55 protein-coding genes and 1 other RNA gene (2 of these 56 running past the window's edge) are annotated in these 56093 nt (G+C 58.5%); 28 read left to right on the forward strand and 28 right to left on the reverse strand.

Going from position 1 to position 56093, the window contains the following annotated elements:
- Positions 1 to 342 carry the start of a fumarylacetoacetate hydrolase family protein gene (locus ABWQ00_RS02190; RefSeq protein WP_353237028.1) on the reverse strand. Its footprint begins 354 nt before the window's first position, so 342 of the gene's 696 nt are visible here — the first part of the coding sequence; it begins with the start codon at positions 340 to 342; the stop codon falls past the left edge of the window.
- Between the two features lie 153 nt (positions 343 to 495).
- On the opposite strand from ABWQ00_RS02190, the gene ABWQ00_RS02195 reads away from it, so the two are divergent.
- The gene (locus ABWQ00_RS02195) at positions 496 to 867 is read left to right on the forward strand and encodes a MarR family winged helix-turn-helix transcriptional regulator (protein ID WP_353237029.1); all 372 of its coding nucleotides are present in this window, start codon (positions 496 to 498) and stop codon (positions 865 to 867) included.
- An 8-nt stretch (positions 868 to 875) separates the two neighbouring features.
- Here ABWQ00_RS02195 and ABWQ00_RS02200 read toward each other — a convergent pair whose 3' ends face one another.
- Positions 876 to 1178: an antibiotic biosynthesis monooxygenase family protein gene (locus ABWQ00_RS02200; protein ID WP_353237030.1), complete on the reverse strand. Its 303-nt coding sequence runs from the start codon at positions 1176 to 1178 to the stop codon at positions 876 to 878.
- A 110-nt stretch (positions 1179 to 1288) separates the two neighbouring features.
- Between ABWQ00_RS02200 and ABWQ00_RS02205 the strand changes: the two genes are divergently transcribed.
- The 4 genes from ABWQ00_RS02205 to ABWQ00_RS02220 all read left to right on the forward strand — a co-directional run bounded on the left by ABWQ00_RS02205 (position 1289) and on the right by ABWQ00_RS02220 (position 5502).
- The gene (locus tag ABWQ00_RS02205; RefSeq protein ID WP_353237031.1) at positions 1289 to 1855 is read left to right on the forward strand and encodes an HD domain-containing protein; all 567 of its coding nucleotides are present in this window, start codon (positions 1289 to 1291) and stop codon (positions 1853 to 1855) included.
- A gap of 74 nt (positions 1856 to 1929) precedes the next feature.
- Positions 1930 to 2775, forward strand: coding sequence for a GNAT family N-acetyltransferase (locus tag ABWQ00_RS02210; protein WP_353237032.1), 846 nt, complete (start codon positions 1930 to 1932; stop codon positions 2773 to 2775).
- 175 nt (positions 2776 to 2950) lie between these two features.
- A complete protein-coding gene (ppk1, locus tag ABWQ00_RS02215; RefSeq protein WP_353237033.1) occupies positions 2951 to 5035 on the forward strand; it encodes a polyphosphate kinase 1 in 2085 nt (694 codons plus the stop codon).
- Between the two features lie 5 nt (positions 5036 to 5040).
- The gene (locus tag ABWQ00_RS02220; protein WP_353237034.1) at positions 5041 to 5502 is read left to right on the forward strand and encodes a SixA phosphatase family protein; all 462 of its coding nucleotides are present in this window, start codon (positions 5041 to 5043) and stop codon (positions 5500 to 5502) included.
- Between the two features lie 6 nt (positions 5503 to 5508).
- Here the strand turns inward: ABWQ00_RS02220 and ABWQ00_RS02225 are convergent, their stop codons facing one another.
- The 7 genes from ABWQ00_RS02225 to ABWQ00_RS02255 form a co-directional block, all read right to left on the reverse strand.
- Positions 5509 to 5874, reverse strand: coding sequence for a hypothetical protein (locus ABWQ00_RS02225; protein ID WP_353237035.1), 366 nt, complete (start codon positions 5872 to 5874; stop codon positions 5509 to 5511).
- A gap of 186 nt (positions 5875 to 6060) precedes the next feature.
- The gene (locus ABWQ00_RS02230) at positions 6061 to 7563 is read right to left on the reverse strand and encodes a Ppx/GppA phosphatase family protein (protein WP_353237036.1); all 1503 of its coding nucleotides are present in this window, start codon (positions 7561 to 7563) and stop codon (positions 6061 to 6063) included.
- 96 nt (positions 7564 to 7659) lie between these two features.
- Positions 7660 to 8697, reverse strand: a complete 1038-nt coding sequence (gene arsB / locus ABWQ00_RS02235; RefSeq protein ID WP_353237213.1) for an ACR3 family arsenite efflux transporter — start codon at positions 8695 to 8697, stop codon at positions 7660 to 7662.
- A gap of 63 nt (positions 8698 to 8760) precedes the next feature.
- Positions 8761 to 9255: an arsenate reductase ArsC gene (locus ABWQ00_RS02240; protein ID WP_353237214.1), complete on the reverse strand. Its 495-nt coding sequence runs from the start codon at positions 9253 to 9255 to the stop codon at positions 8761 to 8763.
- Between the two features lie 24 nt (positions 9256 to 9279).
- Entirely contained in the window at positions 9280 to 9612 is a 333-nt protein-coding gene (locus ABWQ00_RS02245) for an ArsR/SmtB family transcription factor (protein WP_353237215.1), read from the reverse strand.
- 23 nt (positions 9613 to 9635) lie between these two features.
- Positions 9636 to 10916, reverse strand: coding sequence for an organoarsenical effux MFS transporter ArsJ (arsJ, locus tag ABWQ00_RS02250; RefSeq protein WP_353237037.1), 1281 nt, complete (start codon positions 10914 to 10916; stop codon positions 9636 to 9638).
- 1 nt (position 10917) lies between these two features.
- Entirely contained in the window at positions 10918 to 11961 is a 1044-nt protein-coding gene (locus tag ABWQ00_RS02255; RefSeq protein WP_353237038.1) for an ArsJ-associated glyceraldehyde-3-phosphate dehydrogenase, read from the reverse strand.
- A 466-nt stretch (positions 11962 to 12427) separates the two neighbouring features.
- Here ABWQ00_RS02255 and ABWQ00_RS02260 point away from each other — a divergent pair, with 466 nt between their 5' ends.
- The 9 genes from ABWQ00_RS02260 (at position 12428) to ABWQ00_RS02300 (ending at position 21157) form a co-directional block, all read left to right on the forward strand.
- Positions 12428 to 13597: a PQQ-dependent sugar dehydrogenase gene (locus tag ABWQ00_RS02260; RefSeq protein WP_353237039.1), complete on the forward strand. Its 1170-nt coding sequence runs from the start codon at positions 12428 to 12430 to the stop codon at positions 13595 to 13597.
- A 211-nt stretch (positions 13598 to 13808) separates the two neighbouring features.
- The gene (gene pstS, locus ABWQ00_RS02265) at positions 13809 to 14831 is read left to right on the forward strand and encodes a phosphate ABC transporter substrate-binding protein PstS (RefSeq protein WP_353237040.1); all 1023 of its coding nucleotides are present in this window, start codon (positions 13809 to 13811) and stop codon (positions 14829 to 14831) included.
- A gap of 111 nt (positions 14832 to 14942) precedes the next feature.
- Entirely contained in the window at positions 14943 to 15929 is a 987-nt protein-coding gene (gene pstC / locus ABWQ00_RS02270; protein ID WP_353237041.1) for a phosphate ABC transporter permease subunit PstC, read from the forward strand.
- A 52-nt stretch (positions 15930 to 15981) separates the two neighbouring features.
- Complete coding sequence (pstA, locus tag ABWQ00_RS02275) at positions 15982 to 16839, forward strand: phosphate ABC transporter permease PstA (RefSeq protein WP_353237042.1); 858 nt, start codon at positions 15982 to 15984, stop codon at positions 16837 to 16839.
- A 20-nt stretch (positions 16840 to 16859) separates the two neighbouring features.
- On the forward strand, positions 16860 to 17639 hold the full coding sequence (gene pstB, locus ABWQ00_RS02280; protein WP_353237043.1) for a phosphate ABC transporter ATP-binding protein PstB: 780 nt from the start codon (positions 16860 to 16862) through the stop codon (positions 17637 to 17639).
- A gap of 13 nt (positions 17640 to 17652) precedes the next feature.
- Positions 17653 to 18351, forward strand: coding sequence for a phosphate signaling complex protein PhoU (phoU, locus tag ABWQ00_RS02285; protein ID WP_353237044.1), 699 nt, complete (start codon positions 17653 to 17655; stop codon positions 18349 to 18351).
- Positions 18348 to 19043, forward strand: coding sequence for a phosphate regulon transcriptional regulator PhoB (phoB, locus tag ABWQ00_RS02290; protein WP_353237045.1), 696 nt, complete (start codon positions 18348 to 18350; stop codon positions 19041 to 19043). The genes phoU and phoB overlap by 4 nt, the downstream gene beginning before the upstream one ends.
- 13 nt (positions 19044 to 19056) lie before the next feature.
- Positions 19057 to 20376, forward strand: coding sequence for a phosphate regulon sensor histidine kinase PhoR (phoR, locus tag ABWQ00_RS02295; protein WP_353237046.1), 1320 nt, complete (start codon positions 19057 to 19059; stop codon positions 20374 to 20376).
- Positions 20377 to 20476: 100 nt separating this feature from the next.
- Complete coding sequence (locus ABWQ00_RS02300) at positions 20477 to 21157, forward strand: HAD family hydrolase (RefSeq protein ID WP_353237047.1); 681 nt, start codon at positions 20477 to 20479, stop codon at positions 21155 to 21157.
- 45 nt (positions 21158 to 21202) lie between these two features.
- Here ABWQ00_RS02300 and ABWQ00_RS02305 read toward each other — a convergent pair whose 3' ends face one another.
- The 5 genes from ABWQ00_RS02305 to trxA form a co-directional block, all read right to left on the reverse strand.
- Positions 21203 to 22573: an MATE family efflux transporter gene (locus ABWQ00_RS02305; protein ID WP_353237048.1), complete on the reverse strand. Its 1371-nt coding sequence runs from the start codon at positions 22571 to 22573 to the stop codon at positions 21203 to 21205.
- A gap of 3 nt (positions 22574 to 22576) precedes the next feature.
- Positions 22577 to 24322 (reverse strand): hypothetical protein, encoded by a 1746-nt coding sequence (locus ABWQ00_RS02310; protein ID WP_353237049.1) that lies wholly within the window; start codon positions 24320 to 24322, stop codon positions 22577 to 22579.
- 153 nt (positions 24323 to 24475) lie between these two features.
- The gene (locus tag ABWQ00_RS02315; RefSeq protein ID WP_353237050.1) at positions 24476 to 24739 is read right to left on the reverse strand and encodes a type B 50S ribosomal protein L31; all 264 of its coding nucleotides are present in this window, start codon (positions 24737 to 24739) and stop codon (positions 24476 to 24478) included.
- Between the two features lie 85 nt (positions 24740 to 24824).
- A complete protein-coding gene (gene rho, locus ABWQ00_RS02320; protein ID WP_353237051.1) occupies positions 24825 to 26087 on the reverse strand; it encodes a transcription termination factor Rho in 1263 nt (420 codons plus the stop codon).
- A gap of 246 nt (positions 26088 to 26333) precedes the next feature.
- A complete protein-coding gene (trxA, locus tag ABWQ00_RS02325; RefSeq protein ID WP_353237052.1) occupies positions 26334 to 26666 on the reverse strand; it encodes a thioredoxin TrxA in 333 nt (110 codons plus the stop codon).
- A gap of 104 nt (positions 26667 to 26770) precedes the next feature.
- On the opposite strand from trxA, the gene ABWQ00_RS02330 reads away from it, so the two are divergent.
- A complete protein-coding gene (locus ABWQ00_RS02330; protein WP_353237053.1) occupies positions 26771 to 28081 on the forward strand; it encodes a BaiN/RdsA family NAD(P)/FAD-dependent oxidoreductase in 1311 nt (436 codons plus the stop codon).
- A gap of 85 nt (positions 28082 to 28166) precedes the next feature.
- Positions 28167 to 28463 (forward strand): hypothetical protein, encoded by a 297-nt coding sequence (locus ABWQ00_RS02335; RefSeq protein ID WP_353237054.1) that lies wholly within the window; start codon positions 28167 to 28169, stop codon positions 28461 to 28463.
- 91 nt (positions 28464 to 28554) lie between these two features.
- On the opposite strand, the gene ffs is transcribed toward ABWQ00_RS02335, so the two are convergent.
- An RNA gene (gene ffs / locus ABWQ00_RS02340) (signal recognition particle sRNA small type) lies at positions 28555 to 28651 on the reverse strand.
- 162 nt (positions 28652 to 28813) lie between these two features.
- On the opposite strand from ffs, the gene dnaX reads away from it, so the two are divergent.
- The 4 genes from dnaX to ABWQ00_RS02360 all read left to right on the forward strand — a co-directional run bounded on the left by dnaX (position 28814) and on the right by ABWQ00_RS02360 (position 32935).
- Positions 28814 to 30751 (forward strand): DNA polymerase III subunit gamma/tau, encoded by a 1938-nt coding sequence (gene dnaX, locus ABWQ00_RS02345; protein WP_353237055.1) that lies wholly within the window; start codon positions 28814 to 28816, stop codon positions 30749 to 30751.
- A gap of 39 nt (positions 30752 to 30790) precedes the next feature.
- Positions 30791 to 31114, forward strand: a complete 324-nt coding sequence (locus ABWQ00_RS02350; RefSeq protein WP_353237056.1) for a YbaB/EbfC family nucleoid-associated protein — start codon at positions 30791 to 30793, stop codon at positions 31112 to 31114.
- Between the two features lie 10 nt (positions 31115 to 31124).
- Positions 31125 to 31715, forward strand: coding sequence for a recombination mediator RecR (gene recR / locus ABWQ00_RS02355; protein ID WP_353237057.1), 591 nt, complete (start codon positions 31125 to 31127; stop codon positions 31713 to 31715).
- Positions 31716 to 31867: 152 nt separating this feature from the next.
- Positions 31868 to 32935, forward strand: coding sequence for an ABC transporter substrate-binding protein (locus tag ABWQ00_RS02360; RefSeq protein WP_353237058.1), 1068 nt, complete (start codon positions 31868 to 31870; stop codon positions 32933 to 32935).
- A gap of 24 nt (positions 32936 to 32959) precedes the next feature.
- Here ABWQ00_RS02360 and ABWQ00_RS02365 read toward each other — a convergent pair whose 3' ends face one another.
- Entirely contained in the window at positions 32960 to 34567 is a 1608-nt protein-coding gene (locus ABWQ00_RS02365) for a transglycosylase SLT domain-containing protein (protein WP_353237059.1), read from the reverse strand.
- A complete protein-coding gene (gloB, locus tag ABWQ00_RS02370) occupies positions 34564 to 35337 on the reverse strand; it encodes a hydroxyacylglutathione hydrolase (RefSeq protein ID WP_353237060.1) in 774 nt (257 codons plus the stop codon). The genes ABWQ00_RS02365 and gloB overlap by 4 nt, the downstream gene beginning before the upstream one ends.
- Between gloB and ABWQ00_RS02375 the strand changes: the two genes are divergently transcribed.
- From ABWQ00_RS02375 to ABWQ00_RS02390, 4 genes are all read left to right on the forward strand, one after another.
- Positions 35336 to 36157 carry a class I SAM-dependent methyltransferase gene (locus ABWQ00_RS02375; RefSeq protein ID WP_353237061.1) on the forward strand — a complete coding sequence of 274 codons (822 nt, stop codon included), beginning with the start codon at positions 35336 to 35338 and terminating at the stop codon, positions 36155 to 36157. The genes gloB and ABWQ00_RS02375 overlap by 2 nt on opposite strands.
- On the forward strand, positions 36144 to 36602 hold the full coding sequence (rnhA, locus tag ABWQ00_RS02380) for a ribonuclease HI (RefSeq protein WP_353237216.1): 459 nt from the start codon (positions 36144 to 36146) through the stop codon (positions 36600 to 36602). The genes ABWQ00_RS02375 and rnhA overlap by 14 nt, the downstream gene beginning before the upstream one ends.
- A 127-nt stretch (positions 36603 to 36729) precedes the next feature.
- Complete coding sequence (locus ABWQ00_RS02385; protein ID WP_353237062.1) at positions 36730 to 38169, forward strand: efflux RND transporter periplasmic adaptor subunit; 1440 nt, start codon at positions 36730 to 36732, stop codon at positions 38167 to 38169.
- Entirely contained in the window at positions 38156 to 41239 is a 3084-nt protein-coding gene (locus ABWQ00_RS02390; protein ID WP_353237063.1) for an efflux RND transporter permease subunit, read from the forward strand. Before ABWQ00_RS02385 ends, ABWQ00_RS02390 begins: the two co-directional genes overlap by 14 nt.
- Positions 41240 to 41324: 85 nt before the next feature.
- On the opposite strand, the gene moeA is transcribed toward ABWQ00_RS02390, so the two are convergent.
- The 5 genes from moeA to ABWQ00_RS02415 all read right to left on the reverse strand — a co-directional run bounded on the left by moeA (position 41325) and on the right by ABWQ00_RS02415 (position 48130).
- Positions 41325 to 42614: a molybdopterin molybdotransferase MoeA gene (gene moeA, locus ABWQ00_RS02395; RefSeq protein ID WP_353237064.1), complete on the reverse strand. Its 1290-nt coding sequence runs from the start codon at positions 42612 to 42614 to the stop codon at positions 41325 to 41327.
- 46 nt (positions 42615 to 42660) lie between these two features.
- Positions 42661 to 43284 (reverse strand): molybdenum cofactor guanylyltransferase MobA, encoded by a 624-nt coding sequence (gene mobA, locus ABWQ00_RS02400; RefSeq protein WP_353237065.1) that lies wholly within the window; start codon positions 43282 to 43284, stop codon positions 42661 to 42663.
- 5 nt (positions 43285 to 43289) lie between these two features.
- Entirely contained in the window at positions 43290 to 44432 is a 1143-nt protein-coding gene (moaA, locus tag ABWQ00_RS02405; protein WP_353237066.1) for a GTP 3',8-cyclase MoaA, read from the reverse strand.
- 75 nt (positions 44433 to 44507) lie between these two features.
- On the reverse strand, positions 44508 to 45941 hold the full coding sequence (locus ABWQ00_RS02410) for an aldehyde dehydrogenase family protein (protein WP_353237067.1): 1434 nt from the start codon (positions 45939 to 45941) through the stop codon (positions 44508 to 44510).
- 119 nt (positions 45942 to 46060) lie between these two features.
- Positions 46061 to 48130, reverse strand: coding sequence for a sodium-translocating pyrophosphatase (locus tag ABWQ00_RS02415; RefSeq protein WP_353237068.1), 2070 nt, complete (start codon positions 48128 to 48130; stop codon positions 46061 to 46063).
- A gap of 217 nt (positions 48131 to 48347) precedes the next feature.
- Here ABWQ00_RS02415 and ppa point away from each other — a divergent pair, with 217 nt between their 5' ends.
- The gene (ppa, locus tag ABWQ00_RS02420) at positions 48348 to 48884 is read left to right on the forward strand and encodes an inorganic diphosphatase (protein ID WP_353237069.1); all 537 of its coding nucleotides are present in this window, start codon (positions 48348 to 48350) and stop codon (positions 48882 to 48884) included.
- 96 nt (positions 48885 to 48980) lie between these two features.
- Here the strand turns inward: ppa and ABWQ00_RS02425 are convergent, their stop codons facing one another.
- Positions 48981 to 50168, reverse strand: a complete 1188-nt coding sequence (locus tag ABWQ00_RS02425; protein ID WP_353237070.1) for a GNAT family N-acetyltransferase — start codon at positions 50166 to 50168, stop codon at positions 48981 to 48983.
- A gap of 4 nt (positions 50169 to 50172) precedes the next feature.
- On the opposite strand from ABWQ00_RS02425, the gene ABWQ00_RS02430 reads away from it, so the two are divergent.
- Both ABWQ00_RS02430 and ABWQ00_RS02435 read left to right on the forward strand, forming a co-directional pair.
- Positions 50173 to 51846, forward strand: coding sequence for an NAD+ synthase (locus ABWQ00_RS02430; protein WP_353237071.1), 1674 nt, complete (start codon positions 50173 to 50175; stop codon positions 51844 to 51846).
- Between the two features lie 35 nt (positions 51847 to 51881).
- A complete protein-coding gene (locus tag ABWQ00_RS02435) occupies positions 51882 to 52220 on the forward strand; it encodes a P-II family nitrogen regulator (RefSeq protein WP_353237072.1) in 339 nt (112 codons plus the stop codon).
- Positions 52221 to 52306: 86 nt separating this feature from the next.
- On the opposite strand, the gene ABWQ00_RS02440 is transcribed toward ABWQ00_RS02435, so the two are convergent.
- The 5 genes from ABWQ00_RS02440 to ABWQ00_RS02460 all read right to left on the reverse strand — a co-directional run bounded on the left by ABWQ00_RS02440 (position 52307) and on the right by ABWQ00_RS02460 (position 55240).
- The gene (locus tag ABWQ00_RS02440; RefSeq protein ID WP_353237073.1) at positions 52307 to 52918 is read right to left on the reverse strand and encodes an LOG family protein; all 612 of its coding nucleotides are present in this window, start codon (positions 52916 to 52918) and stop codon (positions 52307 to 52309) included.
- 7 nt (positions 52919 to 52925) lie between these two features.
- Positions 52926 to 53465 (reverse strand): RDD family protein, encoded by a 540-nt coding sequence (locus tag ABWQ00_RS02445; RefSeq protein ID WP_353237074.1) that lies wholly within the window; start codon positions 53463 to 53465, stop codon positions 52926 to 52928.
- Entirely contained in the window at positions 53462 to 54007 is a 546-nt protein-coding gene (locus tag ABWQ00_RS02450) for a DUF3106 domain-containing protein (RefSeq protein WP_353237075.1), read from the reverse strand. Before ABWQ00_RS02450 ends, ABWQ00_RS02445 begins: the two co-directional genes overlap by 4 nt.
- 232 nt (positions 54008 to 54239) lie before the next feature.
- On the reverse strand, positions 54240 to 54677 hold the full coding sequence (locus tag ABWQ00_RS02455) for a DUF3619 family protein (RefSeq protein ID WP_353237076.1): 438 nt from the start codon (positions 54675 to 54677) through the stop codon (positions 54240 to 54242).
- Entirely contained in the window at positions 54674 to 55240 is a 567-nt protein-coding gene (locus tag ABWQ00_RS02460) for an RNA polymerase sigma factor (RefSeq protein WP_353237077.1), read from the reverse strand. Before ABWQ00_RS02460 ends, ABWQ00_RS02455 begins: the two co-directional genes overlap by 4 nt.
- 299 nt (positions 55241 to 55539) lie before the next feature.
- Here ABWQ00_RS02460 and ABWQ00_RS02465 point away from each other — a divergent pair, with 299 nt between their 5' ends.
- Positions 55540 to 56093: the beginning of an acetolactate synthase 3 catalytic subunit gene (locus tag ABWQ00_RS02465; RefSeq protein WP_353237078.1), read on the forward strand. 1219 nt of this gene lie beyond the right edge of the window; the window shows 554 of its 1773 coding nt (coding positions 1-554); its start codon is at positions 55540 to 55542; its stop codon lies off the right edge, out of view.

Consider the following 56093-nt stretch of genomic DNA (forward strand, 5'->3'; position numbering starts at 1 on the left):
CATGTCCAAGCCCACGGCGTAACCATAAATGTGCTGGATCGAATTGGCGGCCGAAATGTTGCGCCCGCCTTTGCCAATCGCCACCACCAGTTCAATCTCATGGTGCAGGTTCTGGGTCAGGCTCGGGTAGGGCATGGTGCCGGTCTGGCCTGCTTCAACCACCACCAGGCTGTCGGTGGGCTTGAGGAAAAAGAAGGGCGGCTCCCGACCGGTAAAGCCCATCTCTTTGGCGTGCTCTTCATAATTACGCCCAACACAGTAAATGCTGTGAACCGGAAAACGCTCTGGTTGGCCCAAAACAGGGACGGAAACAACAGGCGAGGGAGGGAACACAAAGCTCATGGCGTGCTTTCAATAAATGGAGATTTGATGTTAATCCGAACTTTAGAAACACAACAGGCCCCCAAGTCACCACGGTAACTTATGAACCCAGTCAAAAGTATTGATCTTCAGGCCACCCCCGGACATTTGATTCGTCGTGCCCAACAAATTGCAGTGTCCATATTCGCGGAACAGTTGAGCAGTGCAGACATCACACCGGTGCAGTTTGCGATCTTGAATGCCTTGCTGGGCAGCCCCGGCATCGACCAAGTGAGTTTGGCCAAGCGCGTGGCATTTGACCCGGCCACATCGGGATCTGTCATTGGACGCTTGGAGGCCAAAGGCTGGGTGGTGCGACAAGCCGACCCCAACGATCGGAGGCGAAAACTGTTGGTCGTCACCCCTGCCGGTGTGCAGGCACTGGGCCTGGTTCAGGCCGACGTGGCGCGCATTCAAGAAAAAATTTTGAGCCCGCTGACCCCACAAGAGCAAAGCCAGTTTGTGCAGCTTTTGTCGCGTTTGGTCCAAGGCCACCAAACGGACTGAGCGTGCACTCAAGAGGAGGCGTAGGTCAATTCAAAGTGCTCAACATGGGGCGGTGCCGCGAAGAATGGGCCGACGATGGCGCGCCATTCGGTGAAAAGGGCTGACTCGCGAAAGCCCACAGTGTGGTCTTCTAACTTGTCCCAGAAGATTTGCAGCACAAAGCGCTCGGGGTTTTCGATGCAACGGTTGACCTTGGCACCCCGGTAACCCTTGGCTTTGCAAGCCACGGTGCTCAGGCCCAGTTCGATGGCTTTTTCAAACGCGGCCTGTTGACCGGGATGGATGCGGAAATCTGCGAGTTCTAAGATCATGGATGCACCTCGATAAAAAACACACCTTACCGCAAGTCGATGGCATAAAACCCAGAATCATCCGGGCCATCTGTCATCCATTTGACATCTGAAAGACCCAGAATGCGCCGATGCATTTCAGCAGCGCACACATCATCGCTCTCTACCAACAGGCCTCTCACCGCATCCACTCGGGTGAACACGTGACCCATTTGGCCCACGCTTGGCAATGTGGCCGCTTGGCAGAAAAGTCGGGTGCCAGCTTGGAATTGCAGTTGGCCAGTTGGCTGCACGACATAGGCCACTTGTGGGCGCACCCTGGTGCTCCGGTGACCGATGCGGCTGTCAAGGGTCACGCTGCTTTGGGTTCAAAGCTTTTAGAGCCCTTATTTGGTTTGGCCGTTTCTGAGCCTGTGCGCTTGCACGTGTTGGCTAAACGGTACTTGGTCAGCACGCGTCCCAGCTACGCACGAAAACTGTCACCACAAAGCCTAAAAAGTTTGACCCATCAAGGCGGCCACTTGAGTGAAGACGAGTGTGCTGACTTTGAGCGACACGCATTTTTTGCCGAGGCCATTCAGCTCAGGGTGTGGGATGACTTGAGCCAAAAAGACGGTTGGTTTGAGATCACGATTCAAGATGCACTCGATCAGCTGGAGGGTTTGATGCAATCGGTAGCAGACCAATGTGTCACGTAACTTTCATGGTAAAGACATTGGATTGACACGTTCACCACGCACCATCAAGCCATTGATGACAAGGAGCGTGTGCCATGAAAGAACTGCCAAATCCCACTTTTGATTTGTTGCCGATCCATTTGCCCAGGGGGTCACTTCATCCGAGATCAAATCAAACCCAAACTGACTTCTTGCCTCGCCGCGTGCAAAGCACCATTGAGGTCAGCTGGGCAAAGCATCAAGACGAGGTTCGTGAAGCGCAGCGCTTGAGGTATTCGGTGTTCGCCACCGAGCTCGGTGCACGTCTGCCCAAGACCATCGAAGGCCACGACATCGACTTGTTCGACGACTATTGCGAGCACCTGTTGGTGCGCGATACGGCCACAGGCCAAGTGATTGGCACCTACCGGGTGTTGACCCCAGTCCAAGCCAAGCGGGCGGGCAGCACCTACAGCGACACCGAATTTGACCTGACCCGTTTGCGCGGCTTGCGCAACCGCATGGTCGAGTTGGGCCGCAGTTGCGTGCATGTCGACCACCGACATGGTGGGGTGATCATGGCCTTGTGGGGGGCTTTGTTTGAATTCATGGACCGCAACCGCTTGGACACCATGATCGGCTGTGCCAGCATCCCCATGCTGCACAACGGCGTGGTCAGTGGCGATGTGGCCGCCAGCATCTGGCACCAATTGCGACACACCCATTTGGCCGACATCCAGTTCCATGTGCGCCCGCGCTTGGCGCTGCCGGTTGAGCAACTGGACCACCACCTGTCGATCGAGCCGCCTGCCCTCATCAAGGGTTATCTGCGATTGGGTGCCAAAGTGATGGGCGCTCCGGCTTGGGATCCGGATTTCAACACCGCAGATTTGCCCATGATGATGCGGATTGCTGATTTGCCGGCACGCTACAAAAAACACTTTGCATCTGTTGCCCAATGAGGGAGCCAGCAGGCCCACACAGATCAACAAAGCTTGGCGCGGTTTGAACCGCTGCTTTTATTCAAAATTCACCAGTCACGATCACAATGTGTGAGTTGCCACACACTGCCTCACAGATTTGTCATCAAACTGACACGTTGAATTTTTAGAATATTTTGAAGTTCACGAGACAAACATGGCCAACTCCACCCAACTGCCCATCCCAGATGTGCTTCCCGCTGGTTTGCTTGACCGCGACTTGAGCATATTGGCCTTCAACGAGCGGGTGCTCGACTGGGCGCACCGACCCGAAGTGCCTGTTTTGGAGCGTTTGCGTTATTTGTGCATCGTGTCGTCCAACGTGGACGAATTTTTTGAAGTTCGGGCTGAGCCCCATGTCATGGGCTGCTTGCAAGACCTGAAGTCTGGCCCCTACACCCCCCAAAGCCTGCAAGAAATTGCCGACAAAACCAACGCCATGGTGGCCCGGCAATACGACTTGTACAACGACGATTTGTTGCCAGCCCTTGAGCGCAAGGGTTACCGCATCTTGTCGCACGGCGAGCGCAACGCCGAACAGCGCCAATGGGTGCGCAATTACTTTCACCGTGAAGTGCAGCCCTTGTTGGTGCCTGTGAGTCTGGACCCTGCGCACCCGTTTCCCCAGGTCGCCAACAAATCCTTGAACTTCATCGTTCAGTTGTCGGGCAAAGACGCTTTTGGTCGCTCCAACGAAATCGCCATTGTCAAGGTGCCCCGCGTTCTCTCGCGCTTGATTCCTTTGCCTGCAAACGTCTGTGGCAGCAGCACAGCCTATGTGTTGTTGTCCAGCGTGATCCGTGCGCATTTGTCGGAATTGTTTCCGGGGCGTGAGGTCGGACAGTTCTCTCAGTTCCGGGTCACACGCCACTCTGAATTGTCAGTCGACGAGGACGAAATAGCCAATTTGCGCATGGCGCTGCGACAAGGTCTGCAGCACCGCAACTACGGTCAAGCCGTCAGGCTCGAAGTGTCAGCCAGTTGCGCGCCGCGATTGACGGAGTTTTTGCGCAAAGAATTCCGTTTGCCCGAAGCCGCTGTTTTCCGCGTCAATGGTCCCGTCAATTTGGTTCGCTTGATGCAGCTGATTGATCTGGTCAATGCGCCCGAACTGCTGTTCCCCCCCTACAAAGCCAGCTTTCCGGCGCAACTGCCCCAGCATGGTTCGGTGTTCACACGGCTCAAACAGGGGGATGTGATGATCCATCAGCCCTTTGAGACTTTTGATGGGGTCTTGTCCTTTTTGAAAGAAGCCGTGCAAGACCCGAATGTCTTGGCCATCAAGCAAACCATCTACCGTGCAGGCAGCGACACGACCATGATGGATTTGCTGCGTGAAGCGGTGCGCAAAGGCAAAGAAGTCACTGCGGTGGTGGAGCTCAAAGCCCGCTTCGACGAAGAAGCCAACATCAATTGGGCCGAACAACTCGAGGCGATTGGGGCCCAGGTCGTCTATGGCATCGTCGGGCTCAAGACCCACGCCAAGATGCTCTTGGTCACCCGCCGAGAGGGCCGCACATTGCGCCGCTACGGTCATTTGTCCACCGGCAACTACAACCGGCGCACGGCAGCGCTGTACACCGACATCAGCTATTTGACGGCCGATGCCGCCATCACTGCCGACATGGACCAACTGTTTGGCCATTTGGCCAGCCAGAGTCGTTTGCCCAAAATGAAACGCCTGTTGGTGGCGCCCTTTCAGTTGCACGCCGACATGCTGTCACGCATCAAGGCCGTTGGGCAAGCCGCCGCCCGTGGCGCTTTTGCCCGCATCGTCATCAAGATGAATGCTTTGACCGATCTGCCTTTGATTGAGGCATTGTTGGAAGCGGGTCAAAAGGGCGCCAAGATTGACCTGATTGTGCGCGGAGCCTGCATGCTGCCTGCTGGGGTGGTGGGCATGAGCGAAAACATCCGGGTGCGCTCGGTGATCGGACGATTTTTGGAGCACTCGCGGGTGTTTTACTTTTGCGCCGACCAAGAAGAATCGCTTTACCTCTCCAGTGCCGACTGGATGAGCCGCAACATGACACGCCGCATCGAACTGGCTTGGCCGGTGCAAGACCAGGCATTGCGCCAGCGGATCATTGACGAATGCCTGATTGCCTACTTGCACGATGGGCGAGATGCTTGGGATCTGTCTTCAGACGGGCAATACCACCGGGTGGGTTTGACGGCCCCCGGCCCTGGCGCTCAGCAAGCCTTGATGCAGCGTTACAGCGCTGACCTGAATCCGAAGTGAGCGCCATGGACTTGATCATTTGGCGACATGCCGAGGCCCATGAAGCGGAGCCTGGCGAGGAGGACATGCTCAGGGCCTTGACACCGCGTGGCCGCAAGCAGGCCGATCGCATGTCGGTTTGGTTGGATGCGCAGTTGCCCCAGGGCACCCGGATTTTGAGCAGCCCCGCTGTCAGAGCCGAACAAACCGTGCAGGCCTTGAAGCGCAAGTACAAAGTGCGCGACGCCTTGTCACCCGGTGCCTCGGTGCAGGATATTCTGGAAACCTCGGGTTGGCCCGATGCCAAGTACCCCGTGCTGTTGGTAGGCCATCAGCCTGCTTTGGGCGGAGTCGTGGCGCAGCTGATGGGCATGCCCGAAGAGGCCTGCGCCATTCGCAAAGGTTCGGTGTGGTGGTTGCGCCACCGTCATCGCGACGGTCAGGGCCAGACCGTGCTGATGTCGGTGACTGGCCCCGAAATGCTTTAAAGCCGATCAGCCCTTGGCAGGTCTGCCGGTTTTGATGGTGGGCACGTTGCCCAGCGCTTTCTTGAAAGGCGCATCGGTCATCGTGCTCAGGGCTTGCAGGCCTGCACGGATCAACTCGCTCTTCTTCACTTCAACGCCCAGTGCCATGGCACGCTTTTTCATGTCGGCAATTTGCAGCAACTCGGTTTTAGGCAGGGTGAAACTGTCGCGCACCACTTTGACCTTTTTTTCCTTGGCGGGCTTGGCAGGCGCAGTGTTGGCTTTGGGCGTCACCGTTGGGGCTTGAGGGGTGACCGCTTTGCCAACAGGTGCAGTCGATGGGGCGGGGGACTTGGTGGCCGGCTTGGCCGGTGACTTGCGCGCAGCTTTCACGGCTTTGGGGGCCGCCGCAGGCTTGGTGGTTTAGGTGACAGGGCGCTTTTTTGCTGCCGCGTTCGAGGGGGTTTGTGCCATGGTGTACATGCCTTGAAATTAACGGTGTATACAGTTTATACCGTTAAAAATGGATTGACAAGCACACCGACCCTCAGGTTGACAGGGTCAAGTGTGATCCAACACTCAATCCAGGTGCACCCCAAAGGCCCAGTCGGTTTTTTGCCAAGCCGACTTTTCTTCGCGCAACAAATGCGCCGATTGAGGCCAGAGCTCTGCCCATTCGGCACTGATGTGAACTTGGGCCGTTCGGCGTGCGGCATTGCACTCAAATTGCAAGCCAGACAAATCAGGGTCGCGGCGCGCGTGGCAAAGAATCACCGCCAAGCGCAAGGCCATCAGTTGCTGCACAAAAGTGCTGTCTTCGAATTCCGATTCAAGTTTGCGCAATTTGCCACGGTGCCCCAGCACCAGTTGGCTCAAGCGGTGCAACTCGTCCAAAGTAAAGCCGGGCAGGTCGGTGTTGTCCAAAATGTAAGCGCCATGCTTATGGTAATCGCTGTGCGAAATGCGCATGCCCGTCTCATGCACTTGGCAGGCCCAGTGCAGTTTTTTGAACAGGCGTTGGCGATCGCCTTCCATTTCGACACCTGTTTTGGCCAGCATCGACGACAAAACCATTTGTGCAGTCTTCGACACGCGATCGGCTTGCAATTTGTCTATGCCAAAACGCTGCGCCAGGGAGTCCACCATGGAAGAGCGCACATCGTGCGTGCCCTCACGGTCAATCAAGTCGTACAAAGCCCCGTGCCTGAGCGCCCCTTGGGCGGCATGCATTTCGTTGATCTGCAACAAGTCAAACACCGCTTGCAGCACAGCCAAGCCACCCCCGATCACGGGTCTGCGGTCTTCCTTGATGCCTTCTAAGCGGAGGTTGTCCATCTTTTGGGCTTTGATCAATCGCTCTTTGAGCCAAGCCAAACCGTCGCGTGTGACTTGGCCCTCGGGCCAGCCTGCGGCGCTCAGGATGTCCGAAACCGCGCCCACCGTGCCTGATGAGCCGTAACAGCGGTCCCATTGGTCCTTGCTGAACAAAACTTGGGCCTCATCCAAGACTGCTTTGGCTGCGATTTCGGCAGCCTTGAAACTGGACGCGGTCCAAAGACCCTCTGGAAAATGCTTCATGGACCAGGCCACACTGCCCACCCGGTAAGACTCGAGGGTGCTGGCCGTCTCGTGCTGGCCTAAGATCATTTCGGTGGAGCGCCCACCAATGTCCACCACCAAGCGGCGTTCGTCAGATTGCGGCAACAGGTGGGACACCCCCAGATAAATGAGCCGAGCCTCTTCGCGGCCTGCAATGACTTCAATTGGAAAACCCAAAATCTGTTTGGCCTTGGCCAGAAACACATCCCGGTTGCGTGCTTCGCGCAAGGTTTGAGTCGCCACTGCACGCACTTGGTTGGGTTTGAAGCCACGAATGCGTTCGCCAAAACGGGCCAGGCATTCCCAACCGCGCTCCATCGCCACCAGCGTCAGGTTCCGGTCGGCATCCAGGCCGTTGCCTTGGCGCACGGTTTCTTTGATGTACTCCACACGGCGAAGTTGGCCCAGGTCCATCTGCCCAATTTCAAGGCGAAAGCTGTTGGAGCCCAAGTCAATGGCTGCGTAGAGGGAACGGGTTTGCATGGACGGCGGTGTGGGTGGGCAGTGAAGGTGCAGATTATGTGACGGAAGAATGAAAAATTCATGACAAGCATGGTATCTGTCGAGCATCTGCTTTTTTCAGGCTTCAGGTCGGCTGGGGTCACCCACTTTGTGGGGTGCCCAGGCGTTGACCAGCGCTACCAGGGACAACATGACCGGCACTTCAACCAAAACCCCGACGACTGTGGCCAGGGCGGCGCCTGAATTCAGGCCAAACAAAGAAATGGCCACCGCCACAGCCAATTCAAAAAAATTCGAGGTGCCGATCAAGCAGGCAGGTCCCGCCACGTTGTGGGGCAATTTCAACCACTTTGCACCCCACCATGCGATGAAGAAAATGCCATAGGTTTGGATGATCAGGGGCACCGCAATCAAGACGATGATCAGGGGTTTTTCAATGATCCTTTCGGCCTGAAAGCCAAACAACAGCACCACAGTGGCGATCAGACCCGCCACGGACCAAGGCTTGAGTTGAGACAAACGTTGGCTTAAGCGTGCAGCGCCGTGTGCCAGCCAGATCCGACGGCACAGCAATCCGGCCACCAAAGGCAAAACCACATACAAAACGGTGGAGAGCAACAAAGTTTGCCAAGGCACGGCCACATCGGTCACGCCCAGCAAAAAGGCTGCAATGGGCGCAAAGGCCACCACCATGACCAAGTCGTTCACGGAGACCTGCAACAAGGTGTAGTTAGCATCGCCTTTGACCAGTTGGCTCCACACAAACACCATGGCTGTGCAGGGAGCCACGCCGAGCAAGATCATGCCGGCAATGTACTCGCTGGCCGATTGGGGGTCTACCCAGGGCGCAAAGATATGCTGGAAGAAAAGCACACCCAAGGCCGCCATGGTGAACGGCTTGATGAGCCAGTTGATCACTAAGGTGAGCAACAGGCCTTGGGGTTTTTTGCCCACATCCTTGACCGAATTCCAATCAATCTGGGCCATCATCGGGAAAACCATCACCCAGATGCACAGCGCTACAACCAAGTTGACATGCGCCCACTCGAGTTGGGCCACGGTATGGAATAGCGCAGGCCACAATAGGCCAAGACCCATTCCCGCCAGCATGCCAAGACCCACCCAGACAGATAAAAACCGTTCAAAAATACCCATGGAGGTGTTGGCTTTCAAAAGAGCAATCAAAGCCCGGCGCTTGCTGAGCCGGGTGGGGTAGCTTCAGGATAGGCCAATTTTTTGCAGTTCTTGCTGTAGTGCCAAGCGGTCCAGCTTGTCCATGGGCAAGCTGAGCAAAATCGAAATGCGGCGGTGCAACTTCATGAAGGAGTCCCAATACGATTTGGCCAATTCGGTCTCCGATCCACCGTGGCGGCCTGGGTCTTCAACGCCCCAATGCGCGGTCATGGGCTGGCCCGGCCAAACCGGGCACACCTCGCCAGCAGCGTTGTCGCACACCGTGATCACAAAATCCATCACAGGCGCACCGTGCTGCGCAAATTCTGACCATGATTTGCTGCGCATGCCCTCGGTGCTCAGTTGGTTGCGAGTCAAGCAGTCGATGGCGCCTTGTTTGATCTGCCCAGCCGGCTGGCTGCCAGCACTGTAGGCCACAAAGCGGTTGGGGCCCAAGTGGTTCATGATGGCCTCGGCCATGATGCTGCGCGACGAATTGCCCGTGCAGATGAAGAGGATGTTGTACTTGGACATGGTCAGTTCTCCATGGAGAGGGTGAAAAATTCAGCAACGGCCGGTTTCACATGCCAGATTGATGGCGTCGCCACAAGGCACGCCTTGGCAACAGTGCGCAGTCAAAAAGTCCATCAGGCTTTGCATGGCACCCAGGTCGGCGCGGTAGCGCAAAAAGCGGCCTTCGCGCTGCACGCTGACCAAGGCCGCATGGTGCAATTCTTTCAGGTGAAACGACAGCGTGTTGGCGGGAATATCAAGCGCTGCAGACAGCTGCCCGGGCTGAATGCCCTCCGGGCCCGTGCCCACGATGGCGCGAAACACCTTCAGGCGCGAGCTTTGCGCCAAAGCCGCCAAGGCCTTGACGGCCACGTCCTCGTCCATGACGCTGAACAGTGAAACAGGGTTCATGGTGTGGCCTCTTTTTCAGGGGTGTGGGTGAGCAAACCCATGGGCAATCGCAGTGTGGCCAGCCAGCACAAGAGCAGCATCAAGGCCGAGCCCAAGAGTGCGTACATCAACCCGCCCCATTGGTAGAGAAGGCCCGACAGCAGCGTGCCCATGAAGCGGCCCAGCGCATTGGCGGCGTAATAAAAGCCCACGTCTTCCGCCGCTTTTTCAGAGCCCGCATAGGCCAGCACCAAGTAGCTGTGCACTGACGAGTTGATGGCAAAGGCAAAGCCAAACAAACTCAGGCCGCCCACCACCCACCACTCCAATTGCGGCGCTTGCAGGACCATGGCCGCGGCAATGCCCAGTGGGATGAGGGCCAGCACCGCCGACCACCAGCGGGCCGCTGGCACTTCGCGGCTCAGGCCATCGGCGCTGCGCCGCACGATCTGTGGCGCCATCGCTTGCACCAAGCCGTAACCAATCGTCCAAGCCGCCAAAAAGCCGCCCACCATGGTGAAGGTCCAGCCCACCGAGTACAAGAAAACCGGCACGCCCACCACAAACCACACATCACGCGCCCCAAACAAAGCCACGCGGGCTGCGGCCAGCGCGTTGATACCTGGGTTTTTGGCAAACAGTTCTTTGGCCGAACTTGAAGGCTTGCTTTTGCCCATCATGGGCGGCAAGCACGTCACCACCCCCACCAGCACCAGTGCCAAGAGGCCCGACATGGCCCACAGCGAGCCCTGAAAACCCAGCGTCTCTAAAAGCAAACCACCCATAAAAAAGCCAAAGCCTTTCATGGCGTTTTTGCTGCCGGTGAACCAAGCCACCCATTTGAAGAGTTGCCCGTTGCCTGTGTCTTTGGCCTGCGCTTGCGTGATCTTGATGGCCGACTTGCTGGCGGTTTTGGTGAGGTCTTTGGCTACGCCACACACGCCTTGCGCCAGCACCACCCAGGCCACTGACATGGCCGCTGTCCACTCTGGCTGCAAGGCCGACAGCAAACCAAAGCCGATGATTTGTGTGGTCAGGCCCACCGTGAGCATGCGGGCAATGCCAAAGCGCGTGGCCAGCCAGCCGCCAATCAAGTTGGCCAACACGCCCGCGCCTTCGTAGAGCAAGAACAAAAAGGCCAGCGTGAACGGGGAATAACCGAGCTTGTAAAAGTGCAGCAGCACCAACATGCGCAAAGCACCGTCGGTCAGGGTGAAGCCCCAATAGGCGGCGGTCACGATGCCGTAGTTCCGCTCTGCGGCGGTGACGATGCCGTCATGGCGCTCAGCCGCGTTCATCTCAGATGCCCACCTCGTTCATGTGGCAAGCCAGGTCCACCATGCGGCAGGCGTAGCCCATCTCGTTGTCGTACCAGGCGTAAATCTTGAGCAGCGTGCCGTCGGTCACCATCGTCGACAGCGCGTCCACGATGGCGCTGCGCGTGTCGCGGGCATAGTCCACACTCACCAAGGGGCGTTCCTCGTAACCCAAGATGCCCGCCAGCGGGCCTTGCGCGGCCGCTGCAAACAAGGCGTTGACCTCTTCGGCGCTGGTTTCGCGCTTCATCTCGAACACGCAGTCGGTCAGCGACGCATTGAGCACCGGGGCACGCACGGCGTGGCCGTTGAGCTTGCCCTTGAGTTCGGGGTAAATCAGGGCAATCGCCGTGGCGCTGCCGGTGGTGGTGGGGGCCAAGCTGACCATGGCGCTGCGGGCGCGGCGCAGGTCTTTGTGCGGGGCATCGACCACCAAGTTGGTGTTGGTGGGGTCGTGGATGGTGGTGATCTGGCCGTGCTTGATGCCAATGGCTTCGTGCACGACTTTGACCACCGGGGCCAAGCAGTTGGTGGTGCACGATGCGGCGGTGACGATGCGGTCTTTGGCCGGGTTGTACAGCGTGTGGTTGATGCCCACCACGATGTTCAGCACACCGCCCACCTTGATGGGCGCAGCCACGATGACGCGCTTGGCACCCCGATCCAGGTGGCCTTGAATCGTCTCGGGCGTCAAAAACTTGCCGGTGCATTCCAACACCAGGTCCACACCCATGTCACCCCAAGGGATGTCCGCCGGGTTGGCGTGTGACGAAAAGCTCAGAGTGCGATCACCGATGCGGATCTGGCTGTCTCCCTCTGCCTCGATGCGCTCGCGCCACTTGCCCTGCACGCTGTCAAAGGCCAGCAAATGCGCAGTGGCTGCCGCGCCACCTTTGAGTTCGTTCAGGTGCACCACCTCCAGGCGGTTGCCTGCGCGGGGGTCGTCTGACTGGCGCTCGGCTGCGCCCATGGCCGCACGCAAGGCCAAACGGCCGATGCGGCCCATACCGTTGATGCCGACTTTCATGGCGAATCCGTTTCTTTAATTCGATAATCATTGAATTGTGAGGTGTCATCGTGTCAGTTTGATGACAAAAGCGCCCTGATGGGACAAATGCCATGCCGATGCATTGCATGTTTTTTATTGTCGGTAGCGTTCGGTCTTTAGGTCTGTTCGGTGTGCCTCAGACACTGAGGCTTTGCACCGCTGGTTTGGTTGTGGGTGCTATCGGTTCGGCCCAAGCGCAGACTGATTGCTTTTTGGGAGGGTGGCAGCTGAGGGCGGGTTGACAGGATGACAGCGAAGCGCAAATGAACTTGAAAAGCCCGGAGCTGGGCTGCACTGCCACAACCAGCTTTTTGAGCATCCAGCAACCGGGTGAAAACAACCTGGCCATCTTGGTGCTTGTCTACTCCTTGTCAACGCGGCTATGCGCCAAGGTGCCGACTAAAATTTCCAGCTTCTTCCATACTTTGACGGAGGCGCCTTGGCCATGAAAAACACACCAACTTGGTTCGGCATGGCGGCCATGCTGTTGCAGTGTGCCGCTTGGGCCAGCGCACCCGAACCTCTGCCCACGCAGTCCAAAGACCTGGTGCGCAACGCGCCCGCCCCCGTGGCGTTTCAAGTGCAAACCCTGGTCAAGGGCTTGAGCCACCCTTGGTCTTTGGCCTGGCTGCCGGGTGGCGACATGCTGATCACCGAGCGCGAAGGGCGCTTGCGCCGAATCAGCCCTGACTTTCAGCTCGACTCTCGCCCGATCGAGGGTCTACCTGCCGACATCGTGGTGGACGGGCAGGGTGGTTTGTTTGACGTGGCTGTGCACCCCGACCACGCCCGCAATGGCTGGGTTTACTTGGCTTATGCGCAAGCTTCCAAAGACGGACCACGCGGTGCATCGGCCACGGCCTTGGTCAGGGCGCGCTTGCAGGGACACCGGCTGGTGGATTTGCAAAATCTGTTTGCCATGCGGCCTGCTTCGCGGGGTGGGCGGCATTTTGGTGGGCGCATCGCGTTTGACCGCCAAGGCCATGTGTTTTTGACCCTGGGCGACAGGGGCGACGATGCGCGGGCCCAAAAGCCGCGCGACCATGCCGGGTCGGTCATCCGCTTGCACGACGATGGCCGTGTGCCCGCGAGCAACCCCTTTGTGCAGCAAACTCAGCAGATGCCTGAGGTGTTCAGCCGGGGCCACCGCAACATCCTGGGCGCGGCGATTCACCCACAAACGGGCGAGTTGTGGACGCACGAACACGGCCCGCAAGGCGGGGACGAGCTCAACATCGTTCGCAGCGGGCGCGACTACGGCTGGCCCACCATCACTTATGGGGTCAACTACGTGACGGGCACGCGCATCGGTATGGGCACGCAGCAGGCGGGCATGGTGCAGCCCTTGCATGTGTGGGTGCCCTCGATCGCCCCTTCGGGCATGGCGTTTTACGAGGGAAATGCCTTCCCAGCCTGGCGGGGCAGCTTGCTGCTGGGGGCTTTGCGTGGGCAGAGCTTGGTGCGCCTTGTGCTGAACGGCGAGAAAGTTGTGACCGAGGAGCGCTTGCTGATGCAGCAGGTGGGCCGCATACGCGATGTGCGTGTGGGCCCGGATGGCCTGGTTTACCTCTTGAGCGATTCACCCGACGGCGCTTTGTGGCGGTTGAAGCCCTGAGAGGAGAGCGCGTTCTGGTTTTGACGTCAATAGGGCCAATCCAAGGTTGCAAAGCTCTTTTTTTGCAGCAGGCCCTTTGAGTACCCATTATTTGCCATTTGAAGGAGGGTTTTTTGACACAAACTTGTCACAATTGGGGGCTAAAGTCAGGTCAGTCAGCAGCCAACAGGTTGTTGACACGAATTCTTTTGAACCTGAAACAGGAGCTGAAATGCTGAAATTTAAATCCCTCGTGGCCGCCATCGGTCTGAGCGCTGTGGCTGCCACCACTTGGGCGGCGGATATCACTGGCGCTGGCGCGACGTTCCCGTTCCCCATTTATGCCAAGTGGGCTGAAGCCTACAAAAAAGAAACAGGCACTGGTTTGAACTACCAGTCCATCGGTTCTTCTGGCGGCATCCGCCAAATTCGTGCCAAAACAGTGGCCTTTGGCGCCACAGACGCGCCTTTGTCTGGCGCTGACCTGGACAAAGACGGCTTGGTCCAATTCCCCGCCATCATTGGTGGCACCGTACCTGTCTTCAACCTGGACGGTTTTGGCAAGGGCGAACTGCGTGTAACAGGCCCCGTCCTGGCCGAAATGTTCATGGGCAAGATCAGCAAGTGGAACGACCCCAAGTTGGCCGCCTTGAACCCTGGAAAGACCTTGCCTAATCAGACGATCACCGTGGTGCACCGTGCTGACGGCTCAGGCACCACCTTCAACTGGACCGATTACTTGTCCACCGTCAGCAAAGACTGGTTGGACACCGTGGGTAAAGGCGCTGCAGTCAAGTGGCCAGCGCCCACATCGGTGGGTGGCAAGGGCAACGAAGGTGTTGCGGCCAACGTCACCCGTACCAAAGGCTCCATCGGTTACGTGGAGTACGCCTATGCCAAGCGCAACAACATTGCGGTCATGGCCCTGCAAAACAAGGCCGGCAACTATGTGATGCCGGATGACGAGACTTTTGCGGCCGCCGCCGCTGGTGCGGATTGGTTCAGCGTTCCTGGCATGGGCTTGTCCATCGTGGACCAGCCTGGTGCCAAGTCTTACCCTGTCACCACAGCTTCGTTCATCTTGATGTACAAGACGCCCGCTGACAAAGCCCAATCCGCTGAAGTGTTGAAGTTTTTTGACTGGTCTTTCAAGAACGGCAAAAAAATGGCACTCGAATTGGAATACGTGCCCCTGCCGGACGCGTTGACCAATCAGATCCGTCAGCGTGTTTGGAACCAAATCGTCACCAAGTGATGTTGATTCAGGCTTGTTTGAACTGACTCTGGACCACCGACACCTTTGAAGGGTTGTCGGTGGCTTGTTTTTTTGACCAGGTTCATTTTTTGTATGTCTGCCGATAAGACCATGAACACCCACACATCATCGACTGAATCCGAGGCGCACAGTGCCAACATGGCAGCTGTTGCCAAGAGGCAACGTTTACAGGACCTTGTTTTTCACCGGACCACCCAGTCGTTTTCGCTTTTGGTGTTGATCGCCTTGGTGGGCATCATCGTTTCTCTTTTTGTGAATGCTTGGCCCACATTCGCCAAATTTGGCGCTCACTTTTTGTGGTATGTCGAGTGGGACATCATCAACCAAGAATTTGGTGCTGCGATATCGATCGTCGGTACGGTGCTGAGTGCCGGTATTGCCATGTTGTTGGCGGTGCCTTTGGCCTTTGGCATTGCGGTTTTTCTGACTGAAACCTGCCCGGTATGGCTGCGCCGCCCACTGGGCACGGCCATCGAGTTGTTGGCGGCTGTGCCGTCCATCATTTACGGCATGTTTGGTCTGTTCGTGTTCGCGCCGGTGTATGCCGATTTCTTGCAAGTACCTTTGCAGTCGGTGTTGGGCGGCATGCCCTTGGTGGGTTGGTTGTTTGGCGGCGCCACCAACGGTTTGGGCATTTTGGCGGCCGGCATCATTTTGGCTTTCATGGTGCTGCCTTTTGTGGCGGCCGTGATGCGCGATGTGTTTGAGATCACGCCCCCCATCTTGCGTGAGTCGGCTTATGGCTTGGGATGCACCACATGGGAGGTGGTGCGCAAGGTGGTGTTGCCTTATACCCAAACCGGTGTGATCGGCGGCATCATGCTGGGCTTGGGTCGTGCCCTGGGCGAGACCATGGCCGTGACTTTTGTGATTGGCAATGCCAACCGCATGCCCAATTCCTTGTTTTCTCCGGGCACTTCGATCGCCTCGGTTTTGGCCAACGAATTTGGCGAGGCCGAAGGCTTGCACTTCAACACCCTCTTCGCTTTGGGTTTCCTCTTGTTTTGCATCACTTTTGTGGTGTTGGCCATGGCCAAGTGGTTGATCATTCGCACCGAAAAAGCCAAAGGCAACTGATGCGCCACGACTTTTGCCTGGAATCCTCACCTTCATTGAATCGAGCCACACCATGCTGATGCAATCTTCCCCCCTTTACCGCCGTCGCAAGCGCGCCAATTTGATTGGCTTGTCCTTGTCCATGATCGCCATGAGCTTGGGGTTGGTGGCCTTGTTGTGGATCTTGTTTGTGCTGTTTTCCAATGGACTGGCGGCGCTTGAATTGACCTTGTTCACCAACGACACCCCAGCGCCCGGCTCTGAGGGCGGTGGCTTGCGCAACGCCATTGTGGGCAGTTTGATGATTGTCGGCTTGGCCGTGGCCGTGTCCACACCCATCGGCATTTTGGCGGGCATCTACCTGACCGAATATGGCGACACCAGCAAGACGGCCGAGTTCACCCGCTTTGTGACCGACATCATGTTGTCTGCCCCATCCATCGTCTTGGGCCTTTTTGTTTATGCCATCGCGGTGGCCACGGTGGGCAACTTTTCGGGCTATGCCGGCAGTTTGGCCCTGTCCTTGATCGCGATCCCGGTGGTCATGCGCACCACCGAGAACATGCTGCGTTTGGTGCCTGGCAGCTTGCGCGAGGCGGCTTTTGCTTTGGGTGCGCCACGTTGGAAGGTCTCCACCATGGTGACCTTGCGCGCAGCCAAAAGCGGTGTGATCACCGGCTTGTTGTTGGCCGTCGCCCGCATCAGTGGCGAAACCGCGCCTTTGTTGTTCACTGCGCTCAACAACCAGTTTTACAGCACCAACATGGGCGCGCCGATGGCCAACTTGCCGGTGGTGATTTTCCAATTCGCCATGAGCCCCTATGAAAACTGGATCCAGTTGGCTTGGGGCGGTGCTTTGCTGATCACCCTGACCGTGTTGGCCCTGAACATCCTGGCCCGCGTGTTCTTCCGCGAAAAAGTCAAAGCCTGATTGAAAGACGAGGTTTCACAATGCCCAATACATCCCCAACACCCATCAAGAATGCTATTGAAATTCGCAATCTGAGTTTTTTCTACGGGACCTTCAAGGGTCTGAAAGACGTCAACCTTAACATCGCTGAGAACAAAGTGACTGCCTTCATCGGGCCTTCGGGTTGCGGCAAGTCGACTTTGCTGCGCACCCTCAACCGCATGTACAGCTTGTATCCAGGCCAGCGTGCAGAGGGCGAAATCAGCCTTTATGGCACCAACATCCTGGACAAAAAGCAGGACTTGAATCTGTTGCGTGCACAAGTCGGCATGGTGTTCCAAAAGCCCACACCGTTCCCGATGTCCATTTACGACAATATCGCTTTCGGTGTTCGCCTTTATGAAAACCTGAGCCGCTCGGACATGGACGACCGGGTGGAGTGGGCCTTGTCCAAGGCTGCCATCTGGAACGAAGTCAAAGACAAACTGGGCCAAAACGGTTTGTCTTTGTCGGGGGGGCAGCAGCAGCGTCTGTGCATTGCACGGTCTGTCGCGGTCAAACCCAAGGTCATTTTGCTGGACGAGCCCACATCGGCGCTGGACCCGATTTCGACCGCCAAAGTTGAAGAGTTGGTCAGTGAGTTGAAGAAGGACTACACCGTGGCCATCGTGACCCACAACATGCAGCAGGCGGCGCGGGTGTCCGACTTCACCGCTTACATGTATTTGGGTGAGTTGGTGGAGTTTGGTGTGACCGAACAGATTTTCATGAAGCCCGTCAAGCAAGAAACCGAAGACTACATCACCGGCCGATTCGGCTGATCAGGAGAGACACATGGACAAGCACATTTCTAGCCAATTCGACGCCGAACTCACGGGCGTTTCTTCTCGCGTTTTGGAGCTGGGTGGTTTGGTGGAGTCACAGACTCGCCATGCTGTTTACGCCTTGGCGCAATTCAGCTCTGAAGTGGCTGACCAAGTCGTGGCCACCGAAAAGCAAGTCAATGCTTTGGAGATGGAGATCGATGCCGAGTTGGCCTCCATCATTGCGCGCCGGCAGCCCACCGCGCGCGACCTTAGATTGCTGATGGCGATTTCCAAGATCACCGGAAACCTGGAGCGAGCGGGTGACGAGGCAGAGCGCATTGCCCGCATGGTCAAGCTGATTTTGGAGCAAGGTAGCCCACGCAATTTGCCTTCGTCTGAGCTGCGGATAGCGGCAGACTTGGCCACCGGTTTGCTGCGCAAAGCGCTGGATGCTTTTGCCCGTTTGGACGTGTCCACGGCCCTGGTGATTTTGAAAGAAGACGATTTGATCGATGCCGAGTTCAACGGCTTCTTGCGCAAGCTGGTCACCTACATGATGGAAGACCCGCGCACCATAACGGCCAGCCTGGATTTGTTGTTTGTGGCCAAAGCCATTGAACGCATCGGTGACCACGCCAAAAACATTGCCGAGTTCGTGATCTACGTCGTCAAGGGTGCAGATGTTCGGCACACGGCCCTCACCGACATTGAAAAAGCCGTGCAATGAAATCCGTACCGCGCATTTTGATTGTTGAAGACGAAGCGCCCATTGCTGAGTTGATTGCCGTCAATTTGCGACACAACGGCTTTCAGCCCATTTGGGCCATTGACGCTGAAACCGCACAGCGTGAGTTGGACGAGGTTTTGCCCGATGTCATCTTGCTGGACTGGATGTTGCCCGGGGAAAGTGGCTTGACTTTGGCCCGCCGCTGGCGCGCTTCGGCGCGGACCAAAGCCGTGCCGATTTTGATGCTGACTGCTCGCGGTGACGAGGCTGACCGTGTGGCAGGCTTGGACGCGGGTGCCGACGACTACATCGTCAAACCATTTTCGCCCCGTGAGTTGTTGGCACGCATTCGGGCGGTGTTACGCCGCCGTGTGCCTGAGGCAGCGGGCGGCGTGGTGAAGATGGGTGATTTGCAATTGGATGCTGACACGCACCGTGTCTCTCACGGCGATAAAGCCCTCAAGGTTGGACCCACCGAATTCAAGCTCCTTCACTTTTTGATGCGTCACCCTGAGCGTGTGCACAGCCGAGGAGCTTTGCTCGACAAGGTTTGGGGTGACCATGTGTACATCGAAGAGCGCACGGTTGATGTGCATGTCAAACGCTTGCGAGAATCATTGGGCGATGCGGGCAACATGATTGAGACGGTACGTGGTGCGGGTTACCGCTTCACCCAAAAACCGTCGGCTTGATACCAGGTGGTTTATGGTTTTTGCGCTGTTTGAATTGCTGTTTTTAATGGGTGTGGCCGGATTGCCGGCTTGGTATGTGTGGGGTGCTTTGGGGGCTTGTTCGGCGGCCTTGTTGGTCGTGTGTGTGTACGCCTTGGTTTTGGCATGGCGGGTTGACCGCTTTGACCGTTGGCTCGGTGCACCCAGTTTGCGATTGGATCCACCTTGGCAAGGGGTCTGGCGAGACATGGCTTTGCGCATTCAGCGGATGCTGCGCCAGCAAGAAAAATTGGTGACTGTCCATGAAAAAAGGCTGCAAGATTTTTTGTCTGCGATTCAGGCTTCCCCCAGTGGTGTGATTTTGCTGGACGAAGAAGCGCGTATTGAATGGTGCAATGAAACGGCAGCTTCACACTTGGGATTGGATTCGATCAAAGACCGGATGCAACACATTGTTCATTTGGTTCGTGATCCCGTTTTTTCGCGTTATTTTTCGCAAGCCAGCCATGCCGGCGAAGCGGTCATTGAAGGGCGATCCAGTTCGGCGGCCAGTGCCCAAAAATTGTCGGTGCAGTTGCATGAGTATGGCGATGGTCGGTCTTTGTTGTTGACGCGTGACATCACCGCTGTCGCCCAGGCCGAGGCCATGCGCCGAGATTTTGTAGCGAACGTTTCGCATGAGATCAGGACACCTCTGACGGTTCTCAGCGGATTTATCGAAACTCTGCAGACACTGCCACTGGATGAACAAGAGCGTGTTCGTTATTTGAGTTTGATGGCTGTGCAGTCGGAGCGCATGCAAGATTTGGTGGCTGATTTGTTGACGCTTTCTCAATTGGAGGGAAGTTTGCCCCCAAGCATGAGCCAGCATGTGTCTTTGCCTGCTTTGATGTCGCAGGTGTTTGGCGATGCCAAAGCCATGTCCGAAGGCTTGGCCAACATGGGTGATGGCGCGGGTCATGATTTGGTGATGGCCCCGGTCCCGGAAGTGGATTTGTTAGGTTCTCGTTCTGAGCTGATGAGCGCGCTTTCCAATTTGGTGATCAACGCCGTGCGTTACACCCCACTGGGCGGCTCTATTCATTTGAGTTGGTCCTCTACGTCTGAGGGATGGGTGTTTGCAGTCAAAGACACGGGCCCTGGCATCGCGGCTGAGCATTTGCCACGTTTGTCGGAACGTTTTTACCGCGTTGACCGGAGCCGCTCGAGAGAGACAGGTGGCACGGGTTTGGGTTTGGCCATCGCCAAGCACGTCATGCAGCGGCATGGCGGTGAGTTGCGCATTGAAAGTGACTTGGGCAAGGGCTCGACATTCAAGTTGATCTTCCCGGCCAGCCGAGTGGTCCATGTCTGATTCGCCAAAGCAATGGGCTGAAGCTTCAGTCTTCTTGGGGACCGTCTTCTTTTTGCTGGGGTCGACAAAGCCCTTTGTCATCCACTGACGGAGACGGCTGATGCGTGTCGCTTTTTTGGATTTGGACCACACCTTGCTGGCGGCCGACAGCAACCAGTTGTGGATGGCCCATTTGAGGGCTGAGCATTTGATTTCAGAAGAGCAATCTTTTGTTCATGATCAATTCTTGCGGGACTATGCCCAAGGGGCGCTCGATTTCGCAGCCCTGCAAGCTTTCCGCATTGGGCTGGATGCTTCTTTGGCACCAGACACCTTGTCTGCCGTCAGGGCTGAGTTTGAACGGGAGACATTGATACCGGCCATTGCACCCCTTGCGCCGCGCTTGTTGGCTGAGCTGGCGCAGCGGGGCTTGACCACCGTGTTGGTCAGTGCCACCCGAAGTCCCCTGGTTGACCCTGTTGTGCAGGCTTTGGGCGTGGCGCATGCCATCACGTCTTGCTTTGGTCAGGACAAAGTCCAGCATGTTCAAGCCTGGCTTCAAGGCTTGGGTTCTTCGCTCAATGAATTGCACGAAAGCTGGTTTTTCAGCGACTCGCACAACGACTTGCCGCTGCTGGATGTGGTGATGCACCCTGTGGCGGTGGACGCCGATGTCCGGCTCCAGCAAGTGGCCACCGAGCGGGCTTGGCCCATGATGTCCTTGCGCAGCGAGGTCTTTCAGGGCGATCTCTTGCTGCCTCGTTCTGCGGCCCTGGGTTTGAAAACCGGTCAATCCATTTGAGGCGTTTGCTGTCGATCCTTGTCGCAAGCCACTTGGCAGCTTAGATCAGGGGTTTGAGTGTTCGCTTTTGGCAATTCTGCTAACCCGCCAGACCAAAGCCGCAAACATCAAAGACACCGCGGCCAGCGCCAAGCTGCTGCTGATCCAAAAGGCATCCACTGAGGGCCGGGACGTCCAGTTGATCAGCCCGTTCAGCGTGCTGTGGTCATAGGCCCAAAGGTACCCGCCATAAAGGCCGAGGCCCCACAAGAATGCTGCGTAAATCAGCAAGGGTGCGATGGTGATGCGGTAGCAACGCAACAAATAGGCGCACACCGCTTGCACAGCATCGGCCAGGTGGTACAGGGCCACCCAGCCTAACCAAACCACGGCGGCTTGAGCCACCAAGGGGTCGTTGGTAAAGGCTTGGGCAATGCTGTCGCTAAGCAGCAGCAAAAGAGATGCGCAACTTATCGCAGCGCCAATGGCCAGGCCAATGCCCATGCCGGCTGCTTGGCGTGCCCGGCGGGCATCGCCTGCGCCCAACCAATACCCGGTGCGCGCACTGCTGGCGATGCCCAAAGCCAGGGGCACCATGTAAAGCACGGCCGCCAAGCTGGCTGCTATTTGGTGGCTGGCCGAGGCGACCGAGCCCAATCGGGCGATGAACAAGGCCATCAGCGTGAAAGAGGTGACTTCCACCATGATGGACAGGCCTGCCGGCACGCCCATGCGCAAAAAATGTCGGATGACGGGCCATTGCGCTTTTTCTGGCCATCGCCACAGTTGGTAGGGACGGTAAATGTCTTGGGTTTTCAGCAACCAAAGTCCGGTCAGCATCATCAGGGTGTTGACCGCCAAAGTGGCCCAGGCGCAACCCACCACGCCCATGCCTGCCTGATCGCCGATGCCAAATGTCAAGACCACGGACAGTGGGATCTTGACCAGCAATGCACCGGCTTGTAACCAGGTCACCAAACGGGGGTAGCCCAAGCTTTGGTTCAGGGTGCTGTACATGCGAAAAAGCAAAGACGGCACCAAAGCCACGGCCAACACGCGCAAGTAGGCGCGAACATCGGGCCACAGTTCCGGGGGCACTTGGGTCCAGGACAGCCAAGGGTCTGGAAACAACAAGCCGGCCATGCCCAGGGCAGCAGCGCCCGAGGCGATGTAAAGGGCTTGACGCACGGAGCGGCCAATGTCGAGTGGGCGGTTGGCGCCGTGCAATTCGGCCCAGACCGGCAGCAAAGCTTGCAGCATGCCGTTGAGCGCGACATAAATGCTGATGTAAATGGACGATGCCAGGGACAGCACCGCCAGTGCATGGGGGCTGTAGCGGCCCGCGATGAGGGTGTCCGCGACGCCAAAAGACATCACGGCCAATTGGCCCACCAGCACGGTGCCTGCATGGCGGCTGATGGTGCGCAATTCAGACATGGCTCAATCGGGCTTGGGCGCGGGTGAAAGAGGGGGCTGACTCAGGGGGTCAAGGGTCGGACGAAAAACCAGCAAGCTTTCGCTGCGGTCTCCAAGCCGTTGTGCTTTGGCTTCTTGGGTCCAACCCCATGCTTTGAGTTTGTCTTCGAGCAGGGGCAGGTTGCGCTCGTCCATCACCAGCCATGGGCAGTCACTGTGGGGTTTTTGAGCCGCTTGCAGTCGGACTTGCGCATGAAATAAAAGTGCTGCGCCTTGGGCTTGTGTGATGCCGGCATATTGCAAACAGGACGCCGTCCCCGTGACCATCTGTACTTTTTGAACCGTGGTGACGTAGCTGCGTGCAAAGTTGAGCAATGGAAGCCAGAGGCTCATGAGCAACAACCAACACAAAACGGCACCGGATGCGGGCAAGACCATGCTTTTCCAGATGGCTGCTCGGTGGTGGCCGATGCGCCATTTCACCAACCAAGCCCATGCCAGGGTGGCCAGCAAAGCCAAGCCAAAAGCCATGATGGAAAACTCTGGCAAAAATCCCGGGGCCAGTTTGGCGACGTTGGCCGCAGGCTTGGCTGGAAATCCAGTTTGCATGGCGATCCAGATGACCCAAATGGTGAGGGCACAAAAGCTGAAAAACAACAATGTGAACCAGTCGATCAGAGCACCCAAGCTGCGTCGCAAAGTGGGCAAAGCGAATGCGGCCAAAGCGGCAATTCCCGGCAGGGCCAGCAAAAGTGCGCTGTCTGACATGCCGGTCAACCAAGTGGCGACCACGGTGACCGCGGTGAACCACAATGGCAAAGCCAAGTGCGGAAAGCGCCAGCCGCGCGAGAGTTGGGACCTCCAGCGCCACAAAGACCAGGCCGCCAATGGCCAAGCGGGCCATGTGAACCACAGCATGAGCTTGGTCAGTGCACCCAGATCCAACAAGGTGTGCGACTCGATACGCCACCGCCAAAGATCCAGATAGCCCGCTGTGGTGGTACAAAACAGGCACAGCAAAGCCAATAAGCCCAAATCGAGCATGCGCAGGCGAGCTTGCGCGGGATCGCTTTGACCGAGTACTTTCAATACAGAGCCGCCAATTCCCAGCCACAGTGCAAGGCTGGGTGCCCCAGAAAGCGTGAGGCCGAGCATGCCAGCGCTGACAGCCACCCCGCTGCGCAAACGCCATCGCGGTAGTGTGGCCAAACCGACAAAAATCAGGGAGGCGAAGCAAAGCTGACTGAGTGCCGGGGTGGCTTCGTGTGCCAATCTGGCTAAACCCAGGCAGGCCAACAAGGCCAGCAAACCGCCATCGGCCAAGGCGCGGGCGTAGTCCGCAGGTTTTGCTTCACCCCCAAATGCAAAGGCCACGGGTTGCGCTGCGGGGTTACGGGCCAAGGCGTAGACGGCATACCAGGTGGCAGCCAGGGTCAGTGCCAACATGGCGATGAAAGGAATCCGCGCAAAGACATCTTCCCAACCGGCGGGGGCGCCGTACAAAAACGCTGCGCCCAGCCAGTAAGGCAACAAGGCCAGTTGTGGGTCATGTTGACCCAACAAGCTGGGCCGGAACCAGCTGGAAACTTCGCCTAAAGCTGGCTGGGCCAGCTGCAGCATGTAGCCTAGAGCCTCTAGATCTTGTGATTTCCAAGGCTCGCGCCCCCAAAAACCAGCCAGCACGTAGGCCACACACAACAGCAGCAAGGCCAGACGGGGCAGTCGCCGAACAGCGCTTTGGGCAACGATGGCAGGGGTGGTGTGGTTCACGGACAGTGCAGAGATCGAGTGGGTCGGGGCCGTATTTGAGAGGCCTATTTTAAAAACCAAGCAGGCTGATGAGGGCAGTCTGTAACAGGGGACCATGCAAAAAGGGCAGGCCGGTTGCCCGGGCTGCCCTTTCGGGGAACACCAATGCGCGAATTACTTGGCGATGGTGGTGGCCTTGCCGAAACGGTTGCGGAATTTCTCCACACGGCCGCCCATGTTGTCGACCGACTTTTGGGTGCCGGTGTAGAAGGGGTGCGACTCGCTGGTTGTGTCCAGCTTGTACCAAGGCAGCTCGCGGCCGTCTTCCATTTTGATCATTTCTTTGGTGTTGGCGCATGAACGGGTCACGAACTTGAAACCATTGGACATGTCTTGGAAGCAAACTTCACGGTAGTTGGGGTGAATGCCGTCTTTCATGGGGAAATCCTTTAACTTTCGCTACGGTAGCCACTCTGCAGCCTATCTGAGAGCACTTTCCGCAAAACCTGTGGATTATAGGGTATCAGCCGCCGCGTCGCATCATGTCGAAGAACTCGGAATTGTTCTTGGTGGCTTTCATGCTCTTCAAGACCATCTCCATTTCTTCGATTTCGTCCATGTTGTACATGAATTGACGCAGGATGCGGGTTTTTTGCAGCACTTCGGGCTGCAAGAGCATTTCTTCACGGCGGGTGCCGCTGCGGTTCAGGTTGATCGCCGGGAAGACGCGTTTTTCATACAAACGGCGCTCAAGGTGAATTTCGCAGTTACCGGTTCCCTTGAACTCTTCAAAGATCACTTCGTCCATGCGGCTGCCGGTGTCGACCAGTGCCGTGGCGATGATGGTCAAGCTACCGCCTTCTTCCACATTGCGGGCAGCACCAAAGAAACGCTTGGGGCGCTGTAATGCGTTGGCATCCACACCGCCAGACAGCACTTTGCCCGAAGAAGGCACCACGTTGTTGTAGGCGCGGGCCAGGCGGGTGATCGAATCCAGCAGGATGACCACGTCTTTTTTCAATTCCACCAAGCGTTTGGCGCGTTCGATCACCATCTCGGCCACGTGCACGTGGCGCGAAGCGGGTTCGTCAAAGGTGGAGGAGATCACTTCGCCGCGCACGCTGCGTTGCATTTCGGTCACTTCTTCTGGGCGCTCGTCCACCAGCAACACCATCAGGTGCACATCGGGGTAGTTGGCGGTGATGGCGTGAGCGATCTGCTGCATCATGACCGTCTTGCCCGACTTGGGCTGCGCCACGATCAAGGCGCGTTGGCCACGGCCGAGCGGGGCGATGATGTCGATCACGCGGGCGGTGATGTTTTCTTCGCCCTTGATGTCACGCTCCAGACGCATTTGCTCTTTGGGGAAGAGGGGCGTCAGGTTTTCAAACATGACCTTGTGTTTGTTGTTCTCTGGCAAGTCACCGTTGACTTGGTCGAGCTTGGTCAAGGCGAAGTAGCGCTCGCCGTCTTTGGGGATGCGCACCTCGCCTTCGATCATGTCGCCGGTGTGCAGATTGAAACGCCGAACTTGGCTGGGGCTGATGTAGATGTCGTCGGTGCTGGCGGTGTAACTGGAGTCGGGGCTGCGCAAAAAGCCAAAACCATCCGGCAAGATTTCCAGCACGCCATCGGCAAACACCTGTTCGCCTGCTTTGGCACGTTTTTTGATAATGGCAAACATCAGTTCCTGCTTGCGCATGCGGCCGGTGTTCTCGATTTCGAGCGTGTCGGCTTGCTTCAGGAGTTCGGACACATGAAGTGCCTTGAGTTCGTTCAAATGCATGGGATGGAGCCTGTGGCAAATCGGTTCGTTGTGAACCGTTTTAGGAGATAACCAGGTGGAATGTTCTGAACCGGATGCCGCCCGAGGATGGGGGCTTGTGCTTCCAGCAGTCTTGGCGCTGTCCCGTGTTCGGGTTGCCTGCTGGAAATTATGACAGGTTTTCGTGCGGCCTCGAAAACAAAAAAATGGGCCGCCAAAGCCCGGTTGTGGGGAGTCCGTCCGGTCCAGCCGGACGGCATGACCGCATCAAGCCAGTTGCTGGTCGATGAATGCGGTCAATTGGGACTTGCTCATGGCACCCACTTTGGTGGCCGATAGTTGACCGCCTTTGAAGATCATGAGTGTGGGGATGCCGCGGATACCGAATTTGGCGGGAATGTCGCGGTTGTCGTCCACATTCATTTTGGTGATTTGCAATTTGCCCTCGTAGGCCGTGGCCACTTCGTCGAGGATGGGGGCAATCATTTTGCAGGGGCCGCACCATTCGGCCCAAAAGTCAACCACCACGGGTTGACTGGCCTGAAGCACGTCGGCTTCAAATGTGGCGTCGGTAATGTGTTTGATCAAATCGCTGGCCATGGCCTTTTCCTTGTGAACAATGCAGATGCGGCTAAAGTTGCATCTATTTTGACAGAAACCCGCCGCTCTCGTTCCTTGCAGTGACGAGGTCAAGCTTCACGCCGATGACCCTTTCGAACCTGTCCACCGATTTTGTTGAGACCCCTTTGTTGTGCGTCGATGTGGCCATTGTGGGGGGAGGCCCCGCAGGCTTGATGGCTGCCGAAGTGTTGTCTCGGGCCGGCGTCTCGGTGCATTTGTTTGATGCCATGCCTTCTGTGGGGCGTAAATTTTTGTTGGCCGGCAAAGGGGGCTTGAATTTGACGCATGCTGAGTCAAGCGAGCTGTTTCGGACACGTTTTGGCCATCGCGAAGCGCCCGTGGGTTCATGGCTGGATGCCATGGATGCGCAGGTGATCAGAGATTGGGCCCACGGCTTGGGGGTCAAGACCTTTGTCGGATCCTCTGGCCGCGTCTTTCCGGAAGAAATGAAAGCCGCGCCTTTGCTCAGGGCCTGGTTGCACCGCTTGCGACACCCTCAGGCAGGCGTGCCGGTGCAATTTCACATGCGGCACCGTTGGCTGGGTTGGGCGGAAAATCATTTGGTGTTCGAGCCGACGGGCACGAACGGCTTTCACCGGGTTCAAGCCCAAGCCACCTTGTTGGCTTTGGGGGGCGCCAGTTGGCCGCATTTGGGCTCTGACGGTGCTTGGGTCCCGGTTTTGGCCGAACAAGGGGTGGCCGTGTTGCCCTTGCAAGCGGCCAATTGTGGTTTCGATGTGCAGGGCCGCGAGGGCCTGGGGTGGACCGATTTTTTCCGAACCAAGTTTTCGGGGCACCCTTTGAAATCAGTGGTTTTGCGGGTGGATGCAGGCCACGATCAAGTCATGGATGCACCGCCTAGGTTTTCAAGGCAAGGCGAGTTTGTGGTCACCGATACTGGCGTAGAGGGCAGCCTGATTTACGCTGCGGGCGCTCATTTGCGTGAAGACTTGAACCGAGGTGCAGCCCATCTGGTGTTGGATTTACTGCCCCACAAGACCCCCGAGCAAGTGCTTGCCGAGGTGGCTTGGCCACGAGGCAGCAAGAGTTTGTCGAGCCATTTGAAGAGTCGCTTGGGGCTGGATGGTGTCAAGATGGGCTTGGTCCACGAGCTGTGTACCCCCGAGCAATTGGCCGATCCAAAAGCTCTGGCCTTGACCCTGAAGAATTTAAAGCTGCATTTGAAACAAGCGCGCCCAGTGGCCGAGGCCATCAGCACGGCAGGAGGCGTCGCCTTGGAGGCCTTGAGCCCCGAATTGATGGTGCTTTGCCGTCCGGGCGTCTACTGTGCGGGTGAGATGTTGGACTGGGAAGCCCCAACCGGGGGTTACCTGTTGACGGCCAGTTTGGCCAGTGGTTGGCATGCAGGCCAAAGTATTTTGAGAAATTTGTAACACTCCAACACAAATCGTGTCAGCGAAGGCGGGATCTGTTGCGTTGAAGGTGGGTCAATCAATACATCCAACCCAAGAGGTCGACATGACGCCAGAAGCCAGCCAAGAATACCAGCGTGCCATCGAAGAGGCCGCTAACGCATTCATGAAGGTCATGACCTTGCGTGGATTTTCCGTCAGGGATTACCCGCAAAATTTCGTCGCTCAAATGGCCAACACCACCCGTCTGGCTTTCGAAACCGACCGACACGGCCCTCACGCCCGTGCAGACGTGTTGGTGGCTGACATGTTGACCAGCGCTGTTCGCACCGCGGCTCCCCGTATCGGCGTCAACAGCGACAAAAAGCGTTCTTTCGCCACTTTGGGTCGTCGCCTGGCTTGATCTGCTGGTGAAAACCCTCGCATGGACAGAGCATGCGCAGGGTTAGGTCGTTATAGAAATAAGACCCGTGCAGGTCTTGAACGATAAAAAAGGTGACGAGCCTTGACCCCGGCACTGGATTCACAGTTAGGGCTGCTTGGTTCCCCACCTGACCCGGTTGGCCGCTTCACCATGCGGGAAGGCCCGTCGGGTTGAATTGTAGGCGAGCTTGGGCTTGTCTCGACGCCAAACTCTGTTTTCTCTTTGACTGTTCGCCCTTTCTTTGAGGCCAGACACGGCTCGCCATCGGGTCCGAAGAGCTCTAGGCCAGCTCTGCCGGGCTGTTCTGGAGCCCGATAGAATCAAGCCCCATGTCTTACCTCGTTCTTGCGCGTAAATACCGCCCCCGCAATTTCACCGAAATGGTGGGGCAAGAGCACGTGGTGCAAGCCCTGACCAACGCCTTGGTGCAGCAACGCCTGCACCATGCTTATTTGTTCACCGGCACCCGCGGCGTGGGCAAGACCACCGTGTCACGCATTTTGGCCAAGTCGCTCAACTGCCAAGGCGCAGACGGGCAGGGCGGCATCACCGCCGATCCGTGTGGGGTGTGCCAGGCTTGCCGCGACATTGATGCCGGACGTTTTGTGGACTACACCGAGCTGGATGCCGCCTCGAACCGGGGCGTGGACGAGGTGCAAAGCCTGCTCGAGCAGGCGGTTTATAAGCCTGTGCAGGGGCGCTTCAAGGTCTTCATGATCGACGAGGTGCACATGCTCACCGGGCATGCTTTCAACGCGATGTTGAAGACCCTCGAAGAACCCCCCGAGTATTTGAAGTTCGTGCTGGCCACGACCGACCCGCAAAAAGTGCCTGTGACGGTGCTCTCGCGCTGCCTGCAGTTCAACCTGCGCCCCATGGCCCCAGAGACGGTGTTTGAACACCTGACTCAGGTGCTGGCCGCCGAACAGATGAGCGCCGAGCCATTGGCCTTGCGCCTGCTGGCCCGAGCTGCCCGGGGCTCCATGCGCGATGCCCTCAGCCTGACCGACCAAGCCATTGCTTTTGGCAACGGTCAGCTGCAAGAAGCCGGTGTGCGCCAGATGCTCGGCAGCGTGGACCGCAGCCATGTGATGCTCATGATCCGCGCCTTGGCCGAGGGCGACGGCGCTGCCGTGGTGAACCAGGTCAACGCCCTGCGGTTGCAAGGCGTGTCGGCGGCGGCCACGCTGGAAGACATGGCCATGCTGCTGCAGCGCATGGCCGTGATGCAGATGGTGCCCAGCATGGCGCAAGACGGTGACGACCCTGACACCCTGGGCTTGGCCGATCTGGCTCAGGCGATGCCCGCCGAAGAAACTCAATTGCTCTACAGTTTGTGCTTGCACGGACGCACCGAACTGGGTCTGGCTCCGGACGAATACGCGGCCCTGACCATGGTGCTGTTGCGCTTGTTGGCCTTCAAGCCCCAAACGGGAAAGGCGGAAAAAAAAAGCCCGCTGACCAGCCCGCGGGCCACCCCTGACGCCGTCCATACTGCAGCGCCTGTCGCTCTAGCCGCTGCCAAGTCAGTACCCCTAGCAGTGCCAGCTGCAAGCGCACCCTGTGAGATGACTCCAGTCATGACTGCACCAATGGCCAGGTCGCTACCGTCAGAGCCGCTCGCTGAACCTGTCATCAGCCGAGCGCAAGCCTTGCCGCCTGAACCGATCCTGTCCGAGCCGCCCGCATGGGAGGACTGGCCCGACACCACCGACTACGCCGATGCCCGGGCCATCCAACAGACCGAGCCTTTGCATGGGGTATCTGTTGAACAGGCGCATGTTGCAGCGCCCGGTTTGCGGTCTTTGCCCGTGCGCGAGGTCATGCCCTCGCTGCGCGCCGATGTGCCCACGCTGTCCGCACCCGCGGCTGTGCAGACTACGCCTGAAGGCGATGTTTGGTTTGAGCTGGTGCAAGGGCTGATGGCGCAAGATGCCATCAGCGCTTTGGTGCGCGAACTGGCTCTGCAGTCCCAACTGTTGGGCCGGGATGCACGACATTGGCAACTTCGCGTGGAACGCGAGACCCTCAACCATGCTGCCAGCCGCGAGCGATTGCAAACGGCTTTGCAGGACGCAGGCCATGGCGATGTTCAGCTGGGCATCGAAATTGGCCCCGTGACCGACAGCCCTGCCCGGCGTCTGGCCGTCAAAGCCTCAGAGCAAATGCTTGCCGCCAAGGCGCTCATTGAAAGCGACCCTTTGGTGCAGGCCATGGTGCGCGACTTCGGGGCCAAAATCGTGCCTGGCAGCATTCAGCTGATCTGATTTTTATCCTTTTTTTCAATCCCTATCAAAGGAAACCCCATGTTCAACAAAGGACAACTCGCTGGCCTGATGAAACAAGCGCAAGCCATGCAGGACAACCTGAAAAAAGCCCAGGACGAACTCGCCTTCGTCGAGGTGGAAGGCCAAGCCGGCTCCGGCATGGTCAAGGTGCTGATGACCTGCAAGCACAGCGTTCGCCGCGTGACCATCGACCCCAGCTTGCTCACCGACGACAAGGACATGTTGGAAGACCTGGTGGCCGCTGCCTTCAACGATGCGGTGCGCATGGCCGAAGAAGTCTCGCAGCAAAAAATGGGCAAGCTCACCGCCGGTTTGCCACCGGGCATGAAGCTGCCTTTCTGATCGACTGAAGATGGCCGATACACACGCCCTGGCCACTTTGGTGCAGGCACTCAAGGGTTTGCCGGGGGTGGGCATCAAGTCGGCCCAGCGCATGGCTTTTCAGCTGCTGCAAAAGGACCGGGCTACGGCACGGCAGTTGGCTGCGGCACTGGACAATGCGGTACAAAAAATTCGCCATTGCGCGTGTTGCCATACCTTCACCGAGGCCGAGCTGTGTGACACCTGTCTGGACGACACCCGCGACCGTACCCAGCTGTGTGTGATCGAAACCCCGGCGGACCAGTCGGCCATTGAGCGCACAGGCACCTATCGGGGCTTGTACTTTGTGCTCATGGGCAAGCTCAGCCCGCTCGACGGCATCGGCCCGCACGACATTGGCCTGGCCAAGCTCAAGCACCGTGTGGGCGATGGTGTCTTGACCGAGGTGATCTTGGCCACCAACTTCACCGCCGAGGGTGAAGCCACCGCCCATGTGATCTCGGAAATGATTCGCCAGCAAGGCTTGCGCGTGACGCGCCTAGCCCGTGGCGTGCCTGCGGGCAGCGAGCTGGAATACGTGGACCTGGGCACCATCGCCCACGCACTGGTCGACCGGCGCTGAACGAACACCAGCGCCAGTGCGCAAGGGCCTGACGACCGCAAGACTTGCAGCGCCATTTCTGAGGCTCCGTAAAAACCCGCTTGGGAACAGTCCCGATGGCAAAACCATCGTCTTTGCCTATGCTCTGAGTACGCACTACAGGAGCATCACAGGTGTCGCCAGACCATCGCACGCGTCGTTCATTGTTGTTGGCGGCCATGGGCTCGCTGACCGCGGTGTCGGGCCTGCGTGCGGCACCATCCGAGTCTGCACGCCCCTTGGCCCGCATCAGGTTGGCTTTGGCAGCGAATCAAAGCCTTTATCACTTGCCATTGACGGTGGCCGAGCACATGGGGTTCTTTCGCTTGTCGGGCATTCAGGTTGAATGGCTAACGCACGAGTCTGGGGCTCAAGCTGTGCAAAGTGTGCTGAATGGCCAAGCCGATGTGATGGCAGGTGCGTATGAACATTTGTTTGGCTTGCATCAAAAAGGGCAGCCTTTCATGAGCTTTGTTCAAATGTGCCGAACCCCACAAGTCAGTTTAGGTGGGAGCACACGAGGCGGCAAATCTTGGCAATCTTTCGCCGATATTCGTGGTGCGCGTTTGGGCGTATCGGCGCTCGACTCCAGCACCCACTGGATGGCTTGTCAGTGGCTCAGGCGCCATGGGCTCTCCACGGATGAAGTCGCTTTTGTGGAGGTCGGTACATCAACGGGGGTGTTGGATGCCTTGCGTGCCGGGAGCATCGATGCTTTGTGCAATCCAGACCCCATCATGCACTGGCTGGAGCAAAAAAATGAAATCCGTTTGCTGGGTGAAACGCGAACCCTTGCAGGCACACGCCAAGTCATGGGGGGTGCTGTACCGGGGGCCAGTCTTTTTGCACATGCGGACTTTTTGCAGCGCCAACCCGAGCGTGTGCAAGCTTTGACAGATGCGGTGGTTTTGGCGCTGAAGTGGTTGCCCTCTGCAGGGCTCACGGACATTTTGAAGACCGTGCCACCCAGCCATTGGTCATGGGACCGCGCCGCTTATTTGGGCGCTTTTGAAAAACTGCGGGAGTCTTACGCAGTGGATGGCTTGATTCGAAGCGCGGAGGTCCACCGCGCTTGGCAAGCGCACGCGGCTTTAAAGGGCACCAATGCCCAGGCGCGGATTTCACCCGAGCGCACATTCACCAACCTGTTCGCGAACAGCGCCCAAAATACCCAGCGGCTTAGGGTGCGCATGGGGGGCTAAGTCGCCCAAGCTTCGGCGTTCGGCTCAGCGCTGGGCTGTGCGTTGTGTTGATTTGGGGGCAGTTTTGGTGGCCGATTTCGCAGCGGTTTTGGCTTGGGTGGAATTTGGTTTTTTGCCTTTGCCAGCTGCTGGGGCTGTTTTGCTCAACCGCTTGCTTTCTTTGGAGGGCACCAGCACCACCAGCTTCTTGCCAGCAGTCAACTTGACGTTGGGATTCAGGTCATTCCAGGTGGCCAAATTGGCAGCGGTCACACCATGGCGCGCCGCCAACAAGGCCAAGGTGTCGCCTTGACGCGCCGATATGAACACCTTGCGCAACACCACCTCAGGCGCCAACAGCAAGTGCCCGTTGTCGGCCAGATGTTCGGCCACATTGTTTTCTTTTTGGTGAGGGCGATGCACCAGCAAGGTGGAGCCCGCCTTGACCAGCATGCGCGGTGGAATGCCATTGACCGCACGCAGCTGTTCGGCGGACATGCCCACCTCTTTGGCGACATCTTCGGCCTTCATGGTGCGAGGCGCCAACCAGGCGGTCCAAGACGACAAGCGGGTGCCCGCGCGCGACTGCAGGTTGTTTTCAAACACGGTGGCGTTGTCCCAAGGCAGCAAGATTTGGGGGGTACCTGCCGCCAAAATCACCGGGCGGTTCATGGCCGGGTTGAGGGCCTTGAAGTCTTTCAAGCTGACGTTGGCCAGTTTGGCGGCCATCTCCACATCGATGTCTTTGTCGATCGGGACGCTCTTGAAAAAAGGGTGGTTTTGAATGAGTGGCAAGACGGTTTTGAACGCCTCAGGCTGGGCAATGATGTTTTTCACCGCCTGCAGCTTGGGCACATAAAACCGCGTTTCGTCCGGCATGCGCAAGTCGCTGTAGGTCAAGGGCTTGCCTTGTGCCCGGTTGCGTGCCAAGGCGCGGCCCACACTGCCTTCGCCCCAGTTGTAAGCCGCCAAGGCCAAGTGCCAATCTCCGAACATGTTGTAGAGTTTTTGCAGGTAGTCCAGCGCAGCGCGCGTGGATTCCAGCACATCGCGGCGCTCGTCTCGGAACAGATTTTGTTTGAGGTCGAAGTATTTGCCTGTAGCCGGCATGAACTGCCACATGCCTGCGGCTTTGGCACTGGAGACAGCCTGAGGATTGAAGGCCGACTCAATGAAGGGAAGCAGTGCCAGCTCGGTGGGCATTTTGCGGCGTTCTAGCTCTTCAACGATGTGAAAAATATAGGGCCTTGAGCGTTCGGTCATGCGCAAAAAATAATCAGGCCGGCTGGCATACCAAACTTCGCGGTTGCGCACCAGATCGTTGTCCAAATCGGGCATGGCAAAACCCATTCGGATCCGCTCCCAAATGTCGGTTTGAGCCTGCAGTCCCATCAGGGCATTGGCTTTCAGTTCGACAGCGCGATCAGATGGTTGCGCAGAAATGGGAGGAGCCGACGGTGTCAAAACAGGCGCAGTGGGGGCCGAAGAGGTTTGCTCAGTTGCCGCAGCTGTGGGTGTGGGTGTGGGCAGAGCGGGGGTGTGGACCACTTCGGGGGTGGGCGTGGATGTCGCACACCCGCTGAGGATCAAAGCCAACAACCAACTCCCGTGCAGGCGGGTGATGCTGGCCAAAGTCAAAGAAAACAAGTTCATTGAAAAATATTTTTCCATTGGCGCAGGGCCGCAAAGGTGCTCACATCGTCTATGGCCAAAGGGTCTTGCTGGCGCACGGCTGCGGCAACAGCAGGCTCACGGCTGCGCAAGAATGGGTTGATGGCACGTTCGGTTTGCAGAGCCACCGGCAGTGTGGACAAGTTTTGTTCGCGTTGCTTTGTGCACAACGAAAAATGAGATTGCAACGCGGCGTTGTCGGGTTCGACCGTCAGTGCGAACCGCAGATTGGACAAGGTGTATTCGTGGGCGCAACACACCCGGGTGTCGCCCGGGAGAGCAGCCAAACGGTCAAGTGAGTCCAACATTTGCGCAGGTGTGCCTTCAAACAAGCGACCGCAGCCACCCGAAAACAAGGTGTCGCCACAAAAAAGAACCGGGTCTTGGCCTTGAGGATGGGCCCAAAAAGCAAGGTGTCCCAAGGTGTGTCCCGGCACCTCCAGCGTTTCAAAACCCAAGCCATGCCAATCGAAATGGTCGCCTTCCTGAAGGCCTTGCGAGGCCACCGGTATTTTTTCCAAAGCCGGGCCCAGCACGCGTGCACCCGTTTGTGCCACCAAGGCCACCAAGCCACCCGTGTGGTCGGCATGGTGGTGCGTGACTAGAATCGTGTCCAATTCCACTCCCGGATGTTCTAGCATCCAGGCCAGCACAGGCGCACTGTCGCCGGGATCGACCACCAAGGCGTGTCGGTCTTTGTGCAACAACCAAATGTAGTTGTCTGCGAAAGCGGGCAGGGCTATGAGTTTCATGGAGCCTTTCATTATAGAAAGCCAAGACCCTACGACCGCTTGGTTGGCCTCTTTGGGGCAACCGGTGGCTTCTCGCTTGTTGGCTTGGGAGCAAGCCCAAGCCGACCAGTTGTTGGCCGACGTCTTTGGCTACCACGCGGTGCAGTTGGGCTGGCCCGAGCTGCAAGCCTTGCGCCAAAACCGCATGCCTCACCGCTGGCAAGCTTGCGCGGAGTTCGAATGGCATGGCGCCGCCCCATCTGCCAAGTTCGACCCCGATGTTTGGTTGGACAGCCGCTCTTGGCCTTGGCAGGCCGACAGCCTGGATCTGGTGGTGCTGCCCCATACGTTGGAGCGTTCGGCCGACCCGCACGCCTGTTTGCGTGAAGTCGAGCGGGTGTTGATTCCCGAGGGACACGTGTTGATCACGGGCTTGAACCCCATGAGCGCTTGGGGTTGGCGTCAATCGCGTGTTGGCCAACGCCGCCTCTTGTCCAACACGTCGCAGCCCCTCATTGGCTACCGGCGCCTGCGCGATTGGCTGCGTTTGTTGGGGTTTGAAGTTCAAGTCAGCCGTTTTGGGGGGTGGACACCGGCATTGGCCACCGAGGCTTGGATGCAGCGATGGCGTTGGATGGAAACAGCAGGCGAGCGCTGGTGGCCCATTTTTGGTGGGGTCTACCTTTTATTGGCCACCAAGCGCGTGCCTGCTGGGCGTCTTTTGCCAGCAAAGGCTTGGCGCACGGTACGATCGCCCGCTGCTTCGGCCGCACCTGTTGCACGTTCTGACACCCTGGTCAGCCGACCTTTGACCGAGAAAGATGTCTTTGACCTCCGTTGAAATTTACACCGATGGCGCCTGCAAAGGCAATCCCGGCCCGGGGGGGTGGGGGGTTCGGCTCCAATCAGGCCAGCATGTTCAGGAGCTGTGTGGCGGCGAGCTCAATACCACCAACAACCGGATGGAAATGACGGCAGTCATTGAAGGCCTGTCCGCACTCAAGCGGCCTTGCCAAGTCACGCTCTACTTGGACAGCGAATATGTGCGCAAAGGCATCACCGAGTGGATACACGGTTGGAAAGCGCGGGGCTGGCGCACCGCAGCCAAGCAACCGGTCAAAAATGCCGATTTGTGGCAAAAACTCGACGCCGTGGTGTCCTCTTCGGGACACCGCATCGATTGGCGCTGGGTCAAAGGCCACAACGGTGATCCTGGCAATGAACGGGCTGACGCCTTGGCCAATCAAGGCGTAGACAAGGCTTTGGGCCGATCCAGCACGGCCTGAGCCGAAGGCCGGTCGACGCAGCCGAGCCCATCCATTCGGCCCAACATCCCCCACAGCCTGTAGGGAAATTGCCTTTGCGCTGTTACATTGGCACGGTCTTGCAGCACGCATTTTGAGAGAGATTCGAATGGCTTACAAAAAGAAATACACAGTTTTGGCGGTTTTGGGCATTGCCATAGCGTCCGGCGCGGCTTGGTGGTGGCAAAACAAGGCCCCTGATGCTGAAGCTGGCAAGACAGCGACGGCGTCCGCTCCCTCGGGTCCTGGGCCTGCGGCAGGTGGTGGGCCCGCACGCCCCACTTCGGTGGAGGTGGCCAAGGTGGAGAGCATGACCTTGGTGGACGAGACCCAAGCCGTGGGCAGTTTGCGTTCGAGACAAGGGGTGATGCTGCGCCCGGAAGTTGGCGGACGCGTCAAACAAATTTTCTTCAACGATGGCCAACGCGTGCGCAAAGGCCAGTTGATGGTGCAGTTTGACGACCAGCTGCCACAGGCCCAATTGGCCCAGGCCCGTGCAGAGTTGTCGATCGCCGAGGCCAATCACAAACGCAACCAGGAGTTGGTGGCGCAAAACTTCATCAGCCAACGGTCTTTGGATGAAAGCAGTGCGGCGCTGGAAGTGTCACGCGCCAAGCTTTCATTGGCGCAAGCCACCTTACAGCGCTTGCAGGTACTGGCGCCTTTTGATGGCATCACCGGCCTCAAACAAATCAATGTGGGCGATTACCTGAAAGACGGCGCAGACATGGTCAACGTCGAGGACATCGATGCCGTGTTGCTGGACTTCAGACTGCCCGAGCGGTTTCAGGCCAAGATCCGTGCTGGTCAAAAAGCCCAGCTGACCGTTGATGCTCTGCCAGGCAGGCCATTCAGCGCCATCATTCAGGCGGTGGACCCTTTGATCGATGCCAATGGCCGCTCGGTGGGTGTGCGCGGTTGTATTGACAACCGCCAGCAGCAATTGCGCCCGGGCATGTTTGCCCGCGTCAATGCGGTGTTCGGTTCGCGTGAAAACGCTTTGGTCATTCCAGAAGAGGCCATCATTCCGCAGGGTGGCCGCACCTTTGTGGTCAAGATCGTTCCAGGCGACAAACCCGAGGTCAAAGTGTCCGAACGGGTGGCTGTCAAAGTGGGCTTGCGTTTGCCGGGGAAGGTTGAAATTCTCGAAGGTTTGTCGGCAGGCGACACAGTGGTCACAGCCGGTCACCAGCGTTTGCAAAAAGATGGCACGGTGGTTCGGGTGGTTGACTTGTCTCAGCCCGGTGGGGGCAGACCCGCAGGTGGTCCGCCCGGTGCCGGTGGTCCCGGAGCAGGTGGTCCCGGAACAGGTGGTCCCGGAGCAGGTGGTCCCGGAGCAGGTGGTCCCGGAGCAGGTGGTCCCGGAGCAGGTGGTGGTCCTGGCACAGCTGGCCCGGGTGTTGGACCTGCAACCGCGGCTGCCCAAGGCGCGGGTGCATCGGGGCCACGCCCTGGTGCCGCGGCAGGAAAACCTGGAGCAGCCGCTGCGAATAACGCTGCCATGGCGGGACCGAACCCTTGCCTGAGGGGCGCAGATGCAACTCGCTGAAGTTTCCATCCGGCGGCCCGTACTGGCCGTGGTCATGTCCTTGCTGATCGTGCTGATTGGCGCGGTCAGTTTCAAAAGTCTTTCGCTGCGCGAGTACCCCAAGATCGATGAGCCCACCGTCACGGTCACCACGCGGTATGTTGGCGCTTCTGCGGAGGTGGTCGAATCCCAGGTCACCAAGCCCCTTGAAGACTCGATTGCCGGCATCGACGCGGTGGACGTCATCACCTCCATCAGCCGGGCCGAACAGTCCCAAATCACCGTTCGTTTTCGCCTCGAAAAAGACGCCGACACGGCGGCCGCTGAAGTGCGTGACCGAACGGCGCGTGTACGCAACCGTTTGCCCCAAACGGTGGAAGAGCCCGTCATCGCCAAAGTGGAGGCTGACGCTTTCCCTGTCATCTGGTTGGCATTTTCCAGCGACACACTGAATGCCTTGCAGATCAACGATTTGGTCAACCGTGTGGTCAAGCCACGCTTGCAAACCGTGACGGGTGTAGCCGACGTGCGGATTTTTGGTGAGCGCAAATACGCCATGTTGGTGTCTTTGGACCATGCACGCCTGTCGTCCTATAAATTGACGCCGCAAGATGTTGAAGACGCCATACGGCGCAATAACTTGGAGCTGCCAGCGGGACGGATCGAATCGTCCACCCGAGAGTTCAGCGTTTCTGCGCAAACCGATCTGAACCGCGCAGGGCAATTCGGTGACATCGTGATCCGAAGCGTCAACGGGTTTTCGGTCAAGCTGCGGGATGTGGCCCAAGTTCGCGAAGGTGCGGCCAGTGACCGCAGTACCGTTCGTTTGAACGGTCAATCGGCCATCTCAGCAGGCGTCATCCGTCAAGCCACTGCCAACCCCCTGGAGTTGTCAGCCGGCGTGCGCGAGATGATTCCTAAGCTCAAGGCGGACTTGCCGGGGGACATGGTCATCAACATTGCCAACGACAACTCGGTGTTCATTGACCGGTCGATCAAAAGCGTGTTCAACACCATTCTCGAAGCCGTGGTCTTGGTGGCGCTGGTGATTTTTGTCTTTTTGCGCACCTTCCGCGCGTCGATCATTCCCATCATCACCATTCCCGTCAGTTTGATCGGCGCTTTTGCCATGATGGCTTTGGCAGGCTTCACCATCAACACCTTGACCTTGTTGGCGCTGGTTTTGGCCATTGGTTTGGTGGTGGACGACGCGATTGTGGTGCTGGAAAACATTTACCGGCACATTGAAGAAGGCTTGGACCCGTTTTCTGCCGCCATCAAAGGTGTGCGTGAAATCAGCTTTGCCGTCATTGCCATGACCTTGACCTTGGCGGCTGTGTTCGCGCCTCTGGCTTTCACGCCAGGACGCACTGGCAAGTTGTTTGGCGAGTTTGCGCTGGCTTTGGCGGGTGCTGTGTTGGTTTCGGGCTTTGTGGCTTTGACCTTGGCGCCCATGCTCAGCGCCAAATTGCTCAGGCACAACCCCAATCCTGGCTGGTTCGACCGCTCTATGGAAAAGTGGCTCACGGGTCTGTCTTCGGGTTATGAGCGCCTGCTGACCCTGATCTTGAGCCGTGCGCGTTGGGTGGTGGTGTTGGTCATGGTGGCCTCGGGCATTGGCATTGGCGTCATTTACCCCACCATGAAGCAAGAGCTGTCACCCTTGGAGGACCGAGGGACGATTTTGGCCACCATCAACGCCCCGGATGGCTCGACTCTGGAGTACACCGATCGCTACGCTAAATCGCTCGAAAGGATGGGCCAAGCGTATCCAGAGTTCGACCGCATTTTTGCCAACTTGGGCAACCCCACCGTAGGCCAAGGCACCGTGGTGTACCGCGCCGTGGACTGGGACCAACGTCAACGCACCACGCTTGAAATCGCACGCGAGTTGGGTGCCAAATTCAACGGCTTGCCCGGTATCAATGCCTTCCCGATCACGCCGCCTTCTTTGGGGCAGGGCTTTCGCGAGCGGCCCCTCAATTTTGTGATCCAGACCTCGGACAGCTACCAAAATTTGAATGCGATCGCTCGTCAGTTGATGGATGAAGTTGCCAAAAACCCTGGCATCTTGTCGCCCGATGTGGACTTGCGCCTGAACAAGCCGGAGCTGCGTGTCGAGGTGGACCGCACCAAGGCCGCCGAGTTGGGCGTGAGCGTGGATGTGGTGGCGCGAACCATTGAAACCATGCTTGGAGGCCGTGTCGTCACGCGTTACAAGCGCGATGCCGAACAGTACGACGTGATTGTGCAAACCCTGCCTTCGGCCCGCAACACGCCCGATGACATCGACGTGATTCAGGTTCGGGGCCGCAACGACACAATGGTGCCCTTGTCCAGCTTGGTCAAAGTGCGCGAAAGTGTGGCCCCGCGTGAGTTGAACCATTTTGGTCAGCGGCGCTCGGTGACCATCACGGCCAACCTGTCGCCGGATTATTCCCTGGGCGAGGCGCTGACCTTCATGGATGCCGCCGCGGCCAAGGTCCTCAAACCTGGCTACACCACCGAGTTGAACGGCACCTCTCGCGAATTCAAAAACTCGCAAGGGGCTTTGGTGATTGTGTTTGTCTTGGCGCTGCTGTTCATCTTTTTGGTGTTGGCTGCGCAGTTTGAGAGCTTCATCGATCCTTTTGTGATCATGCTGTCGGTGCCCCTGTCCATGATCGGTGCGCTGCTGGCGCTCAAGTACACGGGTGGCTCGCTCAATGTGTACTCCCAAATCGGTTTGATCACCCTGGTGGGATTGATTACCAAGCACGGCATTTTGATTGTGGAGTTCACCAACCAGTTGCGTGAGCAGGGCATGGCCATGCAAGCGGCTTTGATCAAGGCTTCTGCCCAGCGACTGAGGCCCATCTTGATGACCACTGGCGCCATGGTGCTGGGTGCCGTGCCGCTGGCGCTGGCCACCGGTGCGGGTGCCGAGAGTCGCACTCAAATCGGTTGGGTGATTGTGGGCGGCATGAGCTTGGGCACGGTACTGGCCATTTTTGTGGTGCCCACCATGTACTCGTTATTGGCCCGCAAGTCGGTGCCAGGCTCCAACAAATCAGTCGCGCATGATTCTCCCAAAGAATCGGCAGCGCACTGAATTTTTTGGCCTGTTATCGGCCCATCTTGCAGAATCAAAAAAAGCGGCCTTGGCCGCTTTTTTCATATCTTTGAGGCATACAAGCTCACAGGTGCCCGTCAAACATCATGACCTCCACCTCGTCACCCACGGCCACATTGCCTTGGGTGTGGCCCAAGACGATCAGGCCGTTGGCTTGCACCATCGAGCTGAGCACGCCAGAGCCTTGGTTGCCGGTGATGCTGACTTGCAACTCGCCTGCTGCGTTGGTGCTGACAATGCCACGCTGGTATTCGGTGCGGCCGGGTTTTTTGCGCAGGGCTTCCGTGCTTTTGGCTTTGAGCAGGGGCAAGGCAGGCGCTTGCCAACCCATGAGCTGCTGCAGGGCCGGGCGCACAAAGGCGGCAAAAGTCACCATCACCGCCACCGGGTTGCCGGGCAGGCCAAACAGCACGGCTGAGCGCTCACCCTGAGTGATGCGGCCCACCGCCATGGGGCGGCCGGGGCGCATGGCGATGCGCCAAAACGCCACATCGCCCAGTTTTTTCATCATGGCCTTGGTGTGGTCGGCCTCGCCCACGCTCACACCACCGCTGGTGATGATAGCGTCTGCCTGCGCGGCAGAATCGACAAAGGCCTGCTCCAGAGCCGCTGGATCGTCGCGCACCACACCCATGTCAATCAACTCGCAGCCCAGCGCCTGCACCAGGCCCGCCACGGTGTAGCGGTTGCTGTCGTACACCGCGCCTTCGCGGGGCACTTCGCCCAGGCTCAGGATTTCGTCGCCGGTTGAGAAGTAAGCCACCTTGGGCCTGCGCCAAACGGTGATGCTGGGCAGCCCCAAGCTGGCCAACAGGCCGCAGGCGGCAGGGGTCAGTCGCATCCCGGCACGCAAGGCGGGCTGACCGGCCATGAGGTCTTCGCCTAAAAGGCGGCGGTTGTCGCCTGCTTGCAGCAAGCCATGTGGGATGTGCACGGTGTCACCGTCAAGCTTCACCAGTTCTTGCGGTGCCACGGTGTCGAGACCTGAGGGCATGATGGCCCCGGTCATGATGCGCACGCATTCACCCGCTTGCACCGTGCCTTGCCACGCGGCGCCCGCAAATGCTGTTCCCACCACTTTGAGTGGCGTGGGGCGGTCGCTCAGGAGTTCAGCGCCGCGTAGGGCGTAGCCGTCCATGGCCGAGTTGTCGTGCGGCGGCACACTGATGGGCGAAACCACGTCCTGCGCCAGGATGCGGCCGTAGGCCTGCATCAGCGGCACGGTTTCTTGTTCGCGCACGGGCTGCACCAGTTGGGTCAAAAACGCGTTGACCTGGCTGGCCGACAAGGCCTGTGGGTCGTAGCCTTGCAGTCGTTCGGCGATCTGATCAATGGACAGGGCTGGGGTGGTCATGGCTATAGCAATGGCGATGGGGCACGGCGCTGTCGTGCGTCAGGTTTCAAAGAGACTCGAGTTGCTGCAATTCAGCCAACGTGTTGGCGTTGGAAAAAGCATGCGGGCTGTCGCCAGGCAAGTCAAAGGGCACGATGGCGCAGCGGTGTTGAGCGGTCCAAGCATCAATTTTGCGGCCGCCGCTTTGGGTGAACTTGACCAGACTTTCAAGCAAATCCAGCTTGAGCAAACAAAACACCGGTTGAGGGCGCACCGTGCCATCTCCTTCTGGGGCTGCGGCCATGGCCATGTCGGCGTCTTGCTCGTGCAGAGCTTGCACCAGTCGCTCCACCAAATCGAGCGGAAACAGCGGCGAGTCGCAAGGCACGGTGAGCAACAGAGGGGTTTCGCAGCGTTCAAGGCCCGTCAAAAAACCCGCCAAAGGCCCGGCAAAACCGTCGATGCTGTCAGGCCAGACGGCCACACCCAACGATTCATAGGCTGCCAAGTTGCGGTTGGCGTTGATCATCACTTCTTGCAGCGGCAGGCTTTGTATCTGCAAGCGCATCAAGGTTTGCAAGGCCAAGGGCAGACCGTGGAAGTTTTGCAGACCTTTGTCGGAGCCGCCCATGCGGGAGCCGCGCCCACCTGCGAGGATGAGGCCGGTGATGCCCGGTGTGTTGTGGTTCATGGCGTTCAGCCTCCGATGTAGCTCATTTCCACCCGGCGGCCGGGGCCGCTGGCGGTGTCTGGGCCGCGCAGGCTGCGCAGCACCGAATATTGGTCAGTCCGCCCGCGCCAGACGGCGTCCACCGTTTGGGCCAGTGCGTTATCGGATTGCAGCGGGTCACGCAGCAGTTGACGCAGGTCATAACCTTGGCTGGCAAACAGGCACAAATACAAGCGCCCTTCGGTCGACAGACGGGCGCGGTTGCAGTCGCCGCAAAACGCCTGCGTCACGCTGCTGATCACGCCGATCTCGCCCAGCGACGGGTCGTGCTCGCCTTGGGCGTTGGCATAGCCCCAGCGCTCGGCGGTCTCGCCGGGGGCCGCTGGGTCGAGTTGCACCAGGGGCAGCTCGGCATGCAAGCGACGCACCACTTCGGCGCTGGGCAGCACCTCGTCCATGCACCAGCCGTTCGTCGCGCCTACGTCCATGTACTCGATGAAGCGCAAAACAATGCCCGTGCCCTGGAAATGCCGCGCCATGGGCAAGATTTCGTGTTCGTTGGTGCCGCGTTTGACCACCATGTTGACCTTGATGGGGCCAAGATCCGCAGCCCTAGCCGCCTCGATCCCGGCCAGCACATCGGCCACCGGAAAGTCCACATCGTTCATCTGGCGAAAGACGGTGTCGTCTAGGCCGTCTAGGCTCACTGTCACGCGTTGCAGCCCGGCATCTTTGAGGCTTTGAGCCTTGCGCGCCAACAGCGAACCGTTGGTGGTCAGTGTCAAATCCAGTGGCTGGCCGTCGGGCGTGCGCAGCGCGGACAATTGCTCGATCAGGATTTCGATGTTCTTGCGCAGCAGGGGCTCACCGCCCGTCAGGCGAATTTTGCGCACGCCCCGGCCCACAAACACGTTGGCGATGCGGGTGATTTCCTCAAAGCTCAGCAAATGGCTTTGAGGCAGGTAGGCGTAGTCTTTGTCAAAGACTTCTTTGGGCATGCAGTAACTGCACCTGAAGTTGCAGCGGTCGGTCACGCTGATGCGCAAATCGGTCAGCGGGCGGCGTAGCCCATCCAACGGCAATGAGCTCAGGTCATGCCCCGCAGGCAGCGGGGGCAAGGGCAAGCTGGGATGGCGCTGGTCAACCAGCGGAATGACACGTTCAGACATGGGGGTTGATTGTGCCCGAGCCATTACGCCGAGCTGGCAGCATGGTCAAGAAACACAAGCCCGAATGCGGGCACTTCAGCCGTGTTGGATGGCCACGGTTTTCAGGGTGGTGAAACCCATCAGGGCTTCAAACCCTTTTTCGCGGCCGTAGCCCGACGATTTGACGCCGCCAAAGGGCAGTTCCACACCGCCGCCTGCGCCGTAGTTGTTGATGAACACTTGGCCGCTGCGCACGCGCTTGGCCATGCGAAATTGCCGCCCACCGTCGCGCGTCCAGATACCGGCGACCAAGCCGAACTCGGTGGCATTGGCCAATTCGACCGCGTGGTCTTCGTCGGTGAAGGACATGGCCGACAGCACCGGGCCAAACACTTCTTCTTGGGCCAGTCGGTGCATCACCGGCACGTCGCGCAGCAATGTGGGGGCCTGGTAAAAGCCACCCGCAGGCACGCCCACCGCAATGTGCCCTTGGGCGACCACCGTGATGCCATCGGCGCGGGCTTGGTCCAGAAAGCCGGTGACACGCGCCAACTGGCTGGCGCGGATCAGCGGCCCCAAGTCCAGGTTCATGGCGGCCGAGCCGACCTGCAAGCGGCCAAAGGCCTCGCCCAGGCGTTTCAACAGCGGCTCGTAAATGCCTTGCTGAATTAAGACACGTGAGCCCGCGCTGCAGGTCTGGCCCGAGTTCTGCACGATGGCATTGACCACGACGGGAATGGCTGCGTCCAGGTCGGCGTCGTCAAAAATGATCTGAGGGCTCTTGCCGCCCAGCTCCAGGGTCACTGGGCAGTGCCGCTCGGCCGCCACTTGTTGGATCAGCGTGCCCACGCGCGGGCTACCGGTGAAACTGATGTGGTCAATGCCCGGGTGCCGCGCCAGCGCGTCGCCCACTTCGTGGCCATAGCCGGTGACGATGTTGATGGCCCCCGGCGGAAAGCCCACCTCGGCGGCCAGCTGCGCCACCCGGATCAGGCTCAGGCAGGCGTCTTCGGCCGGTTTGACCACGCAGGCATTCCCTGCGGCCAAAGCGCCGCCCACACTGCGGCCAAAAATCTGCATCGGGTAGTTCCAGGGAATCACATGGCCCGTCACGCCATGCGGCTCGCGCCAGGTCAGCACGCTGTAGCCATTTTGATAAGGCAGGGTCTCGCCGTGCAGCTTGTCGCAAGCCCCGGCATAAAACTCAAAATACCGCGCCAAAGCTATCGAGTCGGCGGCAGCCTGTTTGGTGGGTTTGCCGCAATCGCGCTGTTCCAGCGCGGCCAGCTCGGCGGCGTGCTCGCTCACTTTTTGCGACAGCTTCATGAGCAAGCGACCACGCTCCATGGCGCTCAACTTGCCCCAGGGGCCGTTGAAGGCGGCCCGAGCAGCCTGCACCGCTTGGTCGATGTCGGCCGCCTGGCTGCGCGGGATCTGATCGAACACCTGCCCGTCAGACGGGTCGAGCACGTCGATGGTTTGGCCGGCCAGGGCAGGGGTCGATTGGTTGGCGATGAAGTTCATTTGCATGGGGCTATTGTGAACCCGGGCAGGATTTTGAAAATCACCCACGGGACATCGATCTGTGCGATCAGCCGGGTACAAAAAAAGGCCCGCCGAAGCGGGCCTGTCAGACCTTGCAAAGGGGGTCAGGTGCCGTGAACCTGCATGACCAGAGGCACGATCAGCAGCGCCACGATGTTGATGATCTTGATCAGCGGGTTGATCGCCGGGCCAGCGGTGTCCTTGTAAGGGTCTCCCACCGTATCACCGGTCACGGCCGCTTTGTGGGCGTCTGAGCCCTTGCCGCCGTGATGGCCGTCTTCGATGTATTTCTTGGCGTTGTCCCAAGCACCACCGCCGGTACACATGGAAATCGCCACAAACAGGCCGGTGATGATGGTACCCATCAACAAACCGCCCAGCGCCTTGGGGCCCAAGATCAAACCGACCAGCACCGGCACCACCACCGGCAACAGGCTGGGAATGACCATTTCCTTGATGGCGGCTGTGGTCAGCATGTCCACAGCCTTGCCGTATTCGGGCTTGGCCGTGCCTTCCATGATGCCGGGGATCTCCTTGAACTGGCGACGTACTTCAACCACCACGCTGCCTGCAGCACGGCCCACCGCTTCCATGGCCATGGCCCCGAACAGGTAGGGGATCAGCCCGCCAATGAACAGACCAATGATGACCAGAGGGTCGGACAAGTCAAAACTGATGGCTTTGCCGTAGGCCTCCAGTTTGTGGGTGTAGTCGGCAAACAGCACCAGCGAGGCCAGGCCTGCCGAGCCGATGGCGTAACCCTTGGTCACGGCCTTGGTGGTGTTGCCCACGGCATCCAGCGGGTCGGTGATGTCGCGCACACTGCTGGGCATTTCAGCCATTTCTGCAATACCACCCGCGTTGTCGGTGATGGGACCATAAGCGTCCAGCGCCACCACGATGCCCGCCATGCTCAGCATGGATGTAGCCGCCACGGCAATGCCGTACAGGCCACCCAGAGCGTACGCGGTCCAGATGGCCAGGCAGACAAACATCACAGGCCAAGCCGTTGAGCGCATGGACACGCCCAGGCCAGCGATGATGTTGGTGCCGTGGCCGGTGGTCGAGGCTTGCGCAATGTGCTGCACCGGGGCGTATTGGGTGCCGGTGTAGAACTCAGTGATCCAGACCAAGGCGGCCGTGAGCACCAGACCCACAGCACAGGCGCCAAACAGTTTCATTTGGCTGCCCGCAGCGCCCAGGGCGTTGTCAGGTATCAGCCAGGTGGTGACAAAGTAAAAGGCGATCAAGGACAGCACACCCGAGATAGCCAAGCCTTTGTAGAGCGCAGGCATCACATTGGTCATGCCCGGAGAGGCCTTGACGAAGAAGCAACCAATGATGGAGGCGATGATGGACACCGCGCCCAAGGCCAGCGGGTACAGCACGGCCTGACCTGGGGCAGCTGAAATCAGCAAGGCTCCCAGCACCATGGTCGCGATCAAGGTCACGGCATACGTCTCGAACAGATCGGCGGCCATGCCAGCGCAGTCGCCCACGTTGTCGCCCACGTTGTCGGCAATCACAGCGGGGTTGCGTGGATCGTCCTCGGGAATGCCGGCTTCCACTTTGCCCACCAGGTCGGCCCCCACGTCAGCGCCCTTGGTGAAAATGCCGCCGCCCAGTCGGGCAAAAATTGAGATCAGCGAAGAGCCAAAGGCAAAGCCGATCAGGGGGTTGAGCAAATTGGCCAGGTTCTTGTCGGGTGTCAGGTTGCCGTTGCCGACCAAAAACCAGTAAAAACCGGACACACCCAACAAACCCAAGCCCACCACCAGCATGCCGGTGATGGCACCACCCCGAAACGCCACGTCCAGCGCCGGGCCAATGCCTTTGGTGGCGGCTTGGGCCGTGCGCACGTTGGCTTTGACCGACACATTCATGCCGATGAAACCGCACGCGCCAGAGAGCACCGCACCGATCACGAAGCCGATGGCGGTGATGCCATCCAGAAAGATGGCCATCAGGATGGCCAGCACCACGCCGACGATGGCGATGGTTTTGTATTGCCGGGCCAAGTAGGCCGCCGCACCGGCCTGAATGGCCGCTGCAATTTCCTGCATCCGGGCATTGCCGGCATCTTGAGAAAGGATCCACCCTCGGGCCCAAATGCCGTAAGCCACGGCAATCAAACCACATACGAGCGCCAGAATGAGCGCTGAATTTCCTGTCATCGTTGAACTCCTCGATGGTTGTCGCTGAACAGAGGGGCAACGCACTGGAGACCCCTCCATGGCGTTGCTTCCTCGATCACCGAAACCGGAGAACGATTGGCCAACAGCACATTAAAGAGGCTGGATCACGATCTGCGCAAGCCTTGTGAAAGTAAAATCGGGGTTAATCCCTAGTGATCTTCGTTTTTCATTAACTTTTCACCCCGAGACCTGCAAGATGTCCCTCGACAACGTCACCCCCGGCAAACAAGCGCCCGAAACTTTCAACGTGATCATCGAAATCCCGATGAACGCCGATCCGATCAAGTACGAAGTGGACAAGGAAACCGGCGCCTTGTTCGTGGACCGTTTCATGACCACGGCCATGCACTACCCCACCAATTACGGATACGTGCCCCAAACCCTGTCTGGCGACGGAGACCCGGTGGACGTGTTGGTGATCACCCCTTACGCCTTGCACCCCGGTGTGGTGGTGCCCTGCCGTGCCCTGGGCATTTTGATGATGGAAGACGAGGCCGGTGTGGATGGCAAGGTGGTGGCTGTGCCGACCAGCAAAATTTTGCCGATGTACGACCACTGGCAAGACATCTCAGATGTGAACGCGATGCGCCGCAACGCGATCGCTCACTTCTTTGAGCACTACAAAGACCTTGAAAAAGGCAAGTGGGTCAAGGTGTTGGGCTGGGAAGGCAAAGAATCCGCGCACAAGGAAATTTTGGACGGCATCGCGGCTTACAACAAAACCAAGGCCTGATGCGGCTGGGTTAGCGTTCACCTTGTTGGGCGCTGGCTGTGGCACCCAACGCCTGCAGTGCCTGCGCCGTGCGGGCGTTTTTTCATGGCGGCTGATTTATGGCAACTTTTTCAGCGGCGAGTGCTGATTGAGCGCTTCCAGGTAGTTCTCCACCCCCGCTTTTTCCCGCTCCAGATACCTCGCCACCGCCTCAGAAAACGACGGGTGCGCCAGCCAGTGGGCGCTGTGCGTGGGTGTGGGCAGCAGGGCACGGGCCATTTTGTGTTCGCCTTGTGCGCCGCCTTCAAAGCGTTTGAGGCCGTTTTGGATGCACCAATCAATAGGCTGGTAATAACAGGCTTCAAAGTGCAGGCAGTCCACCCGGGCCAGCGCGCCCCAGTAACGGCCGTAAGCCACTTCGGGCTGGCCTTGGGCGTTCAGGTGCAGGCCGATCAGGCTGATGCCTATGGGCTGTGCCTCGTGTTCGGCCACAAACAGCAGCCAGTTGGCCGCCATGTCGCGGCGCATGGACTCAAAAAACGCCGGGGTCAAATACGGTGCATTGCCGTGTTCCCAATAGGTTTGTTGGTAGCAACGCAGCAGCAGGGCCCAGTCGGCGTCCGTCATGTCGGGGCCGCGCACGGCGTGAAACGTGACGCCCGCATCAGCCACTTTGCGGCGTTCTTGCCGGATTTTTTTGCGCTTTTCTTGCGTCAGGCTGGCCAAAAAGTCATCGAAGTCGCGCCAGCCCTGGTTTTGCCAGTGGAACTGCACCTGGTCACGCTGCAGCAGCCCGGCTTGTTCGCAGGCCTGCAGGTCTTGCGCGCTGCCAAACAGGATGTGCAGCGAGGGGATGTTGTTGGTTTGGCAGATGTCCAGCAAGGCGGCCAGCAGGGCTTGGCGGGCGTCGTCAGATTCGGCCAGCAGGCGGCTGCCAGGCACCGGGGTGAAGGGTGGGGCGACCAGGGCTTTGGGGTAATAGTCCAGGCCGTGGCGCTGGTAGGCGTCGGCCCAGGCGTGGTCAAACACGTATTCACCGCGCGAATGGGCCTTGAGGTAGAGCGGGCAGGCAGCGGCCAACACATCGCCTTGCGGGGTGCTGCGCCACAGGCTGATGACTTGCAGCGTCCAGCCGGACTCGGGCGCGGCCGATTGGCTGGTCTGCATGGCCGACAAATAGGCATGCTGCATGAAGGGGGATGGCGCATCTTGCCGGGCGAGCAAGCCGTCCCAGGCTTCAGGTGCGATGGCACCCAGGTCGTCTTGCACCCGGGTGACATAATTCAAGCTCACATTTTCCAGCACCTGTATGACTCTCCAAATTCGTGTGGCCCAGCTCAACTTTGTCGTCGGTGACATGCCGGGCAATGCCCGCAAGATCATCGATTTCGCCACCCGGGCGCATGCCGAGGGTGCGCGCCTGGTGTTGACGCCCGAGCTGTCGATTTGCGGTTATGCGGCCGAAGATTTGTTGCTGCGCCCCGCCTTCATGGATGCCTGTGATGATGCCCTGAAAACAGTGGCCCGCGAACTGGCTGGGTTAAAAGGTTTGCATGTGGTGGTGGGCCACCCCGAAGGCGGCGGCCTGCGCACCCGCAGCGTGGCCGTCACGCGCCGCCACAACCGCGCGAGCGTGCTCTGCGAGGGGCAGGTGGTCTGCGCTTACGACAAGCGCGAGCTGCCCAACTACCAGGTGTTTGACGAGCACCGTTACTTCACCCCCGGTCATGGCGTGGGCGTGTTCGAGGTCCAGGGCGTGCGGGTAGGTCTGTTGATTTGCGAAGACGCTTGGTTTGACGAACCGGCTCGTCTGGCGCGAGACGAGGGCGCGCAAATGCTGGCCGTGCTGAACGCTTCGCCTTTTCATGCGGGCAAGGGCCCGGAGCGCGAGCAGCGCATGCGCGAGCGCGTGGCCGATTGCGGTTTGCCCCTGATTTACGCCCACTTGGTGGGCGGCCAGGACGAGGTGATTTTTGAAGGGCGCTCGTTTGCGCTCAATGCCCAGGGCGACACCGTGGCGCGGGCCGAGGGCTTTCGCGAGGCCGATTTGGCTGTGCAGGCAACGGTTGGCCAGCAGGGTTTGACGTTGACCGCTGCGGCCGATGCCTTGGTGCCTTTGGCCAGTGCCGATGCCGAGTTGTGGGATGCGCTGGTGCTGGGCGTGCGCGACTATTTGGGCAAGAACGGTTTCAAGGGCGCCATTTTGGGCCTGTCGGGCGGCATCGATTCGGCGCTGGTGTTGGCCATTGCGGTGGATGCGATTGGGGCCGACAAGATCCACGCGGTGATGATGCCCTCGCCCTACACGGCCGACATCAGCTGGATCGATTCGCGCGACATGGTCAAGCGCTTGAGCGTGCGGTATGACGAGATCTCGATTGCGCCGCTGTTTGATGGCTTCAAGCAGGCGCTGTCGCTCCAGTTTGAGGGACTGAAAGAAGACACGACCGAAGAAAACATCCAGGCCCGCATTCGCGGCACGCTGCTCATGGCGCTGTCCAACAAAACCGGGGCCATTGTGCTGACCACCGGCAACAAGAGCGAGATGGCCACGGGTTATTGCACCCTGTATGGCGACATGGCGGGCGGTTTTGCGGTCATCAAAGACGTGGTCAAGACCCGTGTGTTTGACCTGGCCCGCTGGCGCAACCTGAACGACCCCTATGGCACGGGCAGTCAGCCGATTCCTGAGCGCATCATCACCCGGCCGCCCAGCGCCGAGTTGCGCCCCGACCAGAAAGACCAGGACAGCTTGCCAGCGTATGAGGTGCTGGATGCGATCATTCAGCGCTACATGGAAAACGACGAAGGCGTGGAGGCGTTGATTGCTGACGGCTTTGAGCGGGCCGATGTGGAGAAAGTGACCCGCCTGATCAAGCTCAACGAGTACAAACGCCGTCAATCGCCCGTGGGCATTCGCGTGACGCACCGCAGTTTTGGCAAGGATTGGCGTTATCCTATGACCAACAAATTTCGGGCCTGAAACCAGGCGCTCTCTATTTTTCGAGGACATTTCACATGAAGCAGATCACCGCCGTCATCAAACCTTTCAAATTGGAAGAAGTCCGTGAAGCCTTGGCCGAATGCGGCGTGACGGGCCTCACGGTGACCGAAGTCAAAGGTTTTGGCCGTCAAAAAGGCCACACCGAGCTGTACCGGGGTGCCGAGTACGTGGTCGACTTTTTGCCCAAAGTCAAGGTGGAAGTGGTGGTCAAGGACGACGATGTGGACAGCTGCGTGGACGCCATCATCAAGGCTGCTCGCACCGGCAAGATCGGTGATGGCAAGATTTTTGTGACTACGGTCGAGCGCGTGGTGCGCATCCGCACGGGTGAGCAGGACGAAACCGCGATTTGATGGGGGATTGCAGGGCCTTGATGCCAAGGCCTGCATGGTTCACAGGTGGCGGGTGGTGGTGCAGCCACCGCGCCTTGGTCAGTCGATCAAATCAGTTCGACCTTGGCGCGGGGTGAAAAGCCCGCTTTTTGTACCAAACTTTGCAGCAGCGCTTCGGGCTCGGTGCCCAGTGTCACCAGTTCGGTTTGCCAGTCGGCCATGAAACCCTGGTTAACCACTTGGCCAATGAAGGCCATCAAGCTGTCGTAATAGCCCAAGCTGTTGAGGATGCCCACGGGTTTGTCGTGGTAGCCCAGTTGACGCCAGGTCCATACCTCAAACAGCTCTTCAAACGTGCCGATGCCGCCGGGTAGGGCCAAGAAGGCATCGGCTTTGTCGGCCATCAGGCGTTTGCGTTCGTGCATGGTGTCCACCACATGCAACTCGGTGCAACCGTGGTGCGCCCATTCTTTTTCAACCAAGGCGGTCGGGATGATGCCGACCACCGTGCCGCCCGCCGCCATGGTGGCTTCGGCCACCAGGCCCATGAGGCCGTTGCGCCCGCCACCATAGACCAATTGACCACCATGCGTGCCGATCCAGGTGCCTACTTGCACCGCAATTTGGGCAAATTCGGCTTGGTTGCCGGGTTTGGAGCCGCAGTAGACGCAGACCGAAAAGGCCGGCTGTGCGGTTGGGGGTGAAAGGGGCTGGTTCATGGGTTGTTCAGACAGCAGAAACCAGCCGTGTGCCCGCCCAAGCGTCGTGCCAGAACTGGCGCTGGGGATGAAAGCGGCTGAGCCAAGCCCAGACAAAGACCCAGACAAAGATGAGCAGACCGATCGAGCCGGGAGGTAGGCCTAAGGGGATGGTCAGCAACAGGGGGGGCAAAAACCACATCCAGCTCAACACATAGCGCAGCAGGGCGCGGCTTTGGCTCAGGGGCAGGCCTTGCGCGCTGACGACTTTGACGTGCCAGGTTTTCATGGCCAGGGTCTGGCCCCGGTGCCAAAACCAGGTGAAGTAAATGCCAAGAATCAAAAACAGGAAAGCCTGCAAGCCGGGGCGGTTGTCCAGGGCGTGGCGGGTCTGACTCAGGCTGCTGAACAGATAGCCCGCAATGAAGACAACCCCAAAAAGAAGCATGCCTTCGTACAACCAACAGGCCATGCGCCGCTTGATAGAGGGGGCCTGAAGGGGGATGCTATGAGGGGGTGTGGGTGCCGTGGCGTCGGGCGTGGGGGTGTCAGGCTTGCGCGGGCTCATGAAGGTTTGGATTTGGCGTCAGCGGGTTGCGGCAGCAGGGTTTTGGGGTTGACCGGCTGGCGGGGCGCGATGGTTTGGAAAATGAGATTGCCTTCGGCTGGGATGGGCGGAGGTTTCACCAGACGCTTGTTGGGCGGGGCTGTGCTGCGTGCACCACTTTTCAGAGGGGACTTGATGCCGGTGCTGAGTTTGTCTTTTTCAGCCTCTGACAATTGCTGATAGGCCTCCCATTGCGCGCGTTTGTCTTCAATGGACAGGGACTGGGTGGTATTGAAGTTAAAACGTGCAAGGCTGCGTTGGCGTGGGCTGAGTGCAGCCCATTCCCGCATGCGTCCATGCAAGATCACTTGTTCAGGGTCGCTCAGCTGGTAAAAACCTCTGGCCAAGATCAACCATTTTTGTTTTTGCTGGGGAGTCAACTCATCCCATTTGTCGTTCAGGGGCAGCAAGGCTTGTTTTTGTCTCTTGCTCAAGGAGGCCCATGCACGAGACTCTTCAGCAGCTTTCTCAGGTGCCGGTGCTGTACGCTGTTCAGCCGCCATAGAGGCTTCTGTGCGCGGTGCTGACGATGTTGAGGGAAGCGTTTCCGCTGTGGCTGTCTCCGCCGCAGGGACAGAGGCTGATGCGGGGGAGGTCGACGAAGGGCTTTGTGCCAGCGCGGGCAAGCCAGCCAGCAAAAGGCACCAAGCCACCCAGCCAAACAGCATCAGCTGGGTTCTTTGGGGCGGTGGTGCGGTCGGCTTTGTGGCGGTATCCGGCCGGTGCAAACCCTGATCAATCATTTCGGGTGGGCTGAACCAGTTGGACTTTCAGGAATTGCAAAAAGCCCGGGTCGGTGTAGGCGTCTGGGGGCAGGTCGTCCAGCAAAAGTGCAGAGTCAATGGAGGCGATGTCGGATTCGGTGAGTTCTTGCTGAATGGCTTGCACCAAAATGAGGCCCATGACCAAGGCCACCAAGGGCAAGGCGGAGGCAAGGATGCGCCACAGGTTCAAACCTTCACCGTGACCCGTCAGCGAACCATTGGCTTGAAGTGCGGTTCGATAACGCATCAGGCGGATGGGGGCGGGGCGGGATTCAAGGGCTCGGACACGCGCAATCCGCAAGCGCTCGCAGATGTCATGGCCCATGTTTTGGGTGGCCAAGTCGAGTTGCTTCGTGAAAGTGTGGCCCCAAAGGTCCATGTCGGCAGTGTGGGTGATGGGGTTTTTCATGGCTTCATGCCCTGGTCTGACAAGGTTTTACTCAGTGCCAAAATGGCGCGGGAGCAATGGGTTTTGACGCTGCCCTCAGAGCAACCCATCACTGCAGCGGTTTCAGACACGTCCAGTTCCTCCCAATAACGCAGCAGGAAGGCTTCTCGTTGACGTGGAGGCAAATTCATGACGGCCTTTTCAATTTGCACAACGGTTTGCATGCGTGAGACCAAGGACTCAGCGCTTTGCTGGGATGGTAAGTCGGTATCCCCCGGAAGGACCTCAATAGACTCAAAGTGACCGGGACTTTCATCGTTTTCAAAGTCATCCCGGTTTGAAAACAGGGCGTTGCGCGTCTTTCGACGTCGGAACCAATCCAGAACGGTGTTGGACAAAATCCTCTGAAACAGCAGGGGGATCTCGGACAAAGGCTTGTCCGCATAGTTGGTGCACAACTTGATCATGCTGTCTTGGACAATGTCCAATGCGGCCTCTTCATCCCGGACGTGGAAATAAGCTCTTTTGAAAGCCTTTTTCTCCGCGCTTTTCAGAAAGTCAGACAGTTCTAAATCCGAGGCCAACTTGTTGAACAGCGATGCTGTGTCCTGTGGTGATGGTGCTTTGGGGTGCGGGTAGGAGCACCCGAAGGCGACACAGATTATGGCACTGAGACGTTGGCCGTGAAATGGCAAGCTTGGTCAGTTTTCTAACAGTGCCATAATCCTAGGTTGCAATTGAAAAAAAGCAAACGGATCACCGTCCGGCACTTTTACAGTTTGGTGCCCATGTCTGTGGTCTCAAGTCCCAAAGCCACTTCACAAGAGTCGCGCCCAGGGGCACCCAAGGTTTTTCGTTAGAGAAATTCACAAAGGTTGAATATATGGAAATCAACAAAGCCGAAATGGCATCCGCTGCGTCCGTCGCTTCTTCTGGCCAAGAATTGCGTGGGGCTGAAATTCTGGTCAAAGCGCTCCAGGCCGAAAACGTTCAGTTCGTCTGGGGCTACCCTGGTGGGGCCGTGCTCCACATCTACGACGCTTTTTACAAGCAAGAAACTATCCAGCACGTTCTGGTGCGTCATGAGCAAGCCGCTGTGCACGCCGCAGACGGTTATGCCCGCGCCACAGGCGAGGTCGGTGTGGCCTTGGTCACTTCGGGTCCTGGCCTGACCAATGCCGTGACCGGCATTGCCACCGCCTACATGGACAGTATTCCCATGGTCATCATCAGCGGGCAGGTGCCCACTGCGGCCATTGGCCTCGATGCCTTCCAGGAGTGCGACACCGTGGGCATTACGCGCCCCATCGTCAAGCACAACTTCTTGGTCAAAGACGCCAAGGACATGGCCGAGGTCATGAAAAAAGCCTTCCACATTGCCCGCACAGGCCGCCCTGGCCCTGTGGTGGTGGATGTGCCCAAGGATGTGTCGTTCAA

This window comes from Limnohabitans sp. (assembly GCF_040400975.1).
Classification (GTDB): domain Bacteria; phylum Pseudomonadota; class Gammaproteobacteria; order Burkholderiales; family Burkholderiaceae_C; genus Limnohabitans_A.

Excerpts from the sequence above, each read along its gene's own strand:
- ABWQ00_RS02200 (WP_353237030.1), bottom strand. The coding sequence starts at position 1,178 with ATGATCTTAGAACTCGCAGATTTCCGCATCCATCCCGGTCAACAGGCC.
- ABWQ00_RS02205 (WP_353237031.1), top strand. The coding sequence starts at position 1,289 with ATGCATTTCAGCAGCGCACACATCATCGCTCTCTACCAACAGGCCTCT.
- ABWQ00_RS02210 (WP_353237032.1), top strand. The coding sequence starts at position 1,930 with ATGAAAGAACTGCCAAATCCCACTTTTGATTTGTTGCCGATCCATTTG.
- ppk1 (WP_353237033.1), top strand. The coding sequence starts at position 2,951 with ATGGCCAACTCCACCCAACTGCCCATCCCAGATGTGCTTCCCGCTGGT.
- ABWQ00_RS02220 (WP_353237034.1), top strand. The coding sequence starts at position 5,041 with ATGGACTTGATCATTTGGCGACATGCCGAGGCCCATGAAGCGGAGCCT.
- ABWQ00_RS02230 (WP_353237036.1), bottom strand. The coding sequence starts at position 7,563 with ATGCAAACCCGTTCCCTCTACGCAGCCATTGACTTGGGCTCCAACAGC.
- arsB (WP_353237213.1), bottom strand. The coding sequence starts at position 8,697 with ATGGGTATTTTTGAACGGTTTTTATCTGTCTGGGTGGGTCTTGGCATG.
- ABWQ00_RS02245 (WP_353237215.1), bottom strand. The coding sequence starts at position 9,612 with ATGGACGAGGACGTGGCCGTCAAGGCCTTGGCGGCTTTGGCGCAAAGC.
- arsJ (WP_353237037.1), bottom strand. The coding sequence starts at position 10,916 with ATGAACGCGGCTGAGCGCCATGACGGCATCGTCACCGCCGCAGAGCGG.
- ABWQ00_RS02255 (WP_353237038.1), bottom strand. The coding sequence starts at position 11,961 with ATGAAAGTCGGCATCAACGGTATGGGCCGCATCGGCCGTTTGGCCTTG.
- ABWQ00_RS02260 (WP_353237039.1), top strand. The coding sequence starts at position 12,428 with ATGAAAAACACACCAACTTGGTTCGGCATGGCGGCCATGCTGTTGCAG.
- pstS (WP_353237040.1), top strand. The coding sequence starts at position 13,809 with ATGCTGAAATTTAAATCCCTCGTGGCCGCCATCGGTCTGAGCGCTGTG.
- pstC (WP_353237041.1), top strand. The coding sequence starts at position 14,943 with ATGAACACCCACACATCATCGACTGAATCCGAGGCGCACAGTGCCAAC.
- pstA (WP_353237042.1), top strand. The coding sequence starts at position 15,982 with ATGCTGATGCAATCTTCCCCCCTTTACCGCCGTCGCAAGCGCGCCAAT.
- pstB (WP_353237043.1), top strand. The coding sequence starts at position 16,860 with ATGCCCAATACATCCCCAACACCCATCAAGAATGCTATTGAAATTCGC.
- phoU (WP_353237044.1), top strand. The coding sequence starts at position 17,653 with ATGGACAAGCACATTTCTAGCCAATTCGACGCCGAACTCACGGGCGTT.
- phoB (WP_353237045.1), top strand. The coding sequence starts at position 18,348 with ATGAAATCCGTACCGCGCATTTTGATTGTTGAAGACGAAGCGCCCATT.
- phoR (WP_353237046.1), top strand. The coding sequence starts at position 19,057 with ATGGTTTTTGCGCTGTTTGAATTGCTGTTTTTAATGGGTGTGGCCGGA.
- ABWQ00_RS02300 (WP_353237047.1), top strand. The coding sequence starts at position 20,477 with ATGCGTGTCGCTTTTTTGGATTTGGACCACACCTTGCTGGCGGCCGAC.
- ABWQ00_RS02305 (WP_353237048.1), bottom strand. The coding sequence starts at position 22,573 with ATGTCTGAATTGCGCACCATCAGCCGCCATGCAGGCACCGTGCTGGTG.
- ABWQ00_RS02315 (WP_353237050.1), bottom strand. The coding sequence starts at position 24,739 with ATGAAAGACGGCATTCACCCCAACTACCGTGAAGTTTGCTTCCAAGAC.
- rho (WP_353237051.1), bottom strand. The coding sequence starts at position 26,087 with ATGCATTTGAACGAACTCAAGGCACTTCATGTGTCCGAACTCCTGAAG.
- trxA (WP_353237052.1), bottom strand. The coding sequence starts at position 26,666 with ATGGCCAGCGATTTGATCAAACACATTACCGACGCCACATTTGAAGCC.
- ABWQ00_RS02330 (WP_353237053.1), top strand. The coding sequence starts at position 26,771 with ATGACCCTTTCGAACCTGTCCACCGATTTTGTTGAGACCCCTTTGTTG.
- ABWQ00_RS02335 (WP_353237054.1), top strand. The coding sequence starts at position 28,167 with ATGACGCCAGAAGCCAGCCAAGAATACCAGCGTGCCATCGAAGAGGCC.
- dnaX (WP_353237055.1), top strand. The coding sequence starts at position 28,814 with ATGTCTTACCTCGTTCTTGCGCGTAAATACCGCCCCCGCAATTTCACC.
- ABWQ00_RS02350 (WP_353237056.1), top strand. The coding sequence starts at position 30,791 with ATGTTCAACAAAGGACAACTCGCTGGCCTGATGAAACAAGCGCAAGCC.
- recR (WP_353237057.1), top strand. The coding sequence starts at position 31,125 with ATGGCCGATACACACGCCCTGGCCACTTTGGTGCAGGCACTCAAGGGT.
- ABWQ00_RS02365 (WP_353237059.1), bottom strand. The coding sequence starts at position 34,567 with ATGAACTTGTTTTCTTTGACTTTGGCCAGCATCACCCGCCTGCACGGG.
- ABWQ00_RS02375 (WP_353237061.1), top strand. The coding sequence starts at position 35,336 with ATGGAGCCTTTCATTATAGAAAGCCAAGACCCTACGACCGCTTGGTTG.
- gloB (WP_353237060.1), bottom strand. The coding sequence starts at position 35,337 with ATGAAACTCATAGCCCTGCCCGCTTTCGCAGACAACTACATTTGGTTG.
- ABWQ00_RS02385 (WP_353237062.1), top strand. The coding sequence starts at position 36,730 with ATGGCTTACAAAAAGAAATACACAGTTTTGGCGGTTTTGGGCATTGCC.
- ABWQ00_RS02390 (WP_353237063.1), top strand. The coding sequence starts at position 38,156 with ATGCAACTCGCTGAAGTTTCCATCCGGCGGCCCGTACTGGCCGTGGTC.
- moeA (WP_353237064.1), bottom strand. The coding sequence starts at position 42,614 with ATGACCACCCCAGCCCTGTCCATTGATCAGATCGCCGAACGACTGCAA.
- mobA (WP_353237065.1), bottom strand. The coding sequence starts at position 43,284 with ATGAACCACAACACACCGGGCATCACCGGCCTCATCCTCGCAGGTGGG.
- moaA (WP_353237066.1), bottom strand. The coding sequence starts at position 44,432 with ATGTCTGAACGTGTCATTCCGCTGGTTGACCAGCGCCATCCCAGCTTG.
- ABWQ00_RS02410 (WP_353237067.1), bottom strand. The coding sequence starts at position 45,941 with ATGCAAATGAACTTCATCGCCAACCAATCGACCCCTGCCCTGGCCGGC.
- ABWQ00_RS02415 (WP_353237068.1), bottom strand. The coding sequence starts at position 48,130 with ATGACAGGAAATTCAGCGCTCATTCTGGCGCTCGTATGTGGTTTGATT.
- ppa (WP_353237069.1), top strand. The coding sequence starts at position 48,348 with ATGTCCCTCGACAACGTCACCCCCGGCAAACAAGCGCCCGAAACTTTC.
- ABWQ00_RS02430 (WP_353237071.1), top strand. The coding sequence starts at position 50,173 with ATGACTCTCCAAATTCGTGTGGCCCAGCTCAACTTTGTCGTCGGTGAC.
- ABWQ00_RS02435 (WP_353237072.1), top strand. The coding sequence starts at position 51,882 with ATGAAGCAGATCACCGCCGTCATCAAACCTTTCAAATTGGAAGAAGTC.
- ABWQ00_RS02440 (WP_353237073.1), bottom strand. The coding sequence starts at position 52,918 with ATGAACCAGCCCCTTTCACCCCCAACCGCACAGCCGGCCTTTTCGGTC.
- ABWQ00_RS02445 (WP_353237074.1), bottom strand. The coding sequence starts at position 53,465 with ATGAGCCCGCGCAAGCCTGACACCCCCACGCCCGACGCCACGGCACCC.
- ABWQ00_RS02450 (WP_353237075.1), bottom strand. The coding sequence starts at position 54,007 with ATGGCGGCTGAACAGCGTACAGCACCGGCACCTGAGAAAGCTGCTGAA.
- ABWQ00_RS02455 (WP_353237076.1), bottom strand. The coding sequence starts at position 54,677 with ATGAAAAACCCCATCACCCACACTGCCGACATGGACCTTTGGGGCCAC.